This window comes from Blautia sp. BCRC 81119 (genome assembly GCF_003184505.1).
GTDB lineage: Bacteria > Bacillota > Clostridia > Lachnospirales > Lachnospiraceae > Blautia_A > Blautia_A fusiformis.
The window spans coordinates 1-55,425 of record NZ_QJHD01000024.1; the positions used below are offsets into that span (position 1 = coordinate 1).

General features: G+C 45.6%; 70 protein-coding genes and 1 tRNA gene (1 of these 71 only partly in view). 13 read left to right on the top strand and 58 right to left on the bottom strand.

Annotated features, from left to right (window positions below; translation table 11 throughout):
- Positions 1-10: 10 nt before the first annotated feature.
- A tRNA-Val gene (locus DMI82_RS13920) sits at positions 11-83 on the bottom strand.
- Positions 84-451: 368 nt separating this feature from the next.
- Positions 452-4,207: a phosphoribosylformylglycinamidine synthase gene (locus tag DMI82_RS13925; RefSeq protein ID WP_110103636.1), complete on the bottom strand. Its 3,756-nt coding sequence runs from the start codon at positions 4,205-4,207 to the stop codon at positions 452-454.
- 154 nt (positions 4,208-4,361) lie between these two features.
- On the opposite strand from DMI82_RS13925, the gene DMI82_RS13930 reads away from it, so the two are divergent.
- Positions 4,362-5,240, top strand: coding sequence for a LysR family transcriptional regulator (locus DMI82_RS13930; RefSeq protein ID WP_021650784.1), 879 nt, complete (start codon positions 4,362-4,364; stop codon positions 5,238-5,240).
- 167 nt (positions 5,241-5,407) lie between these two features.
- On the opposite strand, the gene DMI82_RS13935 is transcribed toward DMI82_RS13930, so the two are convergent.
- The 3 genes from DMI82_RS13935 to DMI82_RS13945 form a co-directional block, all read right to left on the bottom strand.
- Complete coding sequence (locus DMI82_RS13935) at positions 5,408-6,244, bottom strand: Mrp/NBP35 family ATP-binding protein (RefSeq protein ID WP_015526958.1); 837 nt, start codon at positions 6,242-6,244, stop codon at positions 5,408-5,410.
- 94 nt (positions 6,245-6,338) lie between these two features.
- Positions 6,339-6,707 carry a metal-sensing transcriptional repressor gene (locus DMI82_RS13940; protein WP_110103637.1) on the bottom strand — a complete coding sequence of 123 codons (369 nt, stop codon included), beginning with the start codon at positions 6,705-6,707 and terminating at the stop codon, positions 6,339-6,341.
- A gap of 14 nt (positions 6,708-6,721) precedes the next feature.
- On the bottom strand, positions 6,722-6,949 hold the full coding sequence (locus tag DMI82_RS13945) for a hypothetical protein (RefSeq protein WP_015526956.1): 228 nt from the start codon (positions 6,947-6,949) through the stop codon (positions 6,722-6,724).
- A gap of 173 nt (positions 6,950-7,122) precedes the next feature.
- On the opposite strand from DMI82_RS13945, the gene DMI82_RS13950 reads away from it, so the two are divergent.
- The gene (locus DMI82_RS13950) at positions 7,123-7,695 is read left to right on the top strand and encodes a xanthine phosphoribosyltransferase (protein WP_015526955.1); all 573 of its coding nucleotides are present in this window, start codon (positions 7,123-7,125) and stop codon (positions 7,693-7,695) included.
- Between the two features lie 95 nt (positions 7,696-7,790).
- Here DMI82_RS13950 and DMI82_RS13955 read toward each other — a convergent pair whose 3' ends face one another.
- The 13 genes from DMI82_RS13955 to rpmJ form a co-directional block, all read right to left on the bottom strand.
- A complete protein-coding gene (locus DMI82_RS13955) occupies positions 7,791-9,182 on the bottom strand; it encodes a substrate-binding domain-containing protein (protein WP_110103638.1) in 1,392 nt (463 codons plus the stop codon).
- A 13-nt stretch (positions 9,183-9,195) separates the two neighbouring features.
- Positions 9,196-9,813 (bottom strand): WYL domain-containing protein, encoded by a 618-nt coding sequence (locus DMI82_RS13960; protein WP_015526952.1) that lies wholly within the window; start codon positions 9,811-9,813, stop codon positions 9,196-9,198.
- 9 nt (positions 9,814-9,822) lie between these two features.
- On the bottom strand, positions 9,823-10,551 hold the full coding sequence (locus DMI82_RS13965) for a type 1 glutamine amidotransferase (protein ID WP_015526951.1): 729 nt from the start codon (positions 10,549-10,551) through the stop codon (positions 9,823-9,825).
- Entirely contained in the window at positions 10,548-11,882 is a 1,335-nt protein-coding gene (locus DMI82_RS13970) for a MurT ligase domain-containing protein (RefSeq protein ID WP_015526950.1), read from the bottom strand. Before DMI82_RS13970 ends, DMI82_RS13965 begins: the two co-directional genes overlap by 4 nt.
- 30 nt (positions 11,883-11,912) lie before the next feature.
- A complete protein-coding gene (locus DMI82_RS13975) occupies positions 11,913-12,617 on the bottom strand; it encodes a phosphatidylinositol-specific phospholipase C/glycerophosphodiester phosphodiesterase family protein (RefSeq protein ID WP_242981842.1) in 705 nt (234 codons plus the stop codon).
- A 379-nt stretch (positions 12,618-12,996) separates the two neighbouring features.
- On the bottom strand, positions 12,997-13,176 hold the full coding sequence (locus tag DMI82_RS13980) for a LytTR family transcriptional regulator DNA-binding domain-containing protein (protein ID WP_235812329.1): 180 nt from the start codon (positions 13,174-13,176) through the stop codon (positions 12,997-12,999).
- 35 nt (positions 13,177-13,211) lie between these two features.
- Positions 13,212-13,376 carry a hypothetical protein gene (locus tag DMI82_RS19840; RefSeq protein ID WP_158526476.1) on the bottom strand — a complete coding sequence of 55 codons (165 nt, stop codon included), beginning with the start codon at positions 13,374-13,376 and terminating at the stop codon, positions 13,212-13,214.
- Positions 13,377-13,573: 197 nt separating this feature from the next.
- Positions 13,574-14,110 (bottom strand): bL17 family ribosomal protein, encoded by a 537-nt coding sequence (locus DMI82_RS13985; RefSeq protein WP_021976084.1) that lies wholly within the window; start codon positions 14,108-14,110, stop codon positions 13,574-13,576.
- A 91-nt stretch (positions 14,111-14,201) separates the two neighbouring features.
- Positions 14,202-15,161 carry a DNA-directed RNA polymerase subunit alpha gene (locus DMI82_RS13990; RefSeq protein WP_059085345.1) on the bottom strand — a complete coding sequence of 320 codons (960 nt, stop codon included), beginning with the start codon at positions 15,159-15,161 and terminating at the stop codon, positions 14,202-14,204.
- A gap of 84 nt (positions 15,162-15,245) precedes the next feature.
- Complete coding sequence (gene rpsD, locus DMI82_RS13995) at positions 15,246-15,839, bottom strand: 30S ribosomal protein S4 (RefSeq protein ID WP_015526943.1); 594 nt, start codon at positions 15,837-15,839, stop codon at positions 15,246-15,248.
- Positions 15,840-15,855: 16 nt separating this feature from the next.
- Positions 15,856-16,248: a 30S ribosomal protein S11 gene (gene rpsK, locus DMI82_RS14000; protein WP_015526942.1), complete on the bottom strand. Its 393-nt coding sequence runs from the start codon at positions 16,246-16,248 to the stop codon at positions 15,856-15,858.
- A gap of 55 nt (positions 16,249-16,303) precedes the next feature.
- Positions 16,304-16,672 carry a 30S ribosomal protein S13 gene (gene rpsM, locus DMI82_RS14005; RefSeq protein ID WP_008707282.1) on the bottom strand — a complete coding sequence of 123 codons (369 nt, stop codon included), beginning with the start codon at positions 16,670-16,672 and terminating at the stop codon, positions 16,304-16,306.
- Positions 16,673-16,979: 307 nt separating this feature from the next.
- Entirely contained in the window at positions 16,980-17,093 is a 114-nt protein-coding gene (gene rpmJ, locus DMI82_RS14010; RefSeq protein ID WP_003022746.1) for a 50S ribosomal protein L36, read from the bottom strand.
- Positions 17,094-17,316: 223 nt separating this feature from the next.
- Here rpmJ and DMI82_RS14015 point away from each other — a divergent pair, with 223 nt between their 5' ends.
- From DMI82_RS14015 to DMI82_RS14025, 3 genes are all read left to right on the top strand, one after another.
- Positions 17,317-18,048: a YoaK family protein gene (locus tag DMI82_RS14015; protein ID WP_110103640.1), complete on the top strand. Its 732-nt coding sequence runs from the start codon at positions 17,317-17,319 to the stop codon at positions 18,046-18,048.
- A 319-nt stretch (positions 18,049-18,367) separates the two neighbouring features.
- Positions 18,368-19,093 carry a UTRA domain-containing protein gene (locus DMI82_RS14020; RefSeq protein WP_059085343.1) on the top strand — a complete coding sequence of 242 codons (726 nt, stop codon included), beginning with the start codon at positions 18,368-18,370 and terminating at the stop codon, positions 19,091-19,093.
- Positions 19,094-19,249: 156 nt separating this feature from the next.
- Positions 19,250-20,572, top strand: coding sequence for a sodium-dependent transporter (locus tag DMI82_RS14025; protein ID WP_110103641.1), 1,323 nt, complete (start codon positions 19,250-19,252; stop codon positions 20,570-20,572).
- A 385-nt stretch (positions 20,573-20,957) separates the two neighbouring features.
- Here the strand turns inward: DMI82_RS14025 and infA are convergent, their stop codons facing one another.
- The 31 genes from infA to DMI82_RS14180 form a co-directional block, all read right to left on the bottom strand.
- Positions 20,958-21,176 (bottom strand): translation initiation factor IF-1, encoded by a 219-nt coding sequence (gene infA, locus DMI82_RS14030; protein ID WP_005428560.1) that lies wholly within the window; start codon positions 21,174-21,176, stop codon positions 20,958-20,960.
- A gap of 34 nt (positions 21,177-21,210) precedes the next feature.
- Positions 21,211-21,969, bottom strand: coding sequence for a type I methionyl aminopeptidase (gene map / locus DMI82_RS14035; RefSeq protein WP_015526936.1), 759 nt, complete (start codon positions 21,967-21,969; stop codon positions 21,211-21,213).
- 2 nt (positions 21,970-21,971) lie between these two features.
- A complete protein-coding gene (locus DMI82_RS14040) occupies positions 21,972-22,616 on the bottom strand; it encodes an adenylate kinase (protein WP_015526935.1) in 645 nt (214 codons plus the stop codon).
- 98 nt (positions 22,617-22,714) lie between these two features.
- A complete protein-coding gene (gene secY / locus DMI82_RS14045; RefSeq protein WP_015526934.1) occupies positions 22,715-24,028 on the bottom strand; it encodes a preprotein translocase subunit SecY in 1,314 nt (437 codons plus the stop codon).
- A complete protein-coding gene (gene rplO / locus DMI82_RS14050; protein ID WP_015526933.1) occupies positions 24,028-24,468 on the bottom strand; it encodes a 50S ribosomal protein L15 in 441 nt (146 codons plus the stop codon). Before rplO ends, secY begins: the two co-directional genes overlap by 1 nt.
- 12 nt (positions 24,469-24,480) lie before the next feature.
- Positions 24,481-24,660, bottom strand: a complete 180-nt coding sequence (gene rpmD / locus DMI82_RS14055) for a 50S ribosomal protein L30 (RefSeq protein ID WP_015526932.1) — start codon at positions 24,658-24,660, stop codon at positions 24,481-24,483.
- Positions 24,661-24,673: 13 nt separating this feature from the next.
- Positions 24,674-25,183 carry a 30S ribosomal protein S5 gene (rpsE, locus tag DMI82_RS14060; RefSeq protein WP_015526931.1) on the bottom strand — a complete coding sequence of 170 codons (510 nt, stop codon included), beginning with the start codon at positions 25,181-25,183 and terminating at the stop codon, positions 24,674-24,676.
- Positions 25,184-25,200: 17 nt separating this feature from the next.
- Positions 25,201-25,569, bottom strand: a complete 369-nt coding sequence (rplR, locus tag DMI82_RS14065; protein WP_015526930.1) for a 50S ribosomal protein L18 — start codon at positions 25,567-25,569, stop codon at positions 25,201-25,203.
- A gap of 17 nt (positions 25,570-25,586) precedes the next feature.
- Positions 25,587-26,126 carry a 50S ribosomal protein L6 gene (gene rplF / locus DMI82_RS14070; protein WP_015526929.1) on the bottom strand — a complete coding sequence of 180 codons (540 nt, stop codon included), beginning with the start codon at positions 26,124-26,126 and terminating at the stop codon, positions 25,587-25,589.
- Between the two features lie 96 nt (positions 26,127-26,222).
- Complete coding sequence (rpsH, locus tag DMI82_RS14075; RefSeq protein ID WP_015526928.1) at positions 26,223-26,624, bottom strand: 30S ribosomal protein S8; 402 nt, start codon at positions 26,622-26,624, stop codon at positions 26,223-26,225.
- An 81-nt stretch (positions 26,625-26,705) separates the two neighbouring features.
- Positions 26,706-26,891 carry a type Z 30S ribosomal protein S14 gene (locus DMI82_RS14080; RefSeq protein ID WP_015526927.1) on the bottom strand — a complete coding sequence of 62 codons (186 nt, stop codon included), beginning with the start codon at positions 26,889-26,891 and terminating at the stop codon, positions 26,706-26,708.
- 13 nt (positions 26,892-26,904) lie between these two features.
- Positions 26,905-27,444, bottom strand: coding sequence for a 50S ribosomal protein L5 (rplE, locus tag DMI82_RS14085; RefSeq protein WP_021650765.1), 540 nt, complete (start codon positions 27,442-27,444; stop codon positions 26,905-26,907).
- 22 nt (positions 27,445-27,466) lie between these two features.
- Complete coding sequence (gene rplX / locus DMI82_RS14090; protein ID WP_021650764.1) at positions 27,467-27,778, bottom strand: 50S ribosomal protein L24; 312 nt, start codon at positions 27,776-27,778, stop codon at positions 27,467-27,469.
- An 11-nt stretch (positions 27,779-27,789) separates the two neighbouring features.
- Positions 27,790-28,158 (bottom strand): 50S ribosomal protein L14, encoded by a 369-nt coding sequence (gene rplN / locus DMI82_RS14095; protein ID WP_019162495.1) that lies wholly within the window; start codon positions 28,156-28,158, stop codon positions 27,790-27,792.
- A 13-nt stretch (positions 28,159-28,171) separates the two neighbouring features.
- Entirely contained in the window at positions 28,172-28,426 is a 255-nt protein-coding gene (gene rpsQ / locus DMI82_RS14100) for a 30S ribosomal protein S17 (RefSeq protein WP_021650763.1), read from the bottom strand.
- Between the two features lie 17 nt (positions 28,427-28,443).
- A complete protein-coding gene (gene rpmC / locus DMI82_RS14105; RefSeq protein ID WP_021650762.1) occupies positions 28,444-28,653 on the bottom strand; it encodes a 50S ribosomal protein L29 in 210 nt (69 codons plus the stop codon).
- Positions 28,643-29,080: a 50S ribosomal protein L16 gene (rplP, locus tag DMI82_RS14110; RefSeq protein ID WP_015526924.1), complete on the bottom strand. Its 438-nt coding sequence runs from the start codon at positions 29,078-29,080 to the stop codon at positions 28,643-28,645. The genes rpmC and rplP overlap by 11 nt, the downstream gene beginning before the upstream one ends.
- Positions 29,080-29,736, bottom strand: coding sequence for a 30S ribosomal protein S3 (gene rpsC / locus DMI82_RS14115; protein WP_015526923.1), 657 nt, complete (start codon positions 29,734-29,736; stop codon positions 29,080-29,082). Before rpsC ends, rplP begins: the two co-directional genes overlap by 1 nt.
- A gap of 11 nt (positions 29,737-29,747) precedes the next feature.
- Positions 29,748-30,137, bottom strand: a complete 390-nt coding sequence (rplV, locus tag DMI82_RS14120; RefSeq protein ID WP_015526922.1) for a 50S ribosomal protein L22 — start codon at positions 30,135-30,137, stop codon at positions 29,748-29,750.
- 86 nt (positions 30,138-30,223) lie between these two features.
- Positions 30,224-30,505 carry a 30S ribosomal protein S19 gene (rpsS, locus tag DMI82_RS14125; protein ID WP_015526921.1) on the bottom strand — a complete coding sequence of 94 codons (282 nt, stop codon included), beginning with the start codon at positions 30,503-30,505 and terminating at the stop codon, positions 30,224-30,226.
- Between the two features lie 15 nt (positions 30,506-30,520).
- Positions 30,521-31,366 (bottom strand): 50S ribosomal protein L2, encoded by an 846-nt coding sequence (gene rplB / locus DMI82_RS14130; RefSeq protein WP_015526920.1) that lies wholly within the window; start codon positions 31,364-31,366, stop codon positions 30,521-30,523.
- Positions 31,367-31,428: 62 nt separating this feature from the next.
- Positions 31,429-31,728: a 50S ribosomal protein L23 gene (gene rplW, locus DMI82_RS14135; protein WP_015526919.1), complete on the bottom strand. Its 300-nt coding sequence runs from the start codon at positions 31,726-31,728 to the stop codon at positions 31,429-31,431.
- Positions 31,728-32,348 carry a 50S ribosomal protein L4 gene (gene rplD, locus DMI82_RS14140; RefSeq protein WP_015526918.1) on the bottom strand — a complete coding sequence of 207 codons (621 nt, stop codon included), beginning with the start codon at positions 32,346-32,348 and terminating at the stop codon, positions 31,728-31,730. Before rplD ends, rplW begins: the two co-directional genes overlap by 1 nt.
- Before the next feature lie 21 nt (positions 32,349-32,369).
- Positions 32,370-33,002, bottom strand: a complete 633-nt coding sequence (gene rplC, locus DMI82_RS14145; protein WP_015526917.1) for a 50S ribosomal protein L3 — start codon at positions 33,000-33,002, stop codon at positions 32,370-32,372.
- A 65-nt stretch (positions 33,003-33,067) separates the two neighbouring features.
- Positions 33,068-33,385, bottom strand: a complete 318-nt coding sequence (gene rpsJ, locus DMI82_RS14150; RefSeq protein WP_015526916.1) for a 30S ribosomal protein S10 — start codon at positions 33,383-33,385, stop codon at positions 33,068-33,070.
- A 349-nt stretch (positions 33,386-33,734) separates the two neighbouring features.
- Positions 33,735-34,814, bottom strand: a complete 1,080-nt coding sequence (locus DMI82_RS14155; protein ID WP_022427085.1) for a hypothetical protein — start codon at positions 34,812-34,814, stop codon at positions 33,735-33,737.
- A gap of 145 nt (positions 34,815-34,959) precedes the next feature.
- Positions 34,960-35,214 (bottom strand): HPr family phosphocarrier protein, encoded by a 255-nt coding sequence (locus DMI82_RS14160; protein WP_015526913.1) that lies wholly within the window; start codon positions 35,212-35,214, stop codon positions 34,960-34,962.
- The gene (gene whiA / locus DMI82_RS14165; protein ID WP_110103642.1) at positions 35,211-36,167 is read right to left on the bottom strand and encodes a DNA-binding protein WhiA; all 957 of its coding nucleotides are present in this window, start codon (positions 36,165-36,167) and stop codon (positions 35,211-35,213) included. Before whiA ends, DMI82_RS14160 begins: the two co-directional genes overlap by 4 nt.
- A 48-nt stretch (positions 36,168-36,215) precedes the next feature.
- Complete coding sequence (gene rapZ, locus DMI82_RS14170) at positions 36,216-37,094, bottom strand: RNase adapter RapZ (RefSeq protein WP_015526911.1); 879 nt, start codon at positions 37,092-37,094, stop codon at positions 36,216-36,218.
- Between the two features lie 187 nt (positions 37,095-37,281).
- Complete coding sequence (gene murB / locus DMI82_RS14175) at positions 37,282-38,199, bottom strand: UDP-N-acetylmuramate dehydrogenase (RefSeq protein ID WP_021650759.1); 918 nt, start codon at positions 38,197-38,199, stop codon at positions 37,282-37,284.
- A gap of 117 nt (positions 38,200-38,316) precedes the next feature.
- Positions 38,317-39,048 (bottom strand): tRNA threonylcarbamoyladenosine dehydratase, encoded by a 732-nt coding sequence (locus DMI82_RS14180; protein ID WP_110103643.1) that lies wholly within the window; start codon positions 39,046-39,048, stop codon positions 38,317-38,319.
- Between the two features lie 191 nt (positions 39,049-39,239).
- On the opposite strand from DMI82_RS14180, the gene DMI82_RS14185 reads away from it, so the two are divergent.
- From DMI82_RS14185 to DMI82_RS14205, 5 genes are read left to right on the top strand one after another with little or no spacing between them, the layout of a single operon-like run.
- Positions 39,240-39,656: a stage V sporulation protein AB gene (locus DMI82_RS14185; RefSeq protein WP_015526908.1), complete on the top strand. Its 417-nt coding sequence runs from the start codon at positions 39,240-39,242 to the stop codon at positions 39,654-39,656.
- Positions 39,657-39,697: 41 nt separating this feature from the next.
- Positions 39,698-40,156, top strand: a complete 459-nt coding sequence (locus DMI82_RS14190) for a SpoVA/SpoVAEb family sporulation membrane protein (protein ID WP_059085336.1) — start codon at positions 39,698-39,700, stop codon at positions 40,154-40,156.
- A complete protein-coding gene (locus DMI82_RS14195) occupies positions 40,153-41,208 on the top strand; it encodes a stage V sporulation protein AD (RefSeq protein ID WP_110103644.1) in 1,056 nt (351 codons plus the stop codon). The genes DMI82_RS14190 and DMI82_RS14195 overlap by 4 nt, the downstream gene beginning before the upstream one ends.
- 2 nt (positions 41,209-41,210) lie before the next feature.
- Positions 41,211-41,567, top strand: a complete 357-nt coding sequence (locus DMI82_RS14200; RefSeq protein ID WP_059085334.1) for a SpoVA/SpoVAEb family sporulation membrane protein — start codon at positions 41,211-41,213, stop codon at positions 41,565-41,567.
- Positions 41,568-41,591: 24 nt separating this feature from the next.
- Positions 41,592-42,218, top strand: a complete 627-nt coding sequence (locus tag DMI82_RS14205; RefSeq protein ID WP_110103645.1) for a stage V sporulation protein AA — start codon at positions 41,592-41,594, stop codon at positions 42,216-42,218.
- 123 nt (positions 42,219-42,341) lie between these two features.
- Here DMI82_RS14205 and DMI82_RS14210 read toward each other — a convergent pair whose 3' ends face one another.
- Complete coding sequence (locus DMI82_RS14210) at positions 42,342-44,324, bottom strand: sodium-translocating pyrophosphatase (RefSeq protein WP_044961021.1); 1,983 nt, start codon at positions 44,322-44,324, stop codon at positions 42,342-42,344.
- A 196-nt stretch (positions 44,325-44,520) separates the two neighbouring features.
- On the bottom strand, positions 44,521-45,444 hold the full coding sequence (locus tag DMI82_RS14215) for a 4Fe-4S binding protein (protein ID WP_021977051.1): 924 nt from the start codon (positions 45,442-45,444) through the stop codon (positions 44,521-44,523).
- Between the two features lie 191 nt (positions 45,445-45,635).
- Between DMI82_RS14215 and DMI82_RS14220 the strand changes: the two genes are divergently transcribed.
- A complete protein-coding gene (locus tag DMI82_RS14220) occupies positions 45,636-46,553 on the top strand; it encodes a LysR family transcriptional regulator (RefSeq protein ID WP_110103646.1) in 918 nt (305 codons plus the stop codon).
- Positions 46,554-46,671: 118 nt separating this feature from the next.
- Here the strand turns inward: DMI82_RS14220 and DMI82_RS14225 are convergent, their stop codons facing one another.
- Positions 46,672-47,970 (bottom strand): dicarboxylate/amino acid:cation symporter, encoded by a 1,299-nt coding sequence (locus DMI82_RS14225; protein ID WP_110103647.1) that lies wholly within the window; start codon positions 47,968-47,970, stop codon positions 46,672-46,674.
- A gap of 1 nt (position 47,971) precedes the next feature.
- Positions 47,972-48,823: a dTDP-4-dehydrorhamnose reductase gene (gene rfbD / locus DMI82_RS14230; RefSeq protein ID WP_015526899.1), complete on the bottom strand. Its 852-nt coding sequence runs from the start codon at positions 48,821-48,823 to the stop codon at positions 47,972-47,974.
- A gap of 332 nt (positions 48,824-49,155) precedes the next feature.
- Between rfbD and DMI82_RS14235 the strand changes: the two genes are divergently transcribed.
- Positions 49,156-51,687: a leucine-rich repeat domain-containing protein gene (locus tag DMI82_RS14235; protein ID WP_110103648.1), complete on the top strand. Its 2,532-nt coding sequence runs from the start codon at positions 49,156-49,158 to the stop codon at positions 51,685-51,687.
- A 169-nt stretch (positions 51,688-51,856) separates the two neighbouring features.
- Positions 51,857-52,354 (top strand): QueT transporter family protein, encoded by a 498-nt coding sequence (locus tag DMI82_RS14240; RefSeq protein ID WP_015526895.1) that lies wholly within the window; start codon positions 51,857-51,859, stop codon positions 52,352-52,354.
- A gap of 62 nt (positions 52,355-52,416) precedes the next feature.
- On the opposite strand, the gene DMI82_RS14245 is transcribed toward DMI82_RS14240, so the two are convergent.
- The 5 genes from DMI82_RS14245 to DMI82_RS20105 all read right to left on the bottom strand — a co-directional run.
- The gene (locus DMI82_RS14245) at positions 52,417-53,139 is read right to left on the bottom strand and encodes a SigF/SigG family RNA polymerase sporulation sigma factor (RefSeq protein WP_021650746.1); all 723 of its coding nucleotides are present in this window, start codon (positions 53,137-53,139) and stop codon (positions 52,417-52,419) included.
- Positions 53,140-53,141: 2 nt separating this feature from the next.
- Positions 53,142-53,567, bottom strand: coding sequence for an anti-sigma F factor (gene spoIIAB, locus DMI82_RS14250; protein WP_015526893.1), 426 nt, complete (start codon positions 53,565-53,567; stop codon positions 53,142-53,144).
- On the bottom strand, positions 53,551-53,910 hold the full coding sequence (locus DMI82_RS14255; protein ID WP_044961012.1) for an anti-sigma factor antagonist: 360 nt from the start codon (positions 53,908-53,910) through the stop codon (positions 53,551-53,553). Before DMI82_RS14255 ends, spoIIAB begins: the two co-directional genes overlap by 17 nt.
- A gap of 125 nt (positions 53,911-54,035) precedes the next feature.
- Positions 54,036-55,361, bottom strand: coding sequence for a hypothetical protein (locus DMI82_RS14260; protein ID WP_110103649.1), 1,326 nt, complete (start codon positions 55,359-55,361; stop codon positions 54,036-54,038).
- Positions 55,362-55,371: 10 nt separating this feature from the next.
- Positions 55,372-55,425, bottom strand: the end of a protein-coding gene (locus DMI82_RS20105; RefSeq protein WP_015526890.1) for a hypothetical protein. 99 nt of this gene lie beyond the right edge of the window; the window shows 54 of its 153 coding nt (coding positions 100-153); the start codon falls outside the window, past its right edge; its stop codon occupies positions 55,372-55,374.

Sequence of the window (55,425 nt, forward strand, 5' to 3'; positions counted from 1 at the left end):
TTTTGTAACATGGGACCTATAGGGCTCGAACCTATGACCCTCTGCTTGTAAGGCAGATGCTCTCCCAGCTGAGCTAAGATCCCATAACAGTTGTTCGTCTTAGGAACTCTTCCGTTCCGCAACTCGCTTTGCTATTATATAATGGTTTGTGACTTGTGTCAACACTTTTTTTCATTTTTTTTAATTTTTTAAAAAATATATGCTTTTTTGTATTTTTACAGTGGCAGGGAGGTCTGAAATCCCCTGCCACTGTAAGGATGTTATGGGCAAAGTATTGCCCATAACTTGATACTCCCGGATTGCTCCGCTGCACGCAGCTCACGCAATCCTCAAACATTCGGAATCCGCTAATTTACTACGTAAATTGCTACTTCCTCATGTTTGGCGGGGTCCAAGTTCAAAAGTCTTATCGTGCAAGCACGAACGACTTTTTGACCTTTTCCCCCTGGTATTATCTGAAGTACTCAACACCAGATTCAAAAATCTTGATATCCTGCTCTCCGTAAATATTGACAGCCACGCCTGCGTCACGACGCTCACTGTGTGCCATCTTTCCGAGAACACGTCCATCCGGGCTTGTGATTCCCTCGATGTTCATATAAGAGCCGTTTACGTTAAACTCACCCTCATATCCGGTCTCATCTACCGGTACATACTCCGTTGCGATCTGTCCGTTTTCCTTGAGTTTCTTCAGCCACTCATCGTTTGCGACAAAACGTCCCTCACCATGAGAAGCCGGATTGCAGTATACACCGCCAAGCTGTGCTTTCTGAAGCCATGGAGACTTGTTGCTGACAACCTTGGTGTAAACCATCTTGGATACGTGGCGTCCGATGGTGTTGTAGGTCAGTGTCGGAGAATCCTCTTTCTGTCCGCAGATCTCACCGTACGGTACCAGTCCCAGTTTGATCAGTGCCTGGAATCCGTTGCAGATACCAAGAGCAAGACCGTCACGCTCATTGAGGAGCTTCATAACTGCCTCCTTGATCTTCTCGTTCTGGAACGCGGTAGCAAAGAATTTCGCGGATCCGTCCGGCTCATCTCCGGCTGAGAAGCCGCCCGGGAACATGATCATCTGTGCCTGATCGATTGCTTTCTCAAAGAGCTCTACAGAATCATGGATATCTTCTGCTGTAAGGTTCTTGAATACCTTTACGTCTACCTCGGCGCCTGCTCTCTCAAATGCACGGGTGCTGTCATACTCGCAGTTTGTTCCAGGGAATACCGGAATAAATACACGCGGTTTTGCAACCTTATGTTTGCATACATAGATGCTGTCTGCTTTGTAAAGGGAACCGTCATCTGCCTTGACGTCCTCGGTTCCTGCTGCTGTTTTAAATACATTCTCCAGAGTTCCTTCCCATGTGGAAAGCGCCTCTTTCAGAGTGATCTCTGTATCACCGTAGGTGAACTTCGCATTATCCGTAACCTCACCGATCACAGTATAGGTAATGGCAAGCTCACCGACTTTTCCATCCGGAACCTCACAGATGATATCGCCGAATGCCGGAGCAAAGAAATCTCTTGGGTCAAGGTTATGCTCGATCTTTACACCCATGCCATTACCAAAGGCCATCTTGCTGACTGCAGCAGCGATTCCGTGACGGTCAAGTGCATATGCGGAGATCACACGGCCTGCCTGGATATCCTGATGTAATTTATCATACTGCTCCATAAGAGCCTGATAATCCGGAAGATCATAGGAATCCTTCGGTGCACGGAGCCATACCAGCTTGCTTCCTGCTTTTTTGAGCTCCGGTGTGATCACATCTTTTACCTTTGCAACATCCACTGCGAAGGACACCAGTGTCGGAGGAACATCAATATCATTGAAGGTTCCGGACATACTGTCCTTACCGCCGATGGAAGGAAGGCCGAATCCGATCTGTGCCGCATAAGCGCCAAGCAGTGCGGAGAACGGCTGGCTCCATCTCTTAGGATCTTCTGTCATACGACGGAAGTATTCCTGGAAGGTGAAACGGATCTTCTTATAGTCACCACCGGTTGCAACGATCTTGGCAACAGACTCGGTTACTGCGTAGGCAGCTCCATGATACGGACTCCATGAGGAAAGGTATGGATCAAAGCCGTAGCTCATCATGGTAACAGTCTCTGTTTTTCCGTTCTGTACCGGAACCTTTGCAACCATGGACTGTGTCTCTGTCAGCTGATATTTGCCACCGTGAGGCATAAATACACTGCCTGCGCCGATGGAGCCGTCAAACATCTCCACAAGACCCTTCTGTGAGCATACATTCAGGTCAGCAAGAGTATCCATCCATTTTTTCTTTACATCTGTTACATCCGGACGTTCCTCGAAAAGATTTCCGTCCTTTGACGGGATCTCAACCTCAACGGAGGTCTCCTGATGTGCACCGTTGGTATCTAGGAATGCACGGGAGATATTTACGATCTCTTTTCCTCTCCAGTTAAGGACAAGGCGTGGCTCCTCCGTTACAACTGCAACCGGAATTGCCTCGAGATTCTCTTCATTTGCAAATTTCAGGAAAGTATCCACATCTTTCGGGTCAACTACAACAGCCATACGCTCCTGAGACTCAGAGATGGCGATTTCAGTGCCGTCAAGACCTGCGTATTTTTTCGGAACCTTGTCGAGGTCGATCTGAAGTCCCGGTGCCAGCTCGCCGATGGCAACGGAAACACCACCTGCGCCAAAGTCGTTACATTTCTTGATGATATGGCTGACTTCCTCTCTGCGGAACATCCTCTGGATCTTACGCTCGGTAGGCGCGTTACCTTTCTGCACCTCAGCGCCGCAAACCTCAATGGAAGCCTCTGTGTGGACCTTGGAGGAACCAGTTGCACCGCCGATACCATCACGACCGGTACGTCCGCCAAGAAGGATGATGATATCTCCAGGATCGGAATTTTCACGGATGACCGCACGTCTCGGAGCCGCACCCATAACCGCACCGATCTCCATACGTTTTGCAACGTAGTCCGGATGATAGATTTCTTTTACAGCACCGGTTGCAAGACCGATCTGGTTTCCGTAGGAGCTGTAGCCGTGAGCTGCGCTGCGGACAAGCTTCTTCTGCGGAAGTTTACCCTTCAGAGTTTCCTTTACGGATACGGTAGGATCTGCTGCACCTGTCACACGCATTGCCTGGTATACATAGGTACGTCCGGAAAGCGGATCACGGATGGCTCCGCCAAGGCAGGTTGCCGCACCACCAAAAGGCTCGATCTCCGTCGGATGGTTGTGTGTCTCGTTCTTAAAGTTGATCAGCCACTCTTCTTCTTTCCCGTCCACGTCCACCGGTACCACGATACTGCAGGCATTGATCTCATCAGACTCTTCCTGGTCTGCAAGCTTGCCTTCTGCTTTCAGTTTCTTCATTGCCATAAGTGCAAGATCCATCAGGCAGACAAACTTATCATCACGGCCCTTGTACATCTCCTTATGGGCATCCAGATATTCTTTGTATGTTTTTTCAATAGGAGTCTTATAATCACCTTCGTCAAACTTCACGCTGGTAAGCTCTGTGGAGAAAGTAGTATGACGGCAATGATCAGACCAATAGGTATCCAGAACACGGATCTCTGTCATGGAAGGATCGCGTTTCTCTTCATTTCTGAAATAATTCTGGATATGCTGGAAGTCCTTAAATGTCATGGCGAGGTTCAGAGAAGAGTACAGCTCCTTCAGATCAGCCTCAGCCATATCCTTGAATCCGTCAAAAATCTTCACATCCTCAGGATCCGGGAATACTGTTACCAGTGTTTCCGGCTTCTCAAGACCTGTCTCACGGGAATCCACAGGGTTGATGCAGTGATGTTTGATCGCCTCAAACTCTGCATCTGTAACGGTTCCTTCGATTACATAAGTAGTTGCTGAACGGATGATCGGTGCTGCATTCTCATCCAGGAACTGTACACACTGCACTGCAGAATCGGCTCTCTGGTCAAACTGTCCGGGAAGGAATTCTACGGAAAATACACGTGCGCCCTCTGCCACATCAAATTTTTCAAGATACAGATCATCTACCGGCGGCTCTGCAAATACGGTCTTGCAGGCTTTCTCAAATACTTCATCGGAGATATTCTCCACGTCATAACGGATCAGCTCACGGACTGCTGTCACAGTGCTGATACCAAGATAATGTTTGATCTCATGTTTCAGTTCCTTTGCTTTTACTGCAAAGGCAGGTTTCTTTTCTACATACACACGTCTTACGTTGCTCATAGAAGGCTCCTTTCTCTATATCCGATAATAAGGATGGTAAACGTGCAGAAAGCATTTCAGTCTTTCTTTTCTGCTGAAAATATAGTATCATAGGAAATATCATTAGTAAAATTAATATATCTTATATCATTTATAAGCGGAGGATTTTTCACATATGGATATCAATCTTGAACTTTACAAAGTGTTTTATTACGTGGCCACGACGCTGAGCTTTTCGGAGGCTTCCAGACAGCTTTTTATCTCACAGTCTGCAGTAAGCCAGGCCGTCAAAAACCTTGAAAAAAAGCTGGGCCATACTCTGTTTGTGCGCAGTACCAAACGGGTCATCCTGACTCCGGAGGGAGAGCTTCTCCTCCAGCATGTAAAGCCGGCCCTTTCCATGCTAAACGAAGGAGAGGCTGTCCTTTCCGGAGAAGGAAATCTTACCGGTCAGCTGCGGATCGGTGCCAGCGATACTCTGTGCCGCTATTTTCTCATCCCCTATCTCCGCCGTTTCCACAAGGATCATCCGGAGGTACGGATCAAGATCATCAACAGCACTTCCATCGGATGTGCGGAGCTTCTGGAAAACGGCCAGGCAGAGCTGATCGTCACCAACTACCCGAATTCCCGGCTTTCAGCCCACACCAAGCTTCAGACTGTGCTGGAATTCCGTGATATCTTCGTGGCAAATCCGGACTATTTCACCATGGGCAAATCACCTCTTTCCATGGAAAATCTTCTGGATTATCCCATCCTGATGCTCGCTCCAAAGAGTACCACCAGCGAATATCTTCATCAGGTGTTTGCAGCCCAAGGACTGAAGCTGCTGCCTGAGGTTGAACTGAACAGCAACGATCTGCTGATCGATCTTGCAGAGATCGGACTTGGTATTGCCTGTATCCCGGATTATATGCTCCGCAACCGTCCGGGTCTGGAACCTGTCCATCTGAAAACACCTCTGCCCGCAAGAAGTGCCGTGATCGCTCATCATGAAGCACTGCAGCTTTCCCAGGCTGCCCAGTGCTTTCTTAAATATTTTTCCCAGATCTGATACGATCAAGTTCCTGCCGCTTACTGCTTTTCACGATCGAAGCAGGATACTTCCCTGATTCAGTAAAAAAGCCACCGGAATCTGCCATAAGGTTATTACGATCCTTATGTACTCAATTCCGGTGGTCTTTTCTGTTATTGATATCGGTCAGATATTATTCTTATTACTTACGCTTCAGCCTTCGGCATCACGTCTGCTGCCGCAGTGATATACTCATTCTCGATCTTACTGAACAGACCGCTGTCTGCAAGCTCTGCAAGCTTCACGTCAATCGGCATCTTGCCCAGGACCGGAACCTTCAGTTCTGCAGCGATCTCATCGATATGGCTCTCGCCAAAGACCTTGATCTCTTTTCCGCAGTCCGGACATTTCACATAGCTATAGTTCTCCACGATTCCAAGGACCGGAACCTTCATCATATCAGCCATGTTATAGGCTTTCTTGACGATCATGCGGACCAGATCCTGCGGAGAAGTAACGATCACGACACCCTCGATCGGCAGGGACTGGAATACTGTCAGCGGAACATCTCCGGTTCCTGGCGGCATATCTACAAAGAGATAATCCAATTCACCCCAGATCACATCACTCCAGAACTGTTTTACCATATTTGCAAGGACCGGACCTCTCCAGATCACCGGTGTCTCCTCATCCGGGAGAAGAAGGTTTACAGACATAACCTCGATTCCGTTTGCAGTTGGCATCGGATAGATCCCATTGTCACTGCCCTGTGCATTGCCCTTGATGCCATACATCTTCGGGATGGACGGACCGGTGATATCAGCATCCATAATGCCCACTTTATATCCCTTGGAAGCCATCAGGTTTGCCAGGGAGCCTGTTACGAAAGATTTACCCACGCCTCCCTTTCCGCTGACAACTCCGATCACATGTTTTACGTCAGAAAAAACATTTGGTTCTGCCATGAGGCTCTGGGGCTGTTTCTGTCCGCAGCCTTCACAGCTTGATTTGTTGCAGGATGTATTGCTACACTCTTTTGCCATAATAGATTCCTCTCATTCTTTGTATTTACACAGACAGAACTGGCTCTCTGTCCGTGTATTTTTCTCATTCACGATCTCTCATGAACTCCTTACCTTACTTCATAAATCTGTCGATCGCTTTTTCCAGTTCCTTGATAGCATCCCTGTCTCCATGCTCCACTGCATCCACGATGCAGTGTTCTATATGATCCTGCAGGATGATCTTGCCTGTATTATTGATCGCAGATTTTACGGCTGACAGCTGGATCAGCACTTCGCTGCAGTCACGTCCTTCCTCCACCATACGCTTAATGGATTCCATATGCCCGATGGCCCTGGAAAGTCTGTTGAGCACGGCCTTGGTCTGTGCGTGGCTGTGATGATGAGAATGTGTGCCATCGTGAGTATGCACATGTTCCTGTTCCCCATGGGTATGTTCAAGAACGGTTCCATCCTCGAGAACGTGCACATGTGTTTCTTTCATGTGTATTTCCTCCTTCAGATCTCCGTGAAAGAACAGCGCTGCCGGATCATAGATGTCTGAATGTCAAAAATGATGGTTCCGTCTTCCAGTACTGTCTTCTCGTAGGAGACATCCTTCCCCTGAAATTTCTGTTTCACATACGCTTCCGGATCTGCAATCTCCACTTCTTCCACAAATACATCACGCATCTGATTTCTCGGACATTTGTTAAAAATTTCCCAGATTACTTCGTACTCTTTCATCTGTGCCTGTTCCTTTCTTAGTCATCCTATCTATTATAATAATTTTATGTTTTTTTGTCAAAAATAATTGCACTCACGCAAATATTGTCGTATGATACATATTAAAAATATTACTGCTCTGTCCGTGGGCAGTAAACATATATTAATGTGATAAATCAAAGGAGATAAATTTCATGCAGCTTTTAAAAGACAGAATTCTGACAGACGGCGTAGTAAAAGAAGGAAATATTTTAAAAGTGGACAGCTTCCTGAATCATCAGATGGATATTGACCTGATCAACGAGGTCGGCAAAGAATTCAAGAAACGTTTTGACCACTGTCCAATCACCAAGATCCTTACCATCGAGGCTTCCGGTATCGGTATTGCCTGTATTGCGGCACAGTATTTCCATGTACCGGTTGTATTTGCCAAGAAAGCACAGAGTGTGAACCTTGACGGCGAGATGTACACCACCAAGGTAGAGTCTTTCACCCACAAGAAAGTTTACGATGTGATCCTTTCCAAGAAATTTCTCGGACCGGAAGATCACGTACTCCTGATCGATGATTTTCTTGCCAATGGCTGTGCACTTCTCGGTCTGATCGACATCGTTAAGAAATCCGGCGCAACTCTTGAAGGAGCCGGAATCGTTATCGAAAAAGGCTTCCAGTCCGGCGGACAGACCATCCGTGACATGGGTATCCATCTGGAATCCCTTGCTATCATTGATTCCATTGCTGATGGCAAACTTACTTTCCGTGAATAAGATTTATCATAAAAAATACTCCTGGAAACTTATATACATTGTTTCCGGGAGTATTTTTATTTTTATCACAGCCAGATCATGATATCATTTCTGATCTATGCATCTGCACCCTTTTCCGCTTTCTCTGAAGGTGTCGGAGTTACTGTTTCCTCCGGTGTCGGTGTTCCGGAAATTTCCGTTTCTTCCTTTTCCGATGAAGCCGATGCAGCTTCCGGTGTATTTTCATCTATATCCGGTTCTTCCGTCACCGCAGCTTCCGGTGTCACTGTCGGCGTTGGTGTGGCAGTTGCCTCCGGCATGATCTCTTTTTCTTCATAATATCCGTCATCCACAAGCATCTGATAATTATCTGCATCGATCAGCTGGATATCACTGGTCACAGTTCCCACGATCTTGGTCCCGTTGTCATACTGCTCATAATCGGAGATCTCCGGCTTCTCCCCTTTCAGAAGAGTATCCACCATCGTCACACAGTCATTTGCCAGTACACGGTTATCAAACAGCAGATCATCCTCAATCTTTCCCTGGATCACAGCGGTCACTGCTTCTGCCTCACAGCCGCCTCCTGTGATCATAGGCCAGCCATCCTCTCCAGACACATGTCCTGCATCCTCCAGGGCATCCACAGCCCCAAGTGCAAGGTCGTCAGCACCTGTGCAGATAATATCCGGCGCACCCTCTGTATAATTCTGAGAAAGGATCTCCGCCATATCATTCTTTGCGGTATTTCTTCCGGAACGCATCACTGCAGTATCATCAAAGGTCAGCTTTCCTGAAGTACATACCAGTGTTCCATCGTCGAAATATTCCTGAAGCTTCTCCATCACTCCATTATAAAAGAACAGTGCGTCACGATCATCCGGAGAGCCCATAAGAAACTCAATGGTCAGAGTTTTCTTTTCTTCCCGTGCTTTCTCCAGATCCATTTTTTTTATGATGGAATCTCCCACCATTTTTCCGGCTTTTCTTGTATTAAAGGTAACATAATAGTTGACCTTATCTGTATCCATGATCAGCTGATCGTACGAAATCACGGGAATGGATTTCTCGTACACCTGCTCCAGCACATCGTTCAGGCTGTAAGCATCTGCAGGTGCGATGACAAGTGCAGAAAGCTCTTCATCGTCCAGAATGGACTGGATCTGGGATACCTGCGTATCACTGTCTTCATCTGCCCAAAATATCTCTGCATCATATCCATCATCTTCCAGTGTATTCTGAAGAGTTTCTCCGTCAGCAGACCAACGGGAATCATCTGCTGATGAAGGCAGAAACACACCTACTTTCTTATCTGCTGCCGCAGTTTTTTTTGCTTCTTCTTTTTCTTCTTCCTCTGCATCATTGCTGTTTTTGGCTTTTCCTTCCGGGTCTTCAGACTCCACACTTTCATTGGCTGCCTCTGTCGCCTCTTTGTTTTTTCCACAGCCGGAAAAGGCTGCTGTAAAGACAAAAGCTCCCAAAAGCAGGATTGCTGTTTTTTTCTTCATGATCAAATCTCTCCTATAAGCCTTTATAGTCCTTTGCCAGTGATTTCAGATAGTCTCTGTAGGCGGCTGCAGATTTCTTGGGTTTCAGGATACGTACACTGCCGCCCATCCCGGTCAGCCAGCCGTAGAATTTTCCATTTTCCGGAAGCTCTGCAGTTACCGTCAGATCTCCGCTATCTTTCATCTTATATTCTGCATCTGTGCCGAAAAAGTCACGCACCTCCGCCTGTACAGCTCCGGTACAGAGAAGTTTTATTTCTTTTTTTATGGTTCCGGCTGAAGCCTCAAGAAGCTTCCGGTACCCTGTCACAGAGGTCTCATGAATATCTTTAGTTTCATGAATCTCCTTAGCTTCCGCAGTCAGCCCGGGTTCTTCAGACGGCTGTTCCTCTCCGGCACTCTCACCGGCAAGATAATACCCACCCGGCCGTTCTCTTGTATAACGGATATCCATTCCAAAAGAACGTAATACCTCCACATCATCATAAATGCTTTTTCGCTCTGCACGGATTCCCTGTTTCTCAAGATTCTCAAGGATCTTCTGCATAGATATTACCCGATGCTCCCCTGTTTCCCGCAGCATTTTTTCAAGGTACAGGATCTTCGCCTTCTGATTGTTTGATTTTGCCATACTGCCCTCTTATCCTTCGTTTTTTACAAAGCGATGGAAAATATAGGAGTTTGCCTCCTGTTCCTCGCTGTCGTCCAGTTTCTCAAGTTCGATCTTTTTACCGTATTTCTTTTCCAGTGCACGGCTGATCAGAAGATCTGCAAGCTGCGGGTTTTTGGGAAGAAGCGGTCCGTGAAGATACGTACCGATCACATTTTTGTATACAACCCCTTCCTCACCGGATTGTCCGTCATTTCCGTATCCTGACAGAACCTTTCCCAGGGATCTGTTGTTTCCGATGGTGGTACGCCCTCCATGATTTTCAAAACCTACGATGGGCATATCAAAAAGATCGCTCTGCATCACAATGTTTCCAATAAGGCGGCCTTTTCCCTGCTCAGTGCTCATATCTACAAGCTTCAGACCCTCGATCATTCCCTGATCCGTCTTATAATAATTTCCAAGGAGCTGATACCCTCCACAGATTGCGATCACAACTCCATTGTCTTCCACATACGCCTTGAAATCCTTCTGGATTTCCTTCAGCTTTTCACATACCAGCATCTGTTCTCTGTCGGAGCCACCACCAAGAAGTACGATATCCAGTTTGGAAAAATCGATTCTGTCATCCAGTTCATAAGCTATGGTTTCTGCCTCGATTCCTCTCCAGAGACAGCGCTTCATCAGACACTGGATATTTCCTCTGTCACCGTAAAGATTCAGAAGATCCGGATATAAATGCCCTATCGTTATCTTCATTTCTCACCCTCCAGTTTCTTCAGGATATTTCTGGTGCCAAACAGCGCCGTATAATTTACAAGTACATAAAGATTGCCGCATCCATCCCCGATTCGTTTGCGGATGGCTGTCTCCACATCATTTTCCAGCATGGACGGGATATCCACATATTTCAGACGGAGGCGCATATCCTGACACCGGATACCACTGACTGTGATGGAATTGATATTGTCCCCTCCGAAAAGATCAAAATCCACATCCCAGAGCCAGGAGATATCTTTTCCATCCTGTGCATTATCATTGATCACAATGATGATATCCTTTGGTGATCCGTCCTGCATCACAGCTGAAATGTTCTGGTTAAAACCGGCCGGATTCTTGGCAAGATTCAGAACAACACTGGTGCCCTTGATCCGAAACTGTTCATTGCGTCCGTTCTCCGGATTAAACTTCCGGAGCATCTCATTAAAATGCTCCGCCTTAAAGCCTGCGGTACGAATTCCCGCATAGGCAGCCAGAATATTATACACATTATAGAATCCCTTATAATTGGCCACGATCCGTTTATCCTCCACTGTAAAGGCAATCTGATCATCCACCTTCACATCTGTGGCATCAAAGTCGATCTCCGGACGTTTAAAGCCGCATTTCGGACATCTGTAGTCTCCCAGCTGACTGTAATGATAGAAGCTGTAGATCAGCCTTTCTCCACAGCACTTACAGAACCGGCCCTCACGGATCTCGTTTGTTTTGTTCTCGATCACCGGTTTGCTGATCCCGTAGGTTACAAAAGGATTTCCGCAGTCCATGGCAAGATATGCAGACAGTGCATCATCACCATTGACAATGACCTTCATATCCGGAACCTTTTTCATCATTTCTTCCAGAATGTTCATAGTGATATCGATCTCGCCATAACGGTCCAGCTGATCACGGAACAGATTGGTCATAACCATATAATCCGGTCTGATCCTTGTGAACACATGTCTTGTGGATGCCTCATCCACCTCGATACAGGCATAATCCGCATCCAGTTTTCCGCTGAATTTTGCCCCCAATACAAAGGCTGCCACAACTCCGTTGAGCATGTTGGAACCGGTATGATTGCAGATGACCTTTTTTCCCTCTGCCTCAAGGCCTGCGCACAGCATGTTATTGGTTGTGGTCTTTCCGTTTGTTCCGCATACTACAAATATTTTTTCTCTTACCTGAGAAGAAAGCTCTTCCAGGATATCCGGACAGATCTTCATCGCGACCTTACCGGCCCAGGTCACACCCTGCCGGCCCATAAGCTTACAGACATGTCCTGTGATCTTTGCTGCCATCACAGCAATGGTTGTTCTTATTTTCATAATCTTCTGATTCCTTTGTTTTTATTTCTCTTACCACAGATCTTCCGCTGTCAGGAAATCGGTACAGATTCCTTCTGCTCCCTGCGAAATGTATCTTCTGGCCTGGTCACGGTCATTAACCGTATAAACATACAGACTGATCCCGTTTTTTTCAAAGATCTTCTCCGTTTCTTCTGACCAATACTCCCAGTATACTGTTGCTGCCGGAATTCCCTTTTCTTTACAGAAGGATGCAATATACTCCAGCTCTTCCACAGAATACTCCTGCCACAGTGAATATACATAGGAAGGAAAAGAATAGAGCATGGCCGTTCCGGGAAACATTGCTTCATTGTAGATTTCCGGAATGATCCGATCCAGCGTCTCACCGGCACCTGCATTCCTGGCAATTTCCACATAATCACTGTAATCCTCCAGTGTTCTCTGATAATTGCGAAGAGAATACTGTTTGGAATCGATCAGCACATATGCATCCGGATAATCTTTCAGAAGAAGGAAAAAATCCTCCAGTGTCATGGGGGTGTATTTCCCATATATTTTACTTTGTCTGAATTCCTTTTCTGTAAGGACTTTTTTTCCGTTGCCATCCCACTGTCCCATGGGATCGTTCCAGTTATGCCTGCAGACCCATACTCCATCGGATGTCCTGGAAAGATCCAATTCAAAAAGACGAACTCCCTGTTCATACATGAACAGAAATCCCTCTCTGGAATTCAGGTAATCCTTTCCGTCCATACCTCCCAGAGCATGTGCAATGGTCCTGTAGTCCTTCCAGCTAAATCCTCCTGATGTATTCCGGGCAGTTTCTGTTTCCGGGAAACTACCTCCCAGAAGAAAAAGTGATACAAACAGTATTTCCAATGTCAGTATAAAACGTCGCATCATCTCAGGCAACAAAAAAATGCACAAGACGTAAAGGAAAACATTTCCTCGCTGCTTTCCTTTTTATCTTCTGCAAATTTATCATATCCGGGAACCTGTCCCAAATCATTCCTATATTGTTTCTGTCCGGGAATACCAAAAATCCCACCGACCATGTTTATCATCCTTTCGCATACGTGTAGTCGTATTTCATACATTACCGATTGTACGCTAAAAAAGGATAATAATCAAGTTAATCCTCTTCTTCCTCGTCATATTCCTGCTGAAGTCTCAGATATTCATCATATTTCTCGTGTGCATTCCGATTATAGGATCGGGAGATCGGTATTACATGCTCTCCGATATGGAAGCTGTCATTTTCAGCTCCTGTGACCCGTTCCATATTTACTATAAAGCTCTGATGACACCGCAAAAATGTACCGTCGTCAAGCTGTTTTTCGAAGTCATTCAGCTTACCTCAGGTTTCCTTTTCTTTTCCAATTCTTCCAATAAAAGCTCGCCGCTTTTAAATATCCGAATTTCTGACCCTGGAACGATCCGCTCAAGCTGTTTGTGAAGTTTTCTCGCATCCGCCTGCATATCATCACAAATGGCAATGGTCATCATCGTCATATTTATGTATCCCCTTTTACTCCATCATTGTTACTTTTTGTTCTATATATTATACCATGATTTGTTATTCAAATTATGATATCTTAATGTAATTTATGGTCGAAAACCCACCATTTATGCATTTTTTCGAGTTTTTTGGAATATAAAAAAGGACATCTGCATTTCTGCAAATGTCCTTTAAATCGGTCAGAAGTAAATTATACAAGCTCGATAAGAACTTCCATTGCTGCATCGCCTTTACGCTGTCCGATCTTAACGATTCTTGTGTAACCACCGTTACGATCTGCGTATTTCGGAGCGATCTCGCTGAACATCTTGTCAACCATGTCAACTTCTTTTGTATTTTTCTTTCTGCCAGCGCCCTTAGCAGGAACCTCTGTTACAGGATAGAAAACTTTCATCATCTCACGACGTGCATGAAGTCTGGAAGGAGCATCTTTCTTGATCTCTTTCTGAACTTCATCGTAAACTGTTTTCTTTTTGCCGTCTACGACTTCTTTTACACGTTTTCCGTCAGCATCTTTACGAGCAACCTTAGCTGTTACTGTAACTGTCTCGAAATTGTCTTTCTCACGTACAGCCATAGCGATAAGTCCCTCAGCGATCTTACGGATCTCTTTAGCCTTAGCTTCTGTTGTCACGATCTTTCCGTGATGAAGAAGGTTTGTAACCTGATTTCTGAGAAGTGCTTTTCTCTGGTTAGATGTTCTGCTTAATTTTCTATATTTTGCCATTTTATTATCCTCCATCTGTGGGACACCAGGACATGCTTGTTCGGTCTTACTGCCCTGCTGCTGACACCCCACTCATTACTCTGTTTCCGGATTATTCCTCTGTAGGCTGGAGCTGAAGTCCCAGCTCTTTGAGTTTTGCAAGTACTTCCTCTAAGGATTTGCGGCCCAGATTACGAACCTTCATCATATCGTCAGAAGTCTTGTTGCATAATTCTTCAACCGTATTGATACCGGCTCTCTTAAGGCAGTTGTAGGAACGAACAGAGAGCTCAAGCTCATCAATGCTCATCTCCAGAACCTTTTCCTTCTCATTGTCTTCTTTCTCGATCATAACCTCTGCGGTCTTAGCATTCTCGGAAAGATCAATGAACAGGTTTAAATGCTCGCTGAGAACCTTTGCTGCAAGGCTGACTGCCTCATCCGGATCAAGTGTTCCATTGGTATATACATCCAGTGTAAGCTTGTCGAAGTCAGTTACCTGACCAACTCGTGTATTCTCTACGATCATGTTGACTCTGTCTACCGGTGTGTAGATCGCATCCACTGCGATCATACCGATCGGCATGTCATCGGTTTTGCCTTTGTCTGCACTGATATAGCCACGTCCCTTGGTAATGGTAAGCTCCATGGCCAGTCTGCAGTCTTTTCCACCGTTCAGGGTTGCGATCACCTGATCCGGGTTCATGATCTCAATATCCTGATCTGCCTGGATATCAGCTGCTGTAACAACACCTTTGCCCTCACACTCAATGTATGCGGTCTTCGGCTCATTGTCACTGCTGTGATTCTTAATGGCAAGAGATTTCAGATTCATGATGATTTCGGTCACATCTTCCTTCACGCCCGGAATGGAGCTGAATTCATGAAGTACACCATCGATCTTCACCTGGCTTACTGCAGCTCCCGGAAGGGAGGACAGCATAATTCTTCTTAAAGAATTGCCAAGGGTAGTACCATAACCTCTTTCCAGAGGCTCTACAACGAATCTTCCAAACTTCTTATCTTCGGATATTTCGGTAATTTCGATTTTTGGTTTATTGAAATCAAACACTATAAGGTTCCCTCCTTCTGGGTTAATCAACATTCGAGGGTATTACCAATTTTTGTAACTGTAGACACAGTAAACAGTTACTAATTATTTAGAATACAGCTCGACGATAAGCATCTCGTTTACAGGAACATCGATCTGCTCTCTTGTAGGAAGCTCTTTAACTACACCCTTCAGGTTCTCCTGATCAACGTCGATCCACTCCGGAACAAGTCTTCCGCCAGTGATCTCAAGGATTCCTTTATATCTCTCAGAGCCTTTGCTCTTCTCTCTGATCTCAATTGTGTCTCCTGCTTTGCACAGGTAGGACGGAATGTTTACACATTTTCCGTTAACAAGTACGTGCTTGTGATCTACGATCTGACGAGCCTCTCTTCTTGTTCTGGCAAATCCCATACGGAAAACGATGTTGTCAAGTCTGCTCTCAAGCATAACCATAAGGTTCTCACCTGTCTGGCCCTGCATTCTGTCGGCTTTCTTGTAGTAGTTACGGAAAGGTTTCTCAAGAACTCCGTAGATAAATTTTGCTTTCTGTTTCTCTTTTAACTGAAGACCATACTCAGACACCTTGCGGTTTGCACGTTTTAACTGTCTTGTGGACTTCTTATCAATTCCTAAGTAAATCGGATCCAGGCCAAGGGATCTGCATCTTTTCAGAACAGGTACTCTATTTACTGCCATTTCAACTACCTCCTAATTAGACTCTTCTGCGTTTTGGTGGACGGCATCCGTTGTGAGGAACCGGAGTTACGTCACGAATGCTGGTTACTTCAAGTCCGCATGCCTGAAGCGCACGGATTGCAGCTTCACGGCCTGAGCCCGGGCCTTTTACCATAACGTCTACTGTTTTTAATCCATGAATTAAAGCAGCCTTTGTTGCAGTCTCTGCTGCCATCTGTGCTGCATAAGGGGTAGATTTCCTTGAACCTTTAAATCCAAGACCACCGGCACTTGCCCATGAAAGAGCGTTTCCTTCGTTATCTGTCAGTGTGACGATTGTATTGTTGAAGGAAGACTGAATGTGTGCCTGTCCGTGTTCAACGTTTTTCTTGACACGACGTTTTGTCGTTTTCTTTGTAACTTTTGCCATTTTAAAACTAACCTACACTTTCCTTTTATTGAAATTAATTAGTTATATCTATAAATTATTTCTTCTTGTTTGCAACAGTTCTCTTCGGTCCCTTGCGAGTTCTCGCATTTGTCTTAGTCTTCTGACCACGAACCGGGAGTCCTTTACGATGACGGATACCTCTGTAGCATCCAATCTCCTGCAGTCTCTTGATGTTAAGGGCGATTTCCCTTCTCAGATCACCTTCTACTGTCATTGTCTCATCAATAACAGCACTCAGTCTCTTAACCTCGTCATCAGTCAGATCTCTGACACGTGTGTCAGGATTAACCTCTGCTTTAGCAAGAATTTTGTCTGCGCTTGGTCTACCAATTCCATAAATGTAGGTAAGACCGATTTCAATACGTTTCTCTCTTGGTAAGTCTACACCAGCTATACGAGCCATGTACTGTTTCCTCCATTTTCTGTTTCTGAAAGTTCCGCATATCGTATGTCACTTGCTCTCGCAAGGTGAAATGGGACATATCGACCTGCCTCTTTCTTTTCTAGTTTCCTAATTGGGGTGCCTCGGTAAAACACCCAGCTGTAATTGGCGAATCACAGCCTTTCCGAAATTGCGGATCTTAACCGCTGTTGCCTCTCGGTATTAGGCAATACATGCTTATTATCTGTTCAGTAGAACAACCCTGCCGGGTGTTTCATACTGCAGCCGCACGTTTCACAAACATTCCAAAGAAGTCCCGATATGGAAATCAACCCTGACGCTGTTTGTGCTTCGGGTTCTCACAGATGATTCTGATGGATCCCTTTCTCTTAATGACCTTGCACTTCTCGCAGATCGGCTTTACAGATGATCTTACTTTCACTGGAAATCCTCCTTCCGTAAATTAGTCTCATATCTGCAGTTTCACAGGCGCACTCATACACAGTATTTGCGCGCTTGAAATATATACTAACACCTGTTTTCCTGAAATGCAAGAAAAAATTTAAAAAATTTTTGATTTTTTTTACAGGCTGTATTATAATGGGTGGCAAAGTCCGGCAGACATATGGAATCTGCCTATTTTTTAATGAAAGGAATCTTTACATATGCATACGGAAATGAAATATCGTTTTCTGATACATTACACCTTATCTTTTATCGGTGGATACCTGGGGCTTTATGCCATTGTGTCAAGAGCAGATCTTTTCGGCAATGCCCAGACAGCCAATCTTATTGGTGTTGTGCGGGATCTCATAGGCAGGAATTTTTCGGATATGCTTCTGCGTGTGGGTGCGCTTCTCATATATATGGCTGCTGTTATCCTTACGGTCTGGATCCCAGAGCATTTTTCCGCAGATCTTCGTTTTATCAGTATCGGGATCGATATCTTTGCGATCCTGCTCCTGGGATTCTTTCCTTCCGGAATGTCTCCGGTTGTGGCTCTTTACCCCGTGTTCTTTGCAATGCCTTTCCAGTGGTGTACCTTCAAGGCTCCCGGCGGATATAACAGCTCCACGATCTTTTCCACCAACAACCTTCGCCAGTTCACCACAGCTGTCACTCAGTTCCTTATGAAAAAGGACAGCGCACAGTGCGATAAAGCAAAATTCTACGGAATGACGCTGCTTTCTTTTCATACAGGTGCAGCTTTGTCTTTGATCCTGTATATGACCTGCGGTCTCTCAGGCGTATGGCTCTGTCTGGTTCCTGCCTTCTATGCTGTATGGCTGATCAGTGCAGACCGGAATACCGCAGCCGATACACCGGCAGTTACCCGAAGCACAGCTTCTGACGGCAGCAGCTTCAGGAATCTTTCCTATAAGAAAAAAGAGGCCTGACTTTATTTTAGCTTTGATAAAATAAGAGGAAATGTGATCTGTTTTTACACTGTCACATTTCCTTTTTTGTTTACGCGTAAGCCCCTCTGACGCTTACAGCTTATATGCGTTTGAAATCCAGTATCATGATTTTGAATGGCCACAAATTGATTTCATCTATATTTCTCATACTATCCTCATAACATATCAATATGCTCTGTAACTTGTTTAAACATTCCACGGTATTTACATTGCGCTTACCGGGAAAATCTTTTATAATTATTCCAGAAATCATAAATCCTGCTATATATTTTTGACCGAACATGAATGGAGAATTGAAATGCCCAAAAGTATTTACGAAGATATCTATAAAGATCTGAAAATGAAAATAGAGGACAACACCTTTGCCTATCAGGAGCTTCTGCCTTCCGAAAACACTCTGATCCAGACTTACGGCTGCTCCCGCAATACCCTGCGACGTGCGGTCAGTCTTCTTGTCAGTGACGGCTATGTACAGACCATGCAGGGAAAAGGTGTCCGCAATATCTACCGTCCAAACGAGAAGACTGCTTTCACCATCGGAGAGATCGAAACCTTCAAGGAATCTGCTGCAAGGAACGGTCAGAATGCCCATACGGAGGTGGCTCTTTTTACAGAGCTTTGTATCAGCAAAAATCAGTCAGCTTACACAGGATTTCCCGCTGGTGCAGAAGTATATTATATTCAGCGTATCCATTATCTTGAAGATATCCCGCTGATCATCAACCATAATTATTTTCTGAAGGAATCCGTTCCCGGCCTTACTGCCGAGATTGCCAGTCATTCTATCTATGAATATCTGGAACAGGTGCTTCATATGACCATTGTCAACAGCAAACGTATCATGACTGTGGAAAAGGTTACAGAAATTGATGAAAAATATCTTCATCTGAATGTAAAGGATTATAACTGCGTGGCTGTGGTGTCCAGCCAGACTTATAACAGTGACGGTGTGATGTTTGAGTATACCCAGTCACGGCACAGACCGGATCATTTTCGATTTTATGATAATGCCCTGCGCCGATGAGCCCGGCTCATAACTGCTTCGCAGCTATACGGTTATGAGCAGGTGACAAATGTGGCTCACAAATATCCGCCTAGATCTGTATAGATGCTGCAGTTTCCTATTTTCCAAAATTATGTTATACTGAAACGATCAACGGAGAGAGGAAATTTTATTTTTATGAAAAAACGAGAATCTTTTAACAGCCGCTGGGGGTTCATTCTGGCCTGCATCGGGTCTGCGGTTGGAATGGGAAATATCTGGATGTTTCCCACCAGAGTTTCCCTGTATGGCGGGGGATCGTTCCTGATCCCGTATTTTATTTTTGTGGCACTGATCGGCTTTACCGGGGTGATCGGTGAGATGAGCTTTGGCCGCGGGACACGTTCCGGGCCCATTGACGCCTTCGGCATGGCCTGTGAAACCAAATGCAGACGAAGGCTGGGTGAAACACTAGGCTGGATACCGGTGATCGGTGCACTGGCCATGGCTATCGGTTATACCGTTGTTATGGGATGGATCTTCCGATATATGCTCGGAGCCTTTACAGGCTCCACCCTGGCACCGGCAGATATTGAGTCCTTTGGCGCCAAATTCGGAGGCATGGCCTCTGCCTGGGGAAATAATCTCTGGCAGCTGGCTGCTCTTGTGATCTGCATGTTTATCCTGATGTACGGCGTTGGAAGCGGCATCGAAAAGGCCAATAAAGTGATGATGCCTATCTTCTTTATACTGTTTGTGATCCTTGGCATCTATGTTGCCTTTCAGCCGGGAGCTGCTGCCGGATACCGCTATATCTTCCGCGTGGAGCCGGAAGTTCTGGCAAAGCCTTCCACCTGGATCTTCGCACTTGGACAGGCATTTTTCTCCCTGTCTGTTGCAGGCAACGGTACACTGATCTACGGATCTTATCTTCCGGACAGCGAAGATATCCCTGCATCTGCTGCAAGGGTAGCACTTTTTGATACTCTGGCTGCTATGCTGGCAGCACTTGTTATCATTCCGGCCATGGCTACCACAGGTGCCAAGCTTGACCAGGGCGGTCCCGGACTTCTGTTCATCTACCTGCCGCACCTGATCAAAACCATGCCTGGCGGACGGATCATTGCCATCATCTTTTTCGTAGCTGTGTTCCTTGCAGGCATGACCTCGCTTATGAACCTTTATGAAGCTCCTATTGCCACAGTTCAGGAAAAAACAGGTCTTGGCCGGATTCCTTCCTGCATGGTGATCTCAGTGATCGGCGTTGTAGCTTCTCTGCTGATCCAGGGCATTGTTTCTGACTGGATGGATGTGCTTTCCATCTATATCTGTCCTCTCGGCGCAGGATTTGCAGGGATCATGTTCTTCTGGATCTTCGGCCGGAGCTATGTGGAAAGCCAGGTCAACAAAGGCCGCGAGAAACCATTCACGAAATATTTTTACCCGGTGTGTAAATATCTTTATATTCCGGTGTGCTTTCTGGTGCTGATCCTTGGTGTTGTGCTGGGCGGGATCGGATGATAAGGTGATAACATAAGTAAAATAAAAAATTATCTGCATAAACAAATCCCCCGAAAAATGATTTTTTAATCATTTCCGAGGGATTTTTATGTTTTATCTTATAATATTCGTAAAGCCAGGATTTTCGATTTGCTGCATATCCTGAATACACTCACTTCACAGTTTGTCAACAAGTTTAAGTTTTACACTGATTTCCAATTATTCTACATTCTTAGAGTGTATCCGGTTTCTCCACTTCGTAATCAGACCAGGAAGCAATTGTATCGCTGCCTGAGAAACGTAAAAAAATGTGAGTGATAAATTCCACTTCAGATTCTTTTTCTGCAGAAAAGGCAAAAAAAGACCCGGCAGCTTAACGCCACCAGGTCATCTTTTACAATATTTCTTATTTATCTCTCCAGATGATTCTTCCTTTGGAAAGATCATACGGAGAAAGTTCGATCGTTACTTTATCTCCCGGGAGAATACGGATAAAATTCATACGGAGCTTGCCACTGATATGTGCAAGTACCACATGTTTGTTTTCCAGTTCCACTTTAAACATCGCATTAGGCAGTTTCTCCAGAACAGTGCCTTCTACTTCGATCACATCTGCTTTTGACATTTTTTACCTCCTATGTCATGACAACAATTGCTGCTTACAGATTCGTAAGCGTCAGAATCTCTGGTTCCCCATCGGTGATGAGGATCGTGTTTTCATAATGGGCGGAAAGTGAACCATCCATGGTTACCACTGTCCACTCATCGTCCAGCCATGCCACGTCCGCACGACCAAGGTTGATCATGGGCTCGACGGCCAGGGTCATTCCCGGAAGGAGCTTGATGCCCCTGCGCTTCTGCGGGAAGTTTGGAATCTGCGGATCCTCATGAAGATGAGTTCCGATTCCATGTCCTACAAGGTCACGTACAATACCATAACGGTATTTCGCTGCGTGGGCTCCGATGGCTTTGGAAATATCATTTAAATGATTTCCGGCTTTTGCCATTTTCAGTCCTTCAAAAAAGCACTCTCTTGTAACCTTAATGAGCTGCTGTGCTTCTTTGGATACTTCACCTACCGCATAGGTACGTGCTGCGTCAGAATGGTAGCCCTTATAAATCAGGCCGGCGTCGATCTTAACCAGATCCCCGTCCTGGATGATCTTCTCCTCGGATGGAATTCCATGCACAACCTCATCATTCAGGCTGATGCAGAAAGAAGCCGGAAAACCTCCGTAGTTCAGAAAGTTCGGAATACAGCCCATAGACCGGATCATTTCTTCTCCGATCTTATCAATCTCTTTGGTGCTGACACCCGGTTTGATGTAAGGGATCAAACCGTCATGCACCTTCTCAAGAAGATGGCCTGCTTCTCTCATAAGTTCGATTTCATGCTGTGTCTTAATTGTTACGGACATTCTTATTCTCCTAAGATGTCAACGATCTCCTGGAATACCTCATTCAGATCCCTGGTTCCGTCTACCGTCTTCAAAACACCCTGTGTGGTGTAATAGTCAATCAATGGCTGTGTCTGCTCATGATAAACATTCAGACGCTTCTGAACTGTTTCCGGCTTGTCATCATCACGGAGTACAAGCTTGTCACCACAGGTATCGCAGACCCCCTCTGTCTTCGGTGCTGCAAATACAACGTGATAAGTTGCACCGCATTTCACACATGCACGGCGTCCGCCCATACGTTTCACGATGTTATCATCCGGCACATCCACATCGATCGCATAGTCAATTTTGCTTCCAAGTTTGTTCAGAGCCTCTGTCAGACATTCTGCCTGCGGAATTGTTCTCGGGAAACCATCCAGAACATACCCTTCCCTTGCGTCATCCTGCTGGATTCTGTCAACAACAAGGTCGCAGGTCAGTTCATCCGGAACAAGAAGTCCCTGATCCATGTAAGTTTTTGCTTTGTTTCCAAGCTCGGTACCGTTTTTGATGTTAGCACGGAAAATATCTCCTGTGGAGATGTGCGGAATCCCATATTTCGCCGCAATTTTCTTAGCCTGAGTACCTTTACCTGCCCCCGGTGCACCCAACATAATAATTCTCATAGCATACCCTCCATTTTCCTGTTTTCTGCCTGATTTTCAGACAGTCCTGTTTACAAATCAAGGCTGCGACACTTTCGCACCGCAACCTTCATTTTCAATTAGTTCAGGAAGCCTTTGTAATTACGTACAAGCAGCTGAGATTCCACCTGCTTAACGGTCTCCAGGATAACACCTACGATGATGATGATAGATGTACCGCCGAAGGAAACATCCGCACCGAACACACCGTTGAAGAAGAACGGTATAACGGCCACGATAACAAGACCTACTGCACCTATAAATATAATATAATTCAGGATTTTAGTCAAATAATCTGAAGTCGGTTTTCCCGGACGGATGCCTGGGATAAAACCGCCCTGCTTTTTGATATTATCGGCTACTTCCAACGGATTAAAGGTAATTGATGTATAGAAGTATGCGAAGAATACGCAAAGTACCACATACACGATCAGACCCCAGCTGTACTGGATCTGACTTGGATTACACCAGTTATTGGAGGAAAGTCCTCTTAAGATCTCACTTCCGATGCCCGTTCCGTTTCCTTTGCCAGCGAACTGAGCAATGATCGACGGGAAAGACATGATAGAGGAAGCAAAAATAACCGGGATAACGCCGGCAGTATTTACCTTGAGCGGGATGTTTGTGGACTGACCGCCCATCATTTTACGTCCAACCATCTTTCTGGAATACTGAACCGGAATTCTTCTCTCTGCTCCGTTGAGGATAAGTACGAGCACTACAACAAACAGAATAATCACAGCAATGATGCAGGCTGCAAGCATTCCTTTTGCAATTGTTTTGCCCTTGACGAAGTTCTCATAAAGAAGGGACATATCACTCGGGATCCTGGACACGATATTGATAGTCAGGACGATGGAAATACCATTTCCAATGCCCTTCTCTGTAATACGCTCGCCCAGCCACATAAGCATTGCGGAACCCGCTGTTAAACTTGCAACAACTACGATTCCTTTAAGGAAGCTCATGTTCGGGATCATACCCTGACGTCCAAATCCGATTGCCATGGCAACAGACTCAAACAGAGCAAGACCAACCGTTACATAACGTGTGATTGCTGTAAGCTTTTTTCTTCCTTCTTCTCCGTCACGCTGCATCTCTTCCAGTGCCGGAATGGCAATGGTAAGAAGCTGAATGATAATGGAAGAAGTAATGTAAGGTGTGATGTTCAATGCGAAAATTGACATCTGAGTAAAGGAACCGCCGGTGAACGCATCAAAGAAATTGAATGCGTCACCGGTATTAGATTCAAACCACTGCTTAAAGAAGTCACTGTCGACTCCCGGTACAGGAAGCTGGGATCCGATTCTGATCACGAATATCATCCAGATCAGATAGAGAAGCTTTCTTCTCATTTCCTTTACTTTGAAAACACTCTTAAGAGTCTCAAACATTAGATCACCTCTACTGTACCACCAGCAGCTTCAATTTTTGTTTTTGCAGTCTCGCTGACAGCGTTTACTTTAACATTAAGTTTTTTTGTAAGCTCGCCGTTTCCAAGGATCTTAACACCATCACCGATCTTGGAGATTGCACCGCTTGCAAGTAAGCTGTCAACTGTAACCTCTGCGCCATCCTCAAAACGATTGAGAACGTCTACATTGATTGCGATAATTTCTTTAGAGTTTCTGTTAGTGAAACCTCTCTTAGGAAGACGTCTGTATAAAGGCATCTGACCTCCCTCGAATCCCGGTTTCTTATGTCCGGAACGAGCAAGCTGTCCTTTATGTCCTTTACCAGCAGTTTTGCCGTTTCCTGAACCATGTCCACGGCCTCTTCTGAAGTTATCGCTATGCTTGGAACCCTCTGCGGGTCTTAAGTTTGATAATTCCATTCTGGCACCTCCTTAATCTTCTACTTTTACCAGGTGCTGCACCTGCTGAATCATTCCTCTGGTTGCAGCGTTGTCTGGCATCTCAACTGTTTTATGCATCTTTGTAAGACCCATAGCTTTTACAGTTTTTTTGTGTTTCGGTACTGCACCGATTGGAGATTTTACCAGTGTAACCTTGATTGTATCTGCCATTTCCATATCCTCCTTAACCCAGAATCTCATCTACAGATTTTCCGCGGAGCTTTGCAACCTCTTCCGGAGTCTTTAACTGGCTCAGGCCTGCGATTGTTGCCAGAACTACGTTCTGTTTATTTCTGGAACCCATACATTTTGTACGGATGTTTTTGATACCTGCAAGCTCGATTACGGCACGTGCCGGGCCACCGGCGATAACTCCAGTACCTTCCGGAGCTCTCTTCAGAAGCATCTCAGCGCTTCCGAATTTTCCGATGAAGTCATGTGTAATGGAATTGTTCTCGTCTCTTGCAACAGTAACAAGCTTCTTCATAGCGTCCTCTTTACCTTTGCGGATCGCCTCCGGAATTTCTGCTGCTTTTCCTAAACCTGCACCAACGTGTCCATTGCCGTCACCTACAACAACTAAAGCTGTGAAACGGAAGTTACGACCACCTTTAACAACCTTGGTAACACGCTTGATTGATACTACTTTATCTTCTAACTCTAACTGACTAGCATCAATAAGATTACGTTTCATGTGTTCTTTTCCTCCTCTTAGAATTTCAGTCCAGCTTCTCTTGCTGCATCTGCCAGTGCTTTAACTTTTCCGTGGTAGATATATCCACCTCTGTCGAAAACAACGCTCTCGATACCAGCCTCAACAGCTTTTTTACCGATCACTGTTCCAACTTTTGCTGCAGCCTGTACATCATCAGTGTTCTCAAGCTCTGCTTTTACGTCCTTCTGGAGAGTAGAAGCGGATACTAAAGTTTTACCAACTGTGTCATCAATAATCTGTGCATAGATGTGCTTGTTGGAACGAAATACTGCCAGACGAGGAGTAGTTGCAGTTCCGTTTAAATGATGACGTAATCTTCTATGCTTCTTTTCGCGAATTTCGCTTCTGGATGCTTTGTTAATCATATTCTCACTCTCCTTAATTATTTCTTACCGGTCTTACCGACTTTACGTCTGATAACTTCGTCAACGTACTTGATTCCCTTGCCCTTGTATGGCTCAGGTCTTCTCTTGTCTCTGATCTCAGCTGCGTACTGGCCAACTTTTTCTTTGCTGATACCAGATACGATGATCTTGTTTCCATCAACTGTGGACTCAAGACCTTCTGGATCTTCCATCTCTACCGGGTGAGAATATCCGAGGTTAAGTACAAGTTTCTTGCCCTGCTTAGCAGCTCTGTAACCAACACCGTTAACCTCAAGCTCTTTTTTGTATCCTTCGCTTACACCAACAACCATGTTGTGGATAAGGCTTCTTGTTAAGCCGTGAAGGGCTTTGATTCTCTTTAAGTCGTTCGGTCTTGTTACAACTACATGACCGTCTTCAACTTTGATCTCTAACTCTGTCGGGAGTGCTCTCTCAAGTGTTCCCTTAGGTCCTTTTACTGTTACAACGTTTCCATCTGCGACTGTAACCTCAACGCCAGCTGGAATTGCAACCGGAAGTCTTCCGATTCGTGACATAAATTTGTCCTCCTTACTTAGATTGTCGGAGAGGGCCCATGCCCTCTCTGTTTTCAGTTTAAAAGCTATATGACTGCTTCGTTAAGCGGCTTTGGCCTACCAAACGAATGCAAGTACCTCGCCACCAACCTGAAGCTTACGAGCCTCTTTGTCAGTGATAACGCCTTTGTTTGTGGAAAGGATTGCGATACCAAGTCCACCAAGAACCTTCGGAAGCTCATCCTTGCCTGCGTATACACGAAGACCTGGTTTGGAGATTCTCTTAAGTCCTGTGATGATCTTCTGGTTTTTGTCCTCACCATATTTCAGTGTGATGTGAAGAGTTTTAACAACTCCATCCTCAACCAGATCATATTTTGCGATGTATCCCTCATCTACAAGGATGTTTGCGATAGCAATTTTCATCTTGGATGCCGGTACGTCTACAGTGTCATGTTTTGCAGTATTTGCGTTACGGATTCTTGTAAGCATATCTGCGATCGGATCGCTCATTGTCATGTAAGTTTCCTCCTCTTTCTTCAGACTTTACATGTCGTGTGAATATTATTTAAATGATTAAAAAGTTGCTTTCGCCTCGACCTACCAGGAAGCTTTCTTAACACCCGGGATCTGACCTTTGTATGCCAGCTCACGGAAGCAGATTCTGCAAATTCCGTATTTTCTCAGGTATGCATGTGGACGGCCACAGATTCTGCAGCGAGTATACTCTCTTGTGGAGAATTTAGCTTTACGCTGCTGTTTAATTTTCATTGCTGTCTTAGCCATGAATCTTTTCCTCCTATTTAGCAAATGGCATGTTGAATAATGTCAGTAATTCGCGTGCCTCTTCATCTGTTTTAGCAGTTGTAACGAAGATAACGTCCATTCCTCTTACTTTATCAACCTTATCGTACTCAACCTCTGGGAAGATCAGCTGCTCTTTGATACCAAGAGCATAGTTTCCTCTGCCGTCGAATGCGTTCGGGTTAACACCACGGAAGTCACGTACACGTGGAAGAGCAAGGTTGATAAGACGATCAGCGAACTCATACATCTTCTCGCCTCTCAGAGTAACTTTACATCCGATCGGCATACCCTCTCTGATTTTGAAGTTAGCGACAGATTTTTTAGCTTTTGTAGCGATTGCTTTCTGTCCTGTAACAAGTTCCATATCTGCGATTGCAGCGTCAAGAAGTTTAGCGTTCTCTTTTGCCTCGCCAACACCCATGTTAACAACGATTTTCTCGAGTTTTGGCACTTCCATTACGTTTTTGTATCCGAATTTCTTGGTCATGGCATCCATGATCTCGTTCTTGTAAAGATCTTTTAATCTACTCACCTTTATATGCCTCCTCTCTTAATTAATCGATTGTCTTTCCTGTTGCTTTGGCAACACGAACTTTTTTGTCTCCATCCATCTTGAATCCAACTCTTGTAGCTTTTCCGTCTACAACGAGCATTACGTTGGAGATATGAAGCGGAGCTTCTTTTGTCACGATTCCACCGTTCTGATTAGCTGCGGACGGTTTAGCGTGCTTTGTAACCATGTTTACGTTCTCAACAACTACTGTGTTGTCTTTTACGTTAACTGCAAGGACCTTTCCGTCCTTACCTTTATCTTTTCCAGCGATTACCTTTACAGTATCACCTTTTTTAATTTTCATAGCTGACATTCGGCACCCTCCTATAATACTTCCGGAGCTAAGGAAACGATCTTCATGAATTTCTTCTCACGAAGCTCTCTGGCAACTGGTCCAAAGATACGTGTTCCTCTCGGAGTTAAGTCATCCTTGATAATTACGGCAGCATTTTCATCGAAACGGATGTAAGATCCGTCTTTACGACGAGCGCCTTTTTTAGTTCTAACAACTACAGCTTTAACAACGTCACCTTTTTTAACAACGCCGCCTGGTGTTGCATCTTTAACCGTAGCAACGATTGTGTCACCGATGTTTGCATATCTTCTTGTAGAGCCGCCCATAACACGAATACAAAGGATTTCTTTTGCACCAGTGTTGTCGGCAACTTTCAGTCTAGTTTCCTGCTGAATCATACTGGTTTCCTCCTTATTTAGCTTTCTCTACGATCTCAACCAGTCTCCATCTCTTGTCCTTGGACAGCGGTCTGGTCTCCATTACCTTAACGGTATCTCCGATGTTGCACTCATTGTTCTCGTCATGAGCTTTTAATTTATATGTTCTCTTCACGATTTTTTTGTAAAGAGGATGTTTTACATGGTCTTCAATTGCAACTACGATGGTCTTATCCATTTTGTCGCTGATAACCTTACCCACGCGGGTTTTTCTCAGATTTCTTTCCACGATTATGTCCTCCTGTCCTATTTGGAAGCGTTTGCCTGCTCAGTGATTACTGTCTGGATTCTGGCAATATTTTTACGAACCTCTTTGATTCGTCCTGTATTGTCTAACTGGTTTGTTGCATTCTGAAATCTCAGATTGAAAAGCTCTTTTTTAGCAGCTACTAATTCTTCATTCAGTTCTGCAACTGACTTTGCTTTTAAATCTTCCACGAACTTATTAATTTTCACTGTTATCACCGCCTTCTAAGTCTGCACGAGAAACGATTTTACATTTACATGGTAACTTGTGCATTGCAAGACGTAATGCTTCACGGGCAACCTCTTCGGACACGCCTGCAATCTCAAACATAACACGACCTGGTTTTACTACTGCTACCCAGTACTCCAGAGCGCCTTTTCCGGAACCCATTCGAGTCTCAGCTGGTTTAGCTGTTACCGGTTTATCCGGGAAAATCTTAATCCAAACTTTACCGCCACGTTTGATGTAACGGGTCATAGCAACACGGGCTGCCTCGATCTGATTAGATCTGATCCAACATGGCTCAGTAGCAACAAGACCGAAATCACCATAGTTGATAACATTGCCTCTAAGGGCTTTTCCTCTCATGGAGCCACGGAATTGTTTACGACGTTTTACTCTTTTTGGCATTAACATTATTTATCGCTCCCTTCCTTAGTTCCTTTTGTCGGAAGAATCTCACCATTGTAGATCCATGCCTTAACACCAACTTTACCGTATGTGGTGTCTGCTTCCGCAAAGCCATAGTCGATATCTGCACGAAGTGTCTGAAGCGGGATTGTTCCCTCGCTGTAGAACTCTGTACGAGCCATATCAGCTCCGCCGAGACGTCCGGATACGGAAGTCTTGATTCCCTTAGCGCCAGCCTTCATTGTTCTCTGCATTGTGGACTTCATAGCACGTCTGAAGGAAATACGATTCTCAAGCTGAAGAGCAATGTTCTCAGCAACCAGCTGTGCATCTTTGTCCGGTCTCTTAACTTCTTTGATGTCAACGATAAGCTTCTTGTCTGTGTATTTCTGAAGCTCAGCTTTAACTTTCTCGATCTCTGCGCCGCCCTTACCGATTACGATACCAGGTTTTGCTGTGTAGATGATGATCTTAACTCTGTCAGATGCTCTCTCGATCTCGATTTTGGAAACACCTGCGCTGTATAATTTCTTTTTAAGGAATGTTCTGATGTTGTAGTCTTCTACCAGGTAGTCAGCAAACTTGTCTTCTGCATACCATCTGGAATCCCAATCCTTGATAACTCCGACTCTAAGGCCATGCGGATTAACTTTCTGTCCCATGCTTTTCCTCCTTACCTTTCATCAAGCACAACTGTGATATGGCTAGTTCTCTTCTCGATTCTGTAAGCTCTACCCTGTGCTCTCGGCTGAATTCTCTTCATTGTAGGTCCCTTATCTGCATAGCATGCTGCAACATAAAGGTTGTCTGCGTTCATTCCGTTGTTGTTCTCAGCGTTTGCTACTGCTGACTCAAGCAGTTTTTTGATCACGCTGGAAGCGTATCTCGGATTGTATGTCAGGATACCAAGTGCTGTCTGTACATCTTTGCCACGGATCGCATCTAATACGTAGCAGGCTTTCTGAACAGAAATTCTTGCATAAGATAACTTTGCAGACGGCCTTGTCTCTCTATTATTCTCATTTCTGGCTCTCTTTATCTGGCTTCTATGTCCTTTTGCCATCTTAAAGTGCCTCCTTTCTTAAATTCGATATCTAAGTTATCTGCCAGCTGTCTTAAATTGACAGCGGGCAGTTATAAATCTGATGACTAGCGTACTCCGGACTTCTTCTCGTCTTTTCCGTGTCCTCTGTAAGTTCTTGTTGCAACGAACTCACCAAGTTTGTGTCCTACCATATCCTCTGTGATATATACCGGCACATGTTTTCTTCCGTCATGAACAGCGATTGTGTGTCCTACGAAAGACGGGAAGATTGTGGAACGGCGAGACCAAGTTTTGATTACGGATTTATCATTTGCAGCGTTAAGAGCGTCTACTTTTTTAAGTAAGCTCTGGTCTGCAAAAGGTCCTTTTTTCAGTGAACGAGACATGCTTTCTCCTCCTTATTATTTCGATAATGCTTTTCCATCGCGTCTTCTTACGATGTACTTGTTGGACTGTTTGTTTTTCTTTCTGGTCTTCAGGCCGAGAGCAGGTTTGCCCCACGGTGTGCAAGGACCTGGGCGTCCGATACCGGTCTTACCTTCACCACCACCATGTGGATGGTCATTCGGGTTCATTACGGAACCACGAACTGTAGGTCTGATACCCATGTTACGTTTACGTCCGGCTTTACCGATGTTAATAAGGTTGTGATCTCCGTTTCCGATTACACCAACAGTTGCGCGGCATACGATCGGAACCATTCTCATCTCACCGGAAGGAAGACGAAGTGTTGCGTACTTTCCTTCTTTAGCCATGAGCTGTGCGCCGTTTCCTGCAGAACGAACCATCTGTCCGCCTTTTCCAGGATGAAGCTCAATGTTGTGAACCATAGTACCAACCGGGATAAGCTCCAGTGGGAGGCAGTTTCCAACACGAACCTCAGCTTCCGGACCATTGTAAACCTTCTGGCCTACTTTAAGTCCCTCTGGAGCGAGGATGTAAGCTTTCTCGCCATCTGCGTAGCAGATCAGAGCGATGTTAGCTGTTCTGTTCGGATCGTACTCGATTGTTTTAACTGTTGCAGGGATTCCATCTTTTCTTCTCTTGAAGTCGATGATTCTGTATTTTCTTCTGCTTCCGCCACCCTGATGTCTTACAGTGATCTTACCCTGATTGTTACGTCCAGCGTTCTTCTTAAGGGAAGTAACGAGGGATTTCTCTGGTTTTGCAGCTGTAATCTCAGAGAAGTCGGAACCAGTCATATGTCTTCTTGACGGTGTATATGGGTTATAGCTTTTGATTCCCATGATGTTTCTCCTTTCGAATTTGTTCTCGTGCTTTCGTGCACATATTCGGACTTATCTGTTAATTAAAGTCCCTCAAAAATCTCGATATCTTTGCTCTCTTCTGTAAGAGCTACGATAGCTTTTTTAGTCTTAGCAGTTTTTCCAACTACCATTCCACGGCGTTTTTTCTTTCCATCACTGTTGATGGTGTTTACGCTCTTAACTTTTGTTCCCTCGAACATCTTCTCAACAGCCTCTTTGATCTGAGTCTTGTTAGCTTCCGGATGTACAAGGAATGTATATTTCTTCTCACCCATGTCTGCCATGGATTTCTCTGTGATAACCGGACGGATGATTACGTCATAGTACTGAATACTTGCCATTATGCGTATACCTCCTCGATAGATGCAACGGCATCCTTTGTAACAACTACGGTGTTGTGTTTCATAACATCGTATGTGTTGATTGTAGCCGGTGTTGCAGTTTCCACGTCAGCGATGTTTCTTGCAGAAAGAACTACGTTCTGATCGTTGTCAGCTGTGATTACAAGAGCTTTCTCTGCTTTCAGGTTTGTAAGAACCTTCTGCATCTCTTTTGTCTTAACCTCAGCAAGTGCAAGGCTGTCAACAACAACAAGTTTATTATCCTGAACCTTGGATGTCAGAGCGGATTTAAGAGCTGCTCTTCTTTCCTTCTTGTTCATTTTCACTTCATAATCTCTCGGAACCGGAGCGAATACAACACCGCCGCCTGTCCACTGTGGTGCACGGATGGAACCCTGTCTTGCATGACCTGTTCCTTTCTGTCTCCACGGTTTTCTTCCGCCGCCTCTTACCTCAGAACGAGTTTTCGCTTTCTGAGTTCCCTGACGGTTATTTGCAAGCTGACGAACAACTGCAAGATGAACGAGATGCTCGTTGATCTCAACGCCGAATACTGCGTCATTCAGCTCCATTGTGCCAACTTCATTGCCTTCCATATTATAAACAGTTACATTAGCCATTCTGATGCTCCTCCTTTCCTATTATAAGGACTTTACTGTCTCTTTGATTGTAACCAAAGATTTCTTAGGTCCTGGAACAGCACCCTTAACTAACAGTAAGTTATTTTCTGTATCTACACGTACGATCTCAAGATTCTGAACAGTTACCTGAACATGTCCCATGTGACCTGGCATATGTTTTCCTTTGAAAACCTTGCTCGGATCGGAGCAAGCGCCGTTGGAACCTGCATGACGATGATATTTAGAACCGTGAGCCATAGGTCCTCTGGACTGGCCATGTCTCTTGATGGCGCCCTGGAAGCCTTTACCTTTGGAAACTGCAGTAGCATCGATATGATCTCCTGCTGCAAAGATATCAGCCTTGATCTCCTGTCCAACCTCATACTCGCCGGCATTGTCAAATCTGAACTCTTTTACAAATCTCTTTACAGCTACACCAGCTTTGTCAAAGTGGCCTTTCTCCGGTTTGTTGACCAGTTTCTCTCTGATCTCGCCGAAGCCAACCTGAACTGATGTGTATCCATCGTTCTCCTCAGTTTTAACCTGAGTTACAACGCAAGGACCTGCCTGTAAAACAGTTACCGGAATTAACATTCCATCTTCATTGAAGATCTGAGTCATTCCGACTTTAGTAGCTAAAATAGCTTTCTTCATTTCTTTCTTCCTCCTTATAGCGGATTACCATTCGGTAATCATATAGTTAATGTCAAATGACATTATTAGCGGTTTTTCATCTTGATATCGATGTGAACACCAGCCGGCATTTCCAGTCTGGAAAGTGCATCTACTGTTTTCTGAGTTGGTGTCAGGATATCGATAAGTCTCTTATGTGTTCTCTGCTCAAACTGCTCTCTGGAATCTTTGTATTTATGAACAGCTCTTAAGATTGTAACAACCTCTTTCTTAGTAGGAAGCGGAACCGGTCCACTTACCATTGCTCCGTTCTTCTTTACTGTCTCGATGATTTTTGCTGCAGATGCATCAACGAGCTGATGATCATATGCCTTTAATGTGATTCTCATTACCTGATTTGCCATAAAAAAAGTCTCCTCCTATTCGTACTTATATAGCAGTACGACAAGCGGCGACTGTACACATCTCCGTGTGTGTCATGGTATATTTACACACACGTCCCATCCCAAGATGGTTATTGAACTTTGTACAGTGACTTGTCGTCAGTTTCCTAACTTGACATTCGCTCCACGGAAAACCTGCCAGTGTGGCAGCAACCTCACGCTTCATAGCTATCAATGTCACAGCAAGGATTAGTATATACGATGATTCTTCAGAATGCAAGCCTTTTTTTAATTTTTTTTGATTTTTTTTAAAAAAGAAGAAAATGGCTCATTTCTGAGCCATTTTCTTCTTATATAATAGGTATTTATTTTATTCTTCCATATCGTCCACATCACCACTGATGATATCCGAGTAATCAAACAGTGTAACCTTCGTGATGTCATCCTTAACGATATCCGGTGCATCACCGGCCTTTTTTACGCGGCTTGCAAGCTGCGCTGCGGAATAAGACGGCATCGCAAGGCTTCCAATGGTAACCGGCTCCTCTTCCTCTTCCGGAACCTCTTCGACCTTTCCGGCCGGATGCGGCTTTCTGTTTTCTTCAACCGTACGTTCTGCCATTTCCAGTCTGGAAAGCATATCTGCTTCTTCTGAAGTGGCTGCTGCAATCTCTTTCTTAAGTTCCGCATGAGCTTCACTTGCGGCAGTCTGTGCAGTCTGCTGTATGGCAGCCTTCTTTTTATTCTCCGAATAGCCTGTAACATCCTCTTCGTCAATCTCATCTACGAAACCGCCCGTACGGACCTTACGCTTATCTGCTTTTTTATTTTTGTGTTTTCGTGCCTTTTCTTCCTGAATGATCTCTTTTTCTTCTTCCTTCATTCTTCTGGCACGTGCTTTTTCTTCCTGCTTCAGTTCTTTCCTGGACTTCACATAACCCGGTTCCGGATCGTTCACATCTTCCTCAATATCATCCGGCTCTTTCTTCCAGAGTTCTGCGATCACATACAGGATGATCAGGAACAATACGACCAGACCAAGAATGATCAGGCCTTCAATACTTTCTGTAGCCACCATAAGATATCCCACATAGCCAATGGTAACTACAACTTTTGGAACATAATCTCCAACCTTAATGGTAAAAGTCTTTCCTCCGGAAACGGACTGATCTGTTACTGTTCCGGTTCCCTTGGAGGCATCGAGATTGGTGATCGTATATTTATATGTCTCGGAATCTTTCTGTACAAGGATCGGAGTACCTGCGCTGATCGCAGAACTCTTCTCCGGGATCGCATATGTAACAGATCCGACTGGGAGGTTCGTTGCCTTATCGGATTTATCCACGATCACTGTTCTCACCCCGAAGAACGGCGGAAGAACAAGTCCCAGTACACAGATCAGTGTGCATATCACAACAAAATGTACGATAAATTTCAATACTTTTGACATAGGTAATCTTCCTCTTTCATATTTGTAGGTACTTTGAAGCGGAAAGGGATACAGCGGGAATCGGTCTTCCTTTCCGTCTGTATCCCTTTATATTCCACATCCGCAGGAATCTACCATTTTCCGCGGACTGCTCTGTTCCAACTGATTACTGGTTGCTTAAATACTGTTCAATGCTCTCCATCGCTGCATTCTCATCATCACCGTTGGCAGACAGTGTAATCTCTTCTCCAGCGTCAAGTCCCAGAGTCATCATTCCCATAATGCTCTTTGCATTGACTCTTTTTTTGCCAATCTCAACATAAATTTCACTGTTAAACTGGCTTGCCACCTGAACAAGCTGTGCTACAGGTCTTGCCTCCAGTCCAGTGGATAAGTTGATAGTGATTGGTTTTTTAATCATAATAGCTCCTCCTTGTTCTCCCGCAGCTCATCTGCGATCTCACTCAGCTTGCGAAGCCGGTGATTCACACCTGATTTGCCCACCTGCGGATTCAACATCATACCTAATTCTTTCAGTGTGGCATCCGGATACTGCAGTCTCAGCCTGGCTATCTGTGCCAATCCATCACTTAAGCTCTCAAAGCCGATAGTTCTGCTGATCAGCTGTATATCTTCCACCTGTCTCACTGCCGCATTTACCGTTTTATTGATATTCGCAGCCTCACAGTTCACCTTACGGTTTACCGTGTTACGCATTTCCTTAAGTATCCGGATGTTCTCCAGATCCATAAGGGCTACGTTCGCCTCCATGACTGCCAGCATGTCAACGATCTGCGCGCCTTCCTTCACATAGACCACATATGATTTCTTGCGCACCACAATTTTAGCTTCTACGTGAAAACTGCGGATAATCCCCTGTAATTGTTCTGCTTTCCTGCTGTCCGGACACACGATCTCAAAATGATACCCTTTCTCTGGATCACTGATCGAACCGGACGACAAAAAAGTACCGCGAATAAATGCCCGCTTGCAACAGTTCATCTGAACCACAAGCGAATTATCCATTTCAAGTAAACCGGTTTCGTTATCCACAGAAAGCTTTGTCCCCTGCAGTACTTCCTCTGTTCTGGCAGGATCCGTAACCTCAACAAGATATACCTTACCCCGTTTGAGATGAGCCCCTTCCCGGATAACAATCGCTGTCTCTATATTAAAGGTTTTTCGCAATAATGTAAAGCTTTTTCTTGCAACTGCTTCATTTTCTGTCTGGATCCATAGTTTTCTGTTTCCATCCGACATTTTTTCCACACGGCCGCAGCCGCAGAGCAGTGCCGCCAGTTCTGCCACCTGACAGTGCCTGGCCAGACTAAGCTGTCCTGAAAGTTCTTCTTTGACTTTTCCTGAAAATGACATCCCGAACCCTCTTTTACTGTTTCCCTGCCACCCTTTTCATCGCGGCAGTTATTTTTTCAGAAGTCTGTCCTTCTCCGCATCCCTGTGCTCCAGGCGGATGCCGTATTCATCCGATTTGGAAAGCCTGGAAAAAAGTTCTCTGGCAATAGTAACAGAACGATGTTTTCCCCCTGTACATCCGATACCGATCACAAGGCTTGTTTTCCCTTCTTTAATGTAGTTAGGGATCAGAAAACGGATCATATCCTCCAGTTTGTCCGCGAAGGCTTTCGCCGTATCACTGGCCATCACATAATTGAACACTTCATCGTCAAGGCCTGTCAGAGGACGCAGTTCATCCACATAATAGGGATTGGGAAGAAATCGCACATCAAACACAAGATCTGCATCTGCCGGGATTCCATACTTAAAGCCGAAGGAAAGCACAGAGATCATGATATTGCTGAACTCTCTGTCATCCACAAAGATCTTTTCGATTTCCTGGCGAAGCTCCCTGGTAAGCAGATGGCTGGTATCAATGATATAATCCGCACGTTTCCGGAGAAATTTTGTTTTCTCACGTTCCAGGCGGATTCCCTCATCCACTCTCCCTGCTCTTGCCAGCGGGTGGCTTCTTCTGGATTCTTTATAGCGTTTTACAAGGACCGAATCCTCTGCATCCATAAACAGGATCTCGTAATCATACCCGGTCTGCTTCATACGGTCCAGAACTACTTCCAGTTCATCAAGGGCACTTCCGCTTCTGGCATCGATCCCAAGAGCCACATTTCTAACATTTTCGCTCTGCATCTCAGGAAGAAGGGAAGCAAATTTTTCCAGAAGCTGGATTGGAAGATTATCCACGCAGAAATATCCCATATCCTCCAACATTTTAAGTGCAGCTGTTTTTCCTGCTCCTGACACACCTGTAACGATCACAAAACGCATAGTCTCTCTTCCTTTCCATTTCTTCTTCCGTTATCTGTAAAGCGTACATACGCATTCCTGTTCCCTCTGTTTCATATCCTGGGTATCTGAAAGCCGGGCTACGCTGAGGCTTTTAGGTCTGTGCGATCGGATCCACAGACAAGTAAGTGGTATAATTATTTTGAAAACGATGTACCAGAAATGGTCATCAGGCTTCAAAATCACCCAGGAACTTCACCTCCGGTTCCAGCGTAACTCCATATTTCTTATAAACGATATCCCTGACATTATCCATCAGCGTGCGGACATCCCTGGCAGTTGCACCGCCTGCATTGATCACAAAGCCACAGTGTTTCTCAGAAACCTGTGCACCACCTACCTGATATCCAGCAAGACCGCTGTCCATGATCAGCTTACCTGCAAAATATCCCTCCGGTCTCTTAAAGGTACTTCCAGCACTGGGATACTCCAACGGCTGTTTGGTGGTACGACGGATCGTCAGATCTTTCATGGTCTCACGGATCACTTCCGGATTTCCCTCCTTCAGCTGCAGCTTTGCTTCCAGCACGATATAACCTGCGGTTTTGATGATGCTGGTACGATATCCCAGTTCCAGTTTATCTGCCGGAAGGGTAACGATCTCTCCCTCCTCATCCATCACAGTTACCTCTGTGAGAACATCCTTCATCTCGCCGCCATAGGCACCTGCATTCATCACAACCGCACCGCCCATAGTTCCCGGGATCCCGCCTGCAAACTCAAAGCCTGTAAGAGCTGCATTTTTTGCTGCTGCTGCCACCGATGAAAGCAGCGCACCTGCCTGTACGGTGATCTCTGTTCCTTCTACGGTAACGGCAGACATATTTTTGTAGATCTGGATAACCGCACCACGGTAACCGCCGTCTCCTACTAGAAGATTACTTCCATTTCCGAGGATAAAATAAGGGATCGCACTTTCTTTACAGATTTTTACGATACGCCCCACATCTGTGTCTTTATCCGGCATCAGAAAATAATCCGCCGGACCTCCGATCTTAAAAGTTGTATGACGGCTCATTGCTTCGCCTGTAAAAACACGTTCTTCTCCAAGAAGATCGCAGAACTTTTTTATGATTTCTGAATTCACTTTTTATTTCCTCAGTCTTTCTGTTTTATTTCTGTAAAGCAGACATTACTGTTCCGCCTTGACTCATGCTCATGAACTGGATCTGTCCGTGATCTGCGCTCAATTTCTCATTTGCTGTCAGCTGTGTGAAGCGTTTCCGGCTGACAGTATATCCCGCACAACTTCTCCCGCCAGCAGATATCCCGCAGTCCCTGTCACAAAGGAAATATTTCCTTCGGCAGGCTTCTTCACCATAGTTCTTCTCCGTCTGAAAAGCTTTTCTTTTGCCGGTTGTTCTCTGGAATACAGTACTTTGAGTTTACGTATTCCCTGTTTACGTAGTTCTTTTTTTATGATCCTGGCCGCCGGGCATACTGTGGTCCTGCTGATATCCGCAACCTCAAGTCTAGACGGGTCTATCTTGTCCCCGATGTCCAGGCAGGAGATCACAGGCACACGTCCCTCCCTTGCTCTGCTGATCAGAAGCAGTTTTGACGACAGTGTTCCCATTGTATCCACAATATAATCAAAGGAACGTAATTCAAACATTCCCGCAGTCTCCTCATTATAAAAGGTTTCGTAGGTATGCACCAAAATATTCTCATCAATATCCCGGATTCTCTTCTTGGCCGCCTCTACCTTGCTCATTCCCAGAGTAGAATGAAGTGCCAGCACCTGGCTTCCGATATTCGTCAATGTGATCTTTTCATGATCGATCAGTGTCAGACTCCCCACACCGCAGCGCGCAAGTGACTCTGCCACCTGTGATCCGGCTCCGCCAAGACCGAATACTGCAATTTTCGCCCTGCTGAGTTTTTTTACACCTGTATTTCCAACGAGCAATTCCATACGTGAAAAAGCATCCTGCATATCCGTCCTCCTGACACTGTTTTTTCTTTTGATTGAGAAAGACAGCGCCTGTCCGCCGCTGTCTATATTCTTTTTTATTATACTATCTCTGTCCGTAAATGTACAGATATTCTTGTTTTTTAAGATTTTCGCATAAAAAATTTATATTTTCTCATACTATTCCCATACAATCCCACAAGGAGGTTCTGTCCATGCTTCAACAGCTGATTCTGTGCTTTATCGGTTTCTGTGCCGGGATCATCGTTGCAGGAGGTGTCTCCGGACTGCTGATCGGCCTTTCCATTGTTCCCCGCTATGCAGGTATCACGCATACAGCTGACCAGATTTTTCTTTATGAAGATCTGACACTTCTGGGAACAGTTGCCGGAACCGTCGTCACCCTGTTTCCGATCAGAATTCCGCTGGGGCCTTTTTTCCTGGCTGTCTGCGGAGTATTTTTCGGAATTTTCCTGGGCGGCTGGATCCTTGCACTGGCAGAGATTGCAAAAGTCTTTCCCGTCTTTGCCAGACGGCTGAAGCTCTCTCAGGGGCTTTCTCCGGTAATAATTTCCATTGCTGCCGGAAAAGCCCTGGGCTCCCTGTTTTATTATGCCATGAGCTGGATGTAATTCTTACTGTCACTCTACCATCTCACGAAAGGATTTTCCATATGCAAAATATCAACGAAAAAAAATATGAACAATACGTCAAGCAGCTTACTCCCACCCACAGTCTGCCGCTGAATATGGCAAAAGCTTTTCTCACAGGCGGACTGATCTGTCTTCTTGGACAGGTTATCTTAAACACAGCACAGGCTCTCGGTGCAGATGCTTCCGATTCCAGAACCTGGTGTTCTGTCCTTCTCATTCTCTTAAGCGTCCTTCTCACGGGCTTTGGTATTTATCCCAAAATCGGCAAATTCGGCGGTGCAGGAAGTCTTGTTCCCATTACCGGATTCGCCAACTCAGTGGCTGCATCCGCCATTGAGTTCCGAGCAGAAGGACAGGTTTTCGGCATAGGGTGCAAGATCTTTACTATTGCAGGTCCTGTGATCCTCTACGGCATCTTAAGTGCCTGGGGACTGGGTGTGATCTATTATATCCTGAAGATCCTGGAGGTGATATCATGAGCAAAAATCTCAGACTTGGCGCAGCCAGCATTGCATTTTCACAGCCTTTGTATATCGAAAGTGCCGCATCCATCGTCAGTCAGAAAGAGGCGGACGGTCCTCTTGGAGATCTTTTTGACCTGGTCTGTGAAGATCCCATGTTTGGCTGTGACACCTGGGAATCTGCGGAAAGCACACTGCAGAAAGAAACTGCCACTCAGGCCATAAGCAAAGCCGGACTGAGCTCCGAAGATATCCATCTGATGTTCGCCGGAGATCTTCTCGCTCAGACATCAGCCACCTGTTTCGGCTCCGCCGGACTTGGAATTCCCTTTTACGGACTTTACGGCGCCTGCTCTACCATAGGGGAAGCGCTGTCTCTCGGCTCCCTTGCTCTGACCGCCGGATTCGGCACACGGGTCTTATGTGCCACCTCCAGCCATTTCGCAAGTGCGGAAAAAGAATTTCGTTTTCCTCTGGGATACGGGAACCAGCGGCCGTTTTCTGCCACCTGGACAGTAACCGGAAGCGGTGCCTGTATCCTAAGTACATCTCCTCCCGGAGAAAAAGCACCTCTGCGCTCCGGCAAAGGCTGTGCTGCTATCACCGGCCTTACTGCCGGCCGTGTGATGGATTACGGTCTCAGGGATTCCATGAACATGGGAGGCTGTATGGCTCCTGCAGCCTGTGATACCATTGCACGGAGCTTTTCAGATTTCGGGCGGACGCCTTCGGATTATGATGCCGTCTTTACCGGGGATCTGGGGATCATCGGGCAGAAAATTCTCCTGGATCTTCTGGAGGAACAAAATATCCGGCTTTCTCCCATTCATAAAGACTGCGGTATCCTGATCTATGACGATCCTTCTCAGGACACTCACGCAGGAGGAAGCGGCTGCGGCTGTTCTGCTGTAGTCCTTGCCTCCTATATCCTTCCGAAGATTGTATCCGGAGAATGGAAGCGGATCCTTTTTGTACCAACAGGAGCGCTTCTTTCCAAAGTAAGCTTTAATGAAGGTGACAGTATTCCGGGTATTGCCCACGGAGTTGTCATCGAGCATATGGAGGTATGAGCATGGATTACTTTAACGCATTCTGGTTCGGCGGCCTTGTCTGTGCCCTGATCCAGATCCTTCTGGACAAGACAAAGCTGATGCCTGGCCGTGTGATGGTACTTCTGGTATGCAGCGGCGCCCTGTTAAGTGCCGTTGGCGTCTACCGGCCGCTGGTGGATTTTGCAGGTGCCGGGGCCTCCGTCCCGCTGATCGGTTTCGGACATGTATTATGGGAGGGTATGAAAAAAGCCATTGAAGAAGACGGCATCCTTGGGCTTTTTACAGGAGGCTTCACTGCCTGTGCTGCCGGAGTTTCCTCCGCCCTGATCTTCTCTTATCTGGCCAGTCTCTTCTTCCGTCCAAAAATGAAGAAATAATATTTCGGGAAAGGAGTTTTTCTCATGAGTGATACTCTTTATCTGCAGCTGGATCAGAACATTGAAGTCACCACCCCACATGTATATCTTCAGGATATTGCTGCACTTTCCATGAGTGATCCCAAAATCCTCAATCGCCTGCGGGTCATGCCTGTAATTGTTCTGGATGCGGAAAAGCCCGGACGCTATGTGATGTCTGTCTCAGATCTTCTGAAAAAGATCCGGAAGCTGGAACCCTCCATTGATATTTCTCCCATCGGTGAAACGGATTTTATCATCACCTACCGCATCAGCACCGCTAAGGGGAAGCTTTTCCGGTATGTAAAAATCCTTTTTGTATGCCTGGTTTCCTTTTTCGGCGCCGCTTTTTCCATTATGACCTTTAATAATGACGTAGATATGGGCAGCCTTTTTAGCCAGTTTTACACTCTTGTTACGGGAAAAAGTTCCTCCGGCTTTACCATCCTGGAGATTTCCTACTCCATCGGGATCGGCCTCGGCGTACTGATCTTCTTTAATCATTTCGGGCATCTGAAGCTAAGCGATGATCCTACACCTATGCAGGTGCAGATGCGGACCTATGAGGATGATGTAAACCGGACACTGATCGAACAGGCTGCACGAACAGAAAATCCAGAAACTGACTCATAACCAGAGTCCACTCTCATATCCGTACAATTCCGCCGCCTGTCGCACAAAAAAAGCTCCCTGCAGATTTCTCTGCAAAGAGCTTTTTTTATATAATATGGGTTTACTTTTTTTCTGAAATGATATTTACAGAAGTCCTCCGATGGATAAGAACAGAGGAGCAAATACCAGTGATACAATAGTCATAAGCTTGATCAGGATGTTAATGGAAGGCCCTGATGTATCTTTGAACGGATCGCCGACTGTATCGCCGACAACGGCTGCTTTGTGCGCCTCGCTGCCTTTTCCGCCATGATGACCTGTCTCGATGTATTTTTTTGCATTATCCCATGCACCACCTGCGTTGGACATGAAGATCGCCATCAGTACACCTGTTACAAGAGCACCGGAAAGAAGTCCTCCAAGAGCCTCAACGCCAAGAACAACACCTACGATAACCGGAACAACGACCGCCATGATTCCAGGAAGCATCATCTCGTGAAGAGCTGCTGTTGTGGAGATCGCAACGCATGATTTGTAATCCGGTTTCTCAGTTCCCTTCATGATACCCGGTTTCTCACGGAACTGGCGTCTTACTTCCTCGATCATCTTGTAAGCAGCCTTGGAAACGGATTCCATTGTGAAGGCCGAGAAGAGGAATGTAAGCATACCACCGATAAAGATACCGATCGTAACACGAGGAGCAAGGATATTGATCGCATCCAGATTTACTGCATTCGCATAAGATACAAACAGAGCAAGCGCTGTAAGAGCTGCGGAACCGATTGCAAAGCCTTTACCCATAGCTGCTGTTGTGTTACCTACAGAATCAAGCTTATCTGTGATCTCACGAACTGACTCATCCAGACCTGACATCTCTGCAATACCACCGGCATTGTCAGCGATGGGTCCATACGCGTCAACGGCAACTGTGATTCCTGTTGTGGAAAGCATACCAACTGCTGCAAGAGCGATTCCGTATAATCCATCCACACCGTATGCTACAAAAATACCAACACAGATCAGCAGGATCGGGAATGCTGTAGATTTCATACCTACTGCGATACCACTGATGATAGTTGTAGCTGCACCTGTCTCAGACTGCTCGCCGATTCCCTGAACCGGTTTATAATCTGCAGATGTGTAATACTCTGTAATGTTTCCGATGATGACACCGACAACAAGACCTGCGATCACAGCGATGGCTGCCTTCATGTCTCCGAAGAGAGTCTTGCTGAGGATCAGGGACACGATGATAACAAGTGCTGCAGATACATAGCTTCCTCTTGTGAGGGCTTTCTGCGGATTGGAATTATCATCACCTTTTACAAAGAATGTTGCAATGATGGATGCGATCAGTCCACAGCCTGCAATAGCCAGCGGATAGAGAACACCGGAAACTGCTCCGGCTACCGCACCAAGTGTAAGGGCAGATACCAGAGATCCTACATAGGACTCAAAAAGGTCTGCACCCATACCGGCAACATCACCTACGTTATCACCTACGTTATCCGCGATAACAGCCGGGTTACGAGGGTCATCCTCCGGGATTCCTGCCTCAACCTTACCTACAAGGTCAGCTCCTACGTCAGCTGCCTTTGTATAGATTCCACCACCAACACGTGCAAACAGTGCGATGGAAGAAGCACCAAGGCTGAATCCGGAAAGTACGTCAACGTTCTTTGTGATGATATACACAACGCTGACACCCAGTGCACCAAGACCTGCAACACACATACCCATAACAGCACCGCCGGAGAATGCAATGGAAAGAGCCTTGTTCATTCCTCCCTCTTTTGCTGCATTTGCTGTTCTTACATTAGCCTTTGTTGCAACGGTCATACCGCAGTATCCTGCGATTGTTGAAAACAGAGCACCTACTACGAAGCAGATTGCTGTTACCCAGCTTCCAACTCCGATTCCGATCAGTACAAAAAGTACGGCTACAAAAATAACCAGGATCTTGTACTCTGCTGTTAAGAAGGCGCGGGCACCTTCTGCGATCGCACCTGCGATCTCCTTCATTCTGTCTGTTCCTGCATCCTGCTTGCTGACCTTCGCTGCAAGGTATGCTGCGAACAAAAGTGCCAGTACTGCTGCCACCGGCACCAAATACATGTAGTTTTCCACTCTTTTTACCTCCGTTCATGTATTGTTAATACTTTATCACATTATTTTGCATATTTCAAATAGAATTTTCACTTAGTTTTTTGTTAATATTGTGATATAATAAAATTTTATATAAATGAAATAAATTTTTTTTATATTATTGTTCGCATTTTTTCAGTTTCAGACAGATTATATAATAGGAAGTTTTTTTATATCTCTATTTGGACAAAATTTCCATTTTTCTTTCCAGAAGATTTTTTTCCAATAATTGTTTTTCTGCATTTTCGAATCCAATTCGTTCTATAGTCTCGGCAAAACGTTCTCCCTTTAATCCCTGGTCCTTAAAAAGCAGGATTGCCTTCTCAATAACATCCAGTGCCTCTTCCTCTGACGTAAAGATCCGGTTCAGGGCCTTTCCATGAGAAATTTTCTTTCCCCAGCGTCCACCGATATAGATCTTGAATCCGTAGGTACCGTCCGGGATGGAATGGAATGGACATTTTCCCACACACCTTCCGCAGTGTCTGCAAAGCTCCTCATCAATGTGCAGTTTCCCGTCAACGACTTTCGCCACTTTGTTTGGACATGCAGCTTCAATGGCACATTTTTTGCAGCCCTTGCATGCCTCGCTGTCAAAGTGCGGAATCCTCTGTCCGATGATCCCCACATCATTCAGATTTGGTTTCACACAGTTATTCGGGCATCCGCCTACTGCGATCTTAAATTTATGCGGCAGTGCAACCTGACGGTAGCCTTTATAGAATCTCCGGAAAATCTCTTCTGAAATTGCATAGGAATCCAGAAGTCCATACTGACAGGTGGTTCCCTTGCAGGATACTACCGGTCGGACCTTTGCTCCTGTTCCTCCTGTCTCCAGACCTTCCTTCGCAATAAATTCCTGAAACTCTTCGATCTTTTCGTAGGGGATTCCCTGGATCTCCACGGAGAGCCTGGTCGTGTAGGTAAGATTTCCGTTGCCAAATTTCTCTGCTGCTTCCGCCATACATCTGTGCTGTGCCGCTGTCACCTTTCCGTTTACAGTGATCACCCGTGCAGAAAATTCATCGGTTCCCCGGTTATTTAAAAACCCCTGCCCCTTCAGTCTTTTCTCTTCCTCTTTGCTTACAGTTAATGCTGACATATTTCCTCCTCCTGGTCTCACCGGCATTCCGATACTTTCCCATGGTATCGTTGCCCTGTATTTTGCAATGTTGAAATCGTTTTCACGTACTTCCTACTATACCACTTGAAGATGTATTTGAGAAATGATATTATTTTATAAAAATGATAGGTTTTACCTATATACCAATTTACAATAAAAGGAGATTCCATATGACCATCCGCCATCTCACTGTTTTTGCGGCCGTTGCGGAACAGGGCTCCATGAGTGCTGCTGCCAAACATCTTTATCTTTCCCAGCCAACAGTCAGTCAGGCCATCCGTGAGCTGGAAGCTCATTATAACGGCCTTCTCTTTGAACGTCTTGGGAAAAAGCTTTATCTCACAGAACGGGGAAAGCTTCTTCTTCCCCATGCCCGTGAAATGATCCGCCAGTTTCAGCAGCTGGAAGAGCTGATGCAGAACCAGGGACAGTCTTCCACCCTGAAGCTTGGCTCCACCCTCACTGTGGGAACCTGCCTGACCCCATCCATTATCCTGGATCTGCAGAAAAGAATCCCGGACCTTGACGTTTACTCCTTTGTCACCAACACGCAAAATATCGAACAGAAGCTTCTGCGTTCTGAGCTGGACGCTGCTGTGGTAGAAGGTGAGATCCATTCCCCGGACCTTGTCGTTCTTCCCATCATCGACGACTGTCTGGTCCTTGCCGCCGGAAAAAAGCATCCGTTTTACCGCAGAGGACGCATCCATGACCAGGAGCTGAACAACCAGAAATTTGCAGTCCGGGAATATGGAAGCGGTACCAGACAGCTTTTTGAAGATTACACCCTTCGCCATGATCTGAAGATCCGGACTGCCTGGGAAGCCAACAGTCCGCAGGCACTGCTGAACGCAGTGCTGTATAACCAGATGCTCTCTGTTATGTCCATCCGTCTTATGCATCATGAGATCCGTCACCGTTCAGTCCGGGTCTTCTGCAACGAAGCAGGGGAATGGAACCGGAAATTCAAGCTGGTCTATCACAAGAATAAGTTTCTTACCCCTGCTATCTTTGAGCTGGAAAAGATCCTTCACACCTATCAGCAGCTGGAACTGCCCTCTGTCATGGGTGTTCTGGAACAAGAATAAGCAGGGGACTTACCTGATCCAGTAAAAAAACGGCCGCACATATCGCTCTTACGATATGTACAGCCGTTTTTCGTTTTTTCTCACCCGACAGGGTCGGATCTTTTTTTGAACCGGATATTTAGTTTGATTCGTTGAACACGTTTTTATCCAGTGCACGGTTCTGGTGTGCAACGATGGTTGTGCAGACTGCATCACCGGTAATGTTAACCGCTGTTCTGGTCATATCCAGGATACGGTCAATACCCATGATCAGACCAATTGCCTCAACCGGAAGTCCTACAGAATTAAATACCATGGTCAGGGTAACAAGACCAACACTTGGTACACCGGCAGTTCCTACGGAAGCAAGGGTTGCAGTTCCGATAACTGTCAGATAATCCATCGGACTTAAGTGGATACCGAAGGCCTGTGCCGCAAATACTACGGCAACACCCTGCATGATAGAGGTACCGTCCATATTGATAGTAGCTCCAAGAGGAATGGTAAATGAAGAAATCTTCTTGGAAACACCCACTTTCTTGGACAGGGTATCAATGGACATCGGGATCGTGGCATTGGATGTAGCTGTTGAGAATGCAAATGCCATAACCGGGAAAAATTTCTTGATGAATTTTATCGGATTCAGTCCTGTGAAGATCTTCAGCAGGATCTGGTATACGCCGAAGCACTGGATTGCCAGTGCAAGGAGAACACCGATCATATATTTTGCCAGCGGGATAAATGCGCTGAAACCGATGTTTGCAAAGGTTCTGCTGATAAGGCAGAATACACCGATCGGTGCAAGTGCCATGATCATCATGGTCATCTCCATCATGATGTCATTGAACTGGCTTAAAAAGTTCGCTACTGTCTCTGCGCGCTCTCCCATTTTCGCAAGGATCACACCCACGATCAGGGCAAATACGATAACCTGAAGCATGGTTCCGCTTGCCAGGGAATTGATCGGATTATCCGGAATGATATTCAGGATGGTATCCGTAAGAGAGGTCGCCTCCATAGTCTCCACAGAGGAAGCGGAGGACTGAATAGAGCTCATATCAAGTCCCACACCCGGATTGATCAGATTACCTACCGTCAGAGCAACCGAAACAGCCAGAGCTGTAGTCGCCAGATAAAATACCAGTGTTCTCACACCTACGGTTCCAAGCTTCTTGGTATCACCGATGGACATACTTCCGCAGACAAGGGAACAGAATACCAACGGTACAACCAGCATTTTCATCAGACGGATAAATCCCTGTCCGATCACATAAAGGATTCCCTCCACGATCACATCTTTCTTGAAGCTGCTGTCAGGAACCAGGTAACAGAGAATGATTCCCAGTATTGCACCTGCGATCAGCGCCACAAAGATCTTCGTGGTAAGGCCCATTTTCTTTTTCTGCTGTGTTTTCTCTTTTATATTTTTCTCTTTCATTCTAGTCCTCCGCTCTTTCATCCATATATTCTTTCAGCGATGCTTTCCAGTCCGGCATGTCATACACTTCAATAATACGGAGGATAAAATTATCAAGGACAGCATATGGCGGTCTGACAGAAGAAAGATCTGACTGCTCTGTCGGCACGGATCTCAGTTCGATCTCCTTTCCTGCAAGGCGAAGGATCTCGGTTGCAAACTCATAACGGTTGCATACACCGCTGCAGGTTACGTGATAAGTTCCATATTCGTTGGTATCGATAAGATACAGGATCATTCTTGCCAGATCCTTGGCGCTGGTCGGTGATCCGAACTGATCCGAAGCAACGGAAAGCGCCTGGCCTTTTTCTGCTGTCTCCAGCACACGGTTTACAAAATTGTTTCCGCCTTTTCCGTATACCCAGTTGCTTCGGATAATGAAATGTTTGTGTGTAAACTCTTTTACATAGTTCTCTCCGGCTCTCTTGGAACGGCCGTAAACAGTCAGCGGATTGGTATCGTCAAACTCTGTATACGGTTTTTTGCTCTTTCCGTCGAAAACATCATCTGTGGAAAGCTGGACGATCTTTGCCCCGCATTTTCTTGCCACGATGCTTAAGTTTCTGGCTCCCAGTGCGTTGACACGGTATGCATGTTCCGGATTCTTCTCACACTCATCGGTATCTGTGATACCGGTGCAGTTGATGATCACATCCGGACGGTTAATGGAACCGAAGTTGATCACTTCATCTGTGTCTGTGATATCCAGCTCATCAAGATCTGTGTTCAGAGTCTCGATCTGCATTGGATCCAGAACATCATTCAGTGCCCGTCCGATCTGTCCGTTGGCACCTGCGATCCATACTTTTAACATCTTTCTACCTCCCTGGTGTAATGTGTGTGATACATAAAATAAAGAGACATCGATTTAGATCAAAACCAATGCCCCTTTAACCTATATACTGAAATATATTTTATCAATATCACAAAAAGCTGTCAAGAAAAAAGCCCCTGTTTCCATAAGGTTCCTGCTGCTGATGTTACTGCCCACCGGCAGTATTTCCTCAAGATGTTTTTGTGAACAGAATTTACAGAAATCCTGAGGATCGAAAGTTCCATAACTCCCGATTTTGTATTGTAAATTCTGTCCCATGAATTATAATCTAAACAGGAGATCATCTAAAAACACATACAAAGGAGAAACTTATGAAAAAGCTAAAAGAATTAACATCTCTGCTATTTCTGTTCTGCTGTCTTTGCTTCTGTCTGATCCTGTTTCCACAGACAGCCCGGGCAGGCTCTCTTACGCCAACCGCACAGGACAATCTCAATGTCAGGTTACGCCGTACCTCTGATCTTATTCCTGTTTCCGGCGGATACATGAGGGTCTTCCACCAGAAAAATTCTGTCGGCGTTGAATATTACGATAATGATCTGAAGATCAGAAGCAAGCGCAAGATCAACATGGAGCTTCCACTGTGGGGTGGCTTTTATGCCGGATCTGACGGATATTATCTGGTAGAAGGCCAGACAAACAACAAAGAAAACGATTCCGCTGAGGTCATCCGCGTTATCCGCTACGATACAAACTGGAACCGGAACGGTGCAGCAGCAATTACCAGTAACCCGGAGCTTTTTGGCGGTGAGGTCCGCACGCCCTTTGACTATGGCTGTGTGGAAATGACAGAAAGCAACGGCAAGCTCTATGTTGTTACCGGTCACGAAGGATATGTGGATTCCTCTGTCGGTCAGGGACATCAGGGCTTCCTTATGGCCGAGATCGACCAGGCAACCATGAAAGGAAAGATCGTTTCCTGCGATCTGTGGCATTCCTTTGCACAGTATATCAAATCACAAGATTCTTATCTCTACGTACTGGAGCAGAGTGAGGGTTCACGATGTACAAAGCTTTCCAGATACGACAGCACTACACTTGACTGCACCACCATAGAGCTTTTGCCATACGGAGGCTCACATACTTCTGTGTGGGCACTGGCCTGCTACGCAAGCGTTGACGGCATGGCTGTTTCCTCTGACAGTGTATTATGCGTTGGCACTTCCATCGATCAGTCCAAATATGATAAGGTATCTGAAAACACGCCTCATAACCTTTATCTGTCCGTCACACCAATGTCTGACTTTTCCGAAAAAGCAACCACTACCAGGAAGCTTACCAACTTTACAGGCGGAGGAAAAAGCTTTGCGGGCGTAAAGATCACCAAAATAAATGACAACCGTTTTATGATTTCCTGGGAAGAATACGTCTCCGACGATAACAAGAAAAACTCTTCCGCTAATGATCCGCTCTCTTCCAGCACCCTTCATTATCTTTTTGTGGACGGAAAGGGAAAGAGCCTCAGCAAAGAGTTTACAACAGCTGCTCCGATTTCTGACTGTCAGCCTGTGGTAAAGGATTCCAGGGTCGTTTATTATGCTTCAAACTCCAACACCTTGAACTTTTATTCCATTAATTCCGACAACGGAAAAGCTGACAAAAAAACTTACCATATCGCAGGTGACAACGCAACCTGGAATTTCAAAAACGGTATCCTTACGATCTCCGGCTACGGACCACTTTCTATTTCCACAGAGGAAAACAACCGATACCCGGTCTCTTCAACAAAAAGCTGGTTTTCCTTCTCCAGCGATTCCTCCTGGAAAGCTATCAAAAACCAGATCAGAAAGGTAATAATAAAGCCCGGGATCACAAGTATTTCCGAAAGGGCCTTTGTTTATCTTCCTGAGCTGAAAGAAGTGGACATCCAGAAAGGGGTCACAAAGATCGGAAAAGAAGCTTTCGCCTACTGTAACAAGCTATCCAGGATCAACATACCTGATACCGTTAAAAGCATTGGAACGGATGCTGTGTGGTGCGGCTATTACTGGTCTGACAGCTCTCATGCATATTTTTGCAAGATCCATGCTCCGTACGGCTCTTACGCAGTTACGTATGCCAAGAAAAACAATATCAGCTATGCATGCAATATTTCCGATGCAGCTGTAACAGGGATCCAAAAAACATATACCTATACAGGCTCTGACATAAAGCCCGTTCCAACCGTAACTCTTGGAAAAGCAAAGCTTTCTGGCATCAATGATTATCATGTGACATACCAGAACAATAAAAAAGCAGGAACTGCTACCCTGAAGCTCATCGGTGATAACCATTTCTACGGAACCATCACCTTAAATTTCCAGATCACTCCTGCAGCCACACCAAAGCCACAGACTTCAAAAACATTCCGGGATGCTTATAATGTCTACACAGTCAATACCACCGGGACTTCCGTAGCACTGAAGGGACCACGTTCACGCAATACTGTCACTGCAAAGATTCCGGCCACTGTCAAAGCTAACGGAAAAACCTACAAAGTCACAGCCATTGCAGCCAATGCCTTCAAAAACTGTAAAAACCTGAAACAGGTAACGATTTCAGGAAATATCACAAGCATAGGTGCCGGAGCCTTCCAGGGATGCACAAGTCTTCGTACTGTAAAAATCGGTTCCCGAGTTTCTGCGATCGGCACAAAAGCTTTCTGTGACTGTAAGGCCCTTACCTCTGTCACCATACAGACAGGACGTCTTACTTCCAAAAGCTCAGGTAAATATATCTTCACAAGAGCAGGTCAGAATAATTACAAAAAACTGACTGTAAAGGTTCCGGCAAGCAGACTTTCCTCTTACAAAAAGCTGTTTCAGAGCCAGGGTCTGTCCACACAGGCCAGGGTTATCAAATAGTCAGGATCGTACCTTGCATTTCCACGCCCCTTATGCTATACTCAGTTTCGCTGCAAAAGCCCGCAAAAACCAAGGTCGTACAGGGCTTACAAGGCGGTCACCGCCTATAAATGTGCCGAGTGTTCGTGACCTTCCACTCGTAAAACAAAACTAAAGGAGAATAAAAAACATGAAAAACAAAGGTACTCATTTTCTGGTACAGGGAGCTGCCATTGCAGCTGTATATGTTGTCCTGACACTGGTATTCGCGCCACTTAGCTTCGGTGAAGTTCAGATCCGGTTTTCCGAGGCGCTGACCGTGCTTCCGTTCTTCACACCGGCTGCCATCCCGGGACTGTTCGTGGGATGTATCATTGCCAATCTTCTTGGCGGTGCGATTCCAGTTGACATCATTTTCGGAAGTATTGCCACACTTATCGGTGCATTCTTTACCTACAAGCTTCGCAATACAGGCAAATGGACAGCCCCGATCCCGCCGATCGTTTCCAACATTGTGATCGTTCCTCTTGTGCTTCGTTACGGATATGGCATTAACCTTCCTATCCCGTTTATGATGCTCACAGTAGGAGCCGGCGAATTTATCTCAGCCGGTGTGATCGGTATGATCCTTCTTGGAGCACTTTCCAAATACAAAAATGTACTTTTTCATAAAAAAGCAGCAGTCTGACTAAATCTGCTGCCCACAAAAAGGAGCCATGAGAAAACAGCAGCATTTCTCATGGCTCTCTTTTATTTTTTCTCTGCGGATTCCTGCAGACTGCGCAGGATCCTCTTTTCCATTCTGGATACCTGTACCTGGGATACGCCAAGCTCATGGGCGATCTCCATCTGGGTCATGTTCTGAAAATACCGCATATAGATCAACCTCCGCTCCTTTGCCTCCAGAGTCCCCAGTATCTCTTCCAGAAAAATCCTGTCCAGTACTTTTTCCTGCCGGTTTTCTTTTTCCGGAAGCTTGTCCATCAGAGAAATCTCCGTTCCCTCACCCTGATAGATCGTTTTGTGAAGAGATTCCACTTCTGCACCGGATTCCATGGTCATTACCAGTTCTTCTATGGAAATTCCCATTTCCTCTGCCATTTCTCCCGTCGTAGGTTCCCGCTCCAGCCGGCGTGTCAGTGCTTCTCTCACCTGATAGATCCTGTAGTGGTTTTCCTTCAGAGAACGGCTTACCTTCAGTATCCCGTCGTCCCTGAGATAACGTTTGATCTCTCCGATGATCATGGGAACGGCATAGGTGGAAAATTTCACATCATAGGACATGTCAAACTTATCCACAGCTTTCAGAAGTCCGATGCTACCGATCTGGAACAGATCCTCCATCTCCACCCCTCGTCCCAGAAAACGCTTTGCCACACTGTATATCAGTCCTGTATTTTCCTCAAACAAAAGATCTCTTGCCGCTTTATCCCCCTGGTGTGCACGCCCGATGAGGACAAGAGTACGATCCATAGTTACCTCCTGATGATCTTTTTCATGTGCACTGTAGTTCCACGGCCAACCTCCGATTCCACCTGAAGCTCATCCATAAACGCCTCCATGAATGTAAACCCCATACCGGAGCGGTCTTTATCAGCCTTTGTGGTAAACAGAGGCTCCATGGCTTTTTTGATATCCGGGATCCCGGCTCCGTGATCTGTCACATCTACCTGAAGCTCCTGCCCCCGGAGACGACATTCTACCCGAATCTTATGTATCTCCCCTTCATACCCGTGTATGATGCAGTTGGTCACTGCCTCCGATACTGCGGTCTTCAGATCCGAAATTTCCTCCAGCGTAGGATTCAGCTGTGTGCAGAATGAAGCCACAGCAACTCTTGCCAGTGCTTCATTTACCGGTCTGCTGTCAAAAATGATCGTCATTTCATTTGTGTTTTCCATCATAAACACCCTCCTGTTCACCTGCCGATTTTTTAATTCCACAGATTTCAATATATTTTCCCACTCCGGATAGCCGCAGAAGCTTTGCAATATGACTGTTCACATTGACAACCTGCACACATTTCCCCCTCATGCCAAGTGCCCGGTACCTACCCATCAGCAGACCGATCCCGGAACTGTCCATAAAAACGGTCTCTGAGAAATCAAAAATCATATTTTTTATATAGTTATGTCCAATAATTCGGTCTGAATCTCTCCGAATCTCATCAGAAGCCGGATGATCCAGTTCCGCCGGAAGATGTACAGTCAGCACGGTTCCGGATTTTTCAAAACCTGATGTCATTCTATCATTCCCCCATTTTTGATTTTTTATTCCATTTCTCATGACCAAAGGGTAAAAAAAGAGGAATGCGCCAACGCACATTCCCCTTATCCGAGGTTTCTCCTCTGTATGAGTTATGATATTTTTTATTCTGTATAACCTCCATCGTAAGAGGAATCCTCATATCCTCCGTCACTGTAGCTGCTGTCTTCTCCGGAATCTCCGTCAGAGCTCTGTGCATCTTCTCCCGCCGAAGCTGCGGCATCCGCTCCAGCTTCAGCTGTTCCATCTGTGCTGCTGTCAACACTGGACGTTCCGTCAGAAGCTCCGCTCTCAATCCCGCTTACACCGGTCTTTCCGCTGATAGTACTGTAAATTCCCTTTGCAGAATCTGACAGTGTATCCACATATACCTTCTGGAGTTCCAGCGCCGCTGTATCCAGATCCTCCTGCTGCATGGCAGTATATGCATTAAACAAAGCCTCATAGCTCTGACTGCGTTTCTGCTCTTCCTCTGCCTGCTTGGCAACTGCATCTGCCGTATCACTGGACTGGGCAGCTTCTCCCTGAGCTTTGGTAAGCTCCACGCTCTGGCTGGAAAGAGAATCACTGTACTGTATGATCTGCTGATTGGCCTGCCTGTAAATATCCTGTTTCACAGCCGGCAGTACAAGGAGCCAGAATGCTGCCGCCCCTGCCGCAAATCCAAGTACCGTGGTAAAGAAAAGTGATATCTTTGATCTTTCTTTATAAGACGACGGCCTTACAACGATTTCTCCTGAAATATTATCATTCTCATTTTTTTCATTTCCAAACAAGCCCTTACGCCGTTTTTCCATCTTTGTGGTAACACCCGTCTGCTCGTCAACTTCACGCAGGAAACGAAGTGTGGTGGTATTGGTCTTGTCGATCCTGGCTGCTTTTTTCAGGGTTCTTCTCGCCTTATTCCACTCCTGATTCTTCATCTGGATCAGAGCAAGAAGATGATACCCCTTGATCAGCTTGGGATTCTGGGACAGGATCTTTTTCAGGCGGATGGCCGCCATATCCTCATGGCCTTCCCTGCACATGGCGAGGGCATTGTTATATTTCTTGATGCTTTCGTTGATTGTTTCCAGTTTGTTCTGGTTTGCCTGAAGCCTGGCAATATATTCTGAAGCCAGATTTCGGTTCTTCTGGATATTCTTGCTGATGACCCACTCACTCAGTGCGGCAACCACCTCACCGGTCTCAAAATATACAAGACCAAGAAGATTTCTTGCACGGATATTCCGTTTGTCATAGGCAAGACTTTGCTTCAGACAGCTGATCGCCCCGGACAGATCCCGGATGCTGGCTTTTTCCAGCCCCTGATTATAATAAAGCTTGGAAAGATAATCCACCTTCTTCTGGATCAGTACATTGGCTCCACAGTGCGGACAATAATCCAGATCTGTATCCGTCAGGAACGCTCCACAGTTTATGCAGTTCATCCACTTCTCCTTATCTTACACGTCTGTTGCTCTTGACCTCACGCAGCATCTCCTGGAGTACATC

Bases quoted from the DNA above. Each gene is read 5' to 3' on its own strand.
- DMI82_RS13955 (WP_110103638.1), bottom strand. From the start codon at position 9,182: ATGAAGAAAAAAACAGCAATCCTGCTTTTGGGAGCTTTTGTCTTTACA.
- rplN (WP_019162495.1), bottom strand. From the start codon at position 28,158: ATGATTCAGCAGGAAACTAGACTGAAAGTTGCCGACAACACTGGTGCA.
- rplV (WP_015526922.1), bottom strand. From the start codon at position 30,137: ATGGCAAAAGGACATAGAAGCCAGATAAAGAGAGCCAGAAATGAGAAT.
- DMI82_RS13960 (WP_015526952.1), bottom strand. From the start codon at position 9,813: ATGGCAAAATCAAACAATCAGAAGGCGAAGATCCTGTACCTTGAAAAA.
- secY (WP_015526934.1), bottom strand. From the start codon at position 24,028: ATGTTTGAGACTCTTAAGAGTGTTTTCAAAGTAAAGGAAATGAGAAGA.
- DMI82_RS13985 (WP_021976084.1), bottom strand. From the start codon at position 14,110: ATGGCAAAATATAGAAAATTAAGCAGAACATCTAACCAGAGAAAAGCA.
- rpsH (WP_015526928.1), bottom strand. From the start codon at position 26,624: ATGACAATGAGCGATCCGATCGCAGATATGCTTACAAGAATCCGTAAC.
- DMI82_RS14200 (WP_059085334.1), top strand. From the start codon at position 41,211: ATGGATTACTTTAACGCATTCTGGTTCGGCGGCCTTGTCTGTGCCCTG.
- DMI82_RS13950 (WP_015526955.1), top strand. From the start codon at position 7,123: ATGCAGCTTTTAAAAGACAGAATTCTGACAGACGGCGTAGTAAAAGAA.
- rpsD (WP_015526943.1), bottom strand. From the start codon at position 15,839: ATGGCAGTAAATAGAGTACCTGTTCTGAAAAGATGCAGATCCCTTGGC.
- spoIIAB (WP_015526893.1), bottom strand. From the start codon at position 53,567: ATGGAAAACACAAATGAAATGACGATCATTTTTGACAGCAGACCGGTA.
- DMI82_RS13935 (WP_015526958.1), bottom strand. From the start codon at position 6,244: ATGGCAAAAGAGTGTAGCAATACATCCTGCAACAAATCAAGCTGTGAA.
- DMI82_RS14190 (WP_059085336.1), top strand. From the start codon at position 39,698: ATGCAAAATATCAACGAAAAAAAATATGAACAATACGTCAAGCAGCTT.
- DMI82_RS14235 (WP_110103648.1), top strand. From the start codon at position 49,156: ATGAAAAAGCTAAAAGAATTAACATCTCTGCTATTTCTGTTCTGCTGT.
- DMI82_RS14040 (WP_015526935.1), bottom strand. From the start codon at position 22,616: ATGAGAATTATTATGTTGGGTGCACCGGGGGCAGGTAAAGGTACTCAG.
- DMI82_RS19840 (WP_158526476.1), bottom strand. From the start codon at position 13,376: ATGACGATGATGACCATTGCCATTTGTGATGATATGCAGGCGGATGCG.
- DMI82_RS14195 (WP_110103644.1), top strand. From the start codon at position 40,153: ATGAGCAAAAATCTCAGACTTGGCGCAGCCAGCATTGCATTTTCACAG.
- map (WP_015526936.1), bottom strand. From the start codon at position 21,969: ATGTCCGTAACAATTAAGACACAGCATGAAATCGAACTTATGAGAGAA.
- rpsM (WP_008707282.1), bottom strand. From the start codon at position 16,672: ATGGCTCGTATAGCTGGTGTAGACTTACCAAGAGAGAAACGTATTGAA.
- DMI82_RS13965 (WP_015526951.1), bottom strand. From the start codon at position 10,551: ATGAAGATAACGATAGGGCATTTATATCCGGATCTTCTGAATCTTTAC.
- DMI82_RS13970 (WP_015526950.1), bottom strand. From the start codon at position 11,882: ATGAAAATAAGAACAACCATTGCTGTGATGGCAGCAAAGATCACAGGA.
- rplP (WP_015526924.1), bottom strand. From the start codon at position 29,080: ATGTTAATGCCAAAAAGAGTAAAACGTCGTAAACAATTCCGTGGCTCC.
- rpsK (WP_015526942.1), bottom strand. From the start codon at position 16,248: ATGGCAAAAGTTACAAAGAAAACGACAAAACGTCGTGTCAAGAAAAAC.
- DMI82_RS13945 (WP_015526956.1), bottom strand. From the start codon at position 6,949: ATGAAAGAGTACGAAGTAATCTGGGAAATTTTTAACAAATGTCCGAGA.
- DMI82_RS14220 (WP_110103646.1), top strand. From the start codon at position 45,636: ATGACCATCCGCCATCTCACTGTTTTTGCGGCCGTTGCGGAACAGGGC.
- rpmD (WP_015526932.1), bottom strand. From the start codon at position 24,660: ATGGCAGATACAATCAAGGTTACACTGGTAAAATCTCCAATCGGTGCA.
- infA (WP_005428560.1), bottom strand. From the start codon at position 21,176: ATGTCAAAAGCAGATGTGATCGAAGTAGAAGGCACTGTTCTGGAGAAA.
- rpsJ (WP_015526916.1), bottom strand. From the start codon at position 33,385: ATGGCAAATCAGGTAATGAGAATCACATTAAAGGCATATGATCATCAG.
- rplD (WP_015526918.1), bottom strand. From the start codon at position 32,348: ATGGCTAATGTAACTGTTTATAATATGGAAGGCAATGAAGTTGGCACA.
- DMI82_RS14255 (WP_044961012.1), bottom strand. From the start codon at position 53,910: ATGACATCAGGTTTTGAAAAATCCGGAACCGTGCTGACTGTACATCTT.
- DMI82_RS14240 (WP_015526895.1), top strand. From the start codon at position 51,857: ATGAAAAACAAAGGTACTCATTTTCTGGTACAGGGAGCTGCCATTGCA.
- rplC (WP_015526917.1), bottom strand. From the start codon at position 33,002: ATGAAGAAAGCTATTTTAGCTACTAAAGTCGGAATGACTCAGATCTTC.
- rpsC (WP_015526923.1), bottom strand. From the start codon at position 29,736: ATGGGACAGAAAGTTAATCCGCATGGCCTTAGAGTCGGAGTTATCAAG.
- DMI82_RS14015 (WP_110103640.1), top strand. From the start codon at position 17,317: ATGCATACGGAAATGAAATATCGTTTTCTGATACATTACACCTTATCT.
- DMI82_RS13925 (WP_110103636.1), bottom strand. From the start codon at position 4,207: ATGAGCAACGTAAGACGTGTGTATGTAGAAAAGAAACCTGCCTTTGCA.
- rpsS (WP_015526921.1), bottom strand. From the start codon at position 30,505: ATGTCTCGTTCACTGAAAAAAGGACCTTTTGCAGACCAGAGCTTACTT.
- rplW (WP_015526919.1), bottom strand. From the start codon at position 31,728: ATGGCAAGTATTCAGTACTATGACGTAATCATCCGTCCGGTTATCACA.
- DMI82_RS14225 (WP_110103647.1), bottom strand. From the start codon at position 47,970: ATGAAAGAGAAAAATATAAAAGAGAAAACACAGCAGAAAAAGAAAATG.
- DMI82_RS13940 (WP_110103637.1), bottom strand. From the start codon at position 6,707: ATGAAAGAAACACATGTGCACGTTCTCGAGGATGGAACCGTTCTTGAA.
- DMI82_RS14155 (WP_022427085.1), bottom strand. From the start codon at position 34,814: ATGTCAAAAGTATTGAAATTTATCGTACATTTTGTTGTGATATGCACA.
- DMI82_RS14080 (WP_015526927.1), bottom strand. From the start codon at position 26,891: ATGGCTAAGACAGCAATGAAAATTAAACAGCAGCGTAAAGCTAAATTC.
- DMI82_RS13930 (WP_021650784.1), top strand. From the start codon at position 4,362: ATGGATATCAATCTTGAACTTTACAAAGTGTTTTATTACGTGGCCACG.
- rplR (WP_015526930.1), bottom strand. From the start codon at position 25,569: ATGATTAACAAAGCATCCAGAAGCGAAATTCGCGAAAAGAAGCATAGA.
- rplB (WP_015526920.1), bottom strand. From the start codon at position 31,366: ATGGGAATCAAAAGCTATAACCCATATACACCGTCAAGAAGACATATG.
- DMI82_RS14245 (WP_021650746.1), bottom strand. From the start codon at position 53,139: ATGGATCGTACTCTTGTCCTCATCGGGCGTGCACACCAGGGGGATAAA.
- DMI82_RS14160 (WP_015526913.1), bottom strand. From the start codon at position 35,214: ATGATTAAAAAACCAATCACTATCAACTTATCCACTGGACTGGAGGCA.
- rplO (WP_015526933.1), bottom strand. From the start codon at position 24,468: ATGGAATTATCAAACTTAAGACCCGCAGAGGGTTCCAAGCATAGCGAT.
- DMI82_RS14020 (WP_059085343.1), top strand. From the start codon at position 18,368: ATGCCCAAAAGTATTTACGAAGATATCTATAAAGATCTGAAAATGAAA.
- rplX (WP_021650764.1), bottom strand. From the start codon at position 27,778: ATGTCAGCTATGAAAATTAAAAAAGGTGATACTGTAAAGGTAATCGCT.
- rapZ (WP_015526911.1), bottom strand. From the start codon at position 37,094: ATGCGTTTTGTGATCGTTACAGGTGTGTCAGGAGCAGGAAAAACAGCT.
- DMI82_RS14205 (WP_110103645.1), top strand. From the start codon at position 41,592: ATGAGTGATACTCTTTATCTGCAGCTGGATCAGAACATTGAAGTCACC.
- DMI82_RS14215 (WP_021977051.1), bottom strand. From the start codon at position 45,444: ATGTCAGCATTAACTGTAAGCAAAGAGGAAGAGAAAAGACTGAAGGGG.
- DMI82_RS13975 (WP_242981842.1), bottom strand. From the start codon at position 12,617: ATGGACGGAAAGGATTACCTGAATTCCAGAGAGGGATTTCTGTTCATG.
- DMI82_RS14260 (WP_110103649.1), bottom strand. From the start codon at position 55,361: ATGAACTGCATAAACTGTGGAGCGTTCCTGACGGATACAGATCTGGAT.
- rplF (WP_015526929.1), bottom strand. From the start codon at position 26,126: ATGTCACGAATCGGAAGACTTCCGGTTGCAATTCCAGCTGGCGTTGAG.
- DMI82_RS14025 (WP_110103641.1), top strand. From the start codon at position 19,250: ATGAAAAAACGAGAATCTTTTAACAGCCGCTGGGGGTTCATTCTGGCC.
- DMI82_RS14185 (WP_015526908.1), top strand. From the start codon at position 39,240: ATGCTTCAACAGCTGATTCTGTGCTTTATCGGTTTCTGTGCCGGGATC.
- rfbD (WP_015526899.1), bottom strand. From the start codon at position 48,823: ATGTTAAAAGTATGGATCGCAGGTGCCAACGGACAGATCGGACGGGCA.
- rpsE (WP_015526931.1), bottom strand. From the start codon at position 25,183: ATGAAACGTAATCTTATTGATGCTAGTCAGTTAGAGTTAGAAGATAAA.
- whiA (WP_110103642.1), bottom strand. From the start codon at position 36,167: ATGTCATTTTCAGGAAAAGTCAAAGAAGAACTTTCAGGACAGCTTAGT.
- DMI82_RS14180 (WP_110103643.1), bottom strand. From the start codon at position 39,048: ATGCAGGATGCTTTTTCACGTATGGAATTGCTCGTTGGAAATACAGGT.